Origin of the sequence: Telmatospirillum siberiense, from assembly GCF_002845745.1 — a bacterium.
Taxonomy (GTDB): domain Bacteria; phylum Pseudomonadota; class Alphaproteobacteria; order Rhodospirillales; family Magnetospirillaceae; genus Telmatospirillum; species Telmatospirillum siberiense.
Genome location: NZ_PIUM01000034.1, coordinates 1 through 57,671, shown reverse-complemented (window position 1 = coordinate 57,671; position 57,671 = coordinate 1). Strand labels below are relative to the sequence as shown.

General features: G+C 62.6%; 39 protein-coding genes (1 of these 39 running past the window's edge). 21 read left to right on the top strand and 18 right to left on the bottom strand.

All coding sequences use genetic code 11. From position 1 onward, the window contains the following. From CWS72_RS22370 to CWS72_RS22360, 3 genes are all read left to right on the top strand, one after another. Positions 1-692: the 3' portion of a hypothetical protein gene (locus tag CWS72_RS22370; protein ID WP_101252873.1), read on the top strand. 31 nt of this gene lie to the left of the window's left edge; 692 of the gene's 723 nt are visible here — the last part of the coding sequence; the start codon falls outside the window, past its left edge; its stop codon occupies positions 690-692. Positions 693-889: 197 nt separating this feature from the next. Next, entirely contained in the window at positions 890-1,879 is a 990-nt protein-coding gene (moaA, locus tag CWS72_RS22365) for a GTP 3',8-cyclase MoaA (RefSeq protein ID WP_101252872.1), read from the top strand. A 216-nt stretch (positions 1,880-2,095) separates the two neighbouring features. After that, positions 2,096-2,863: an NAD kinase gene (locus CWS72_RS22360; RefSeq protein ID WP_101252871.1), complete on the top strand. Its 768-nt coding sequence runs from the start codon at positions 2,096-2,098 to the stop codon at positions 2,861-2,863. A gap of 15 nt (positions 2,864-2,878) precedes the next feature. On the opposite strand, the gene CWS72_RS22355 is transcribed toward CWS72_RS22360, so the two are convergent. The 6 genes from CWS72_RS22355 to CWS72_RS22330 form a co-directional block, all read right to left on the bottom strand. Then, complete coding sequence (locus CWS72_RS22355; RefSeq protein WP_158240779.1) at positions 2,879-5,860, bottom strand: hybrid sensor histidine kinase/response regulator; 2,982 nt, start codon at positions 5,858-5,860, stop codon at positions 2,879-2,881. A 135-nt stretch (positions 5,861-5,995) separates the two neighbouring features. After that, a complete protein-coding gene (locus CWS72_RS22350; protein WP_101252869.1) occupies positions 5,996-6,871 on the bottom strand; it encodes a TIGR01459 family HAD-type hydrolase in 876 nt (291 codons plus the stop codon). Beyond that, entirely contained in the window at positions 6,868-7,929 is a 1,062-nt protein-coding gene (locus tag CWS72_RS22345) for a quinone-dependent dihydroorotate dehydrogenase (protein ID WP_101252868.1), read from the bottom strand. Before CWS72_RS22345 ends, CWS72_RS22350 begins: the two co-directional genes overlap by 4 nt. 4 nt (positions 7,930-7,933) lie before the next feature. Beyond that, positions 7,934-8,281 (bottom strand): DUF952 domain-containing protein, encoded by a 348-nt coding sequence (locus CWS72_RS22340; RefSeq protein ID WP_199175885.1) that lies wholly within the window; start codon positions 8,279-8,281, stop codon positions 7,934-7,936. Between the two features lie 57 nt (positions 8,282-8,338). Next, on the bottom strand, positions 8,339-9,685 hold the full coding sequence (locus tag CWS72_RS22335) for an ABC transporter ATP-binding protein (protein ID WP_241911856.1): 1,347 nt from the start codon (positions 9,683-9,685) through the stop codon (positions 8,339-8,341). Positions 9,686-9,697: 12 nt separating this feature from the next. After that, complete coding sequence (locus CWS72_RS22330) at positions 9,698-11,434, bottom strand: ABC transporter permease (RefSeq protein ID WP_241911855.1); 1,737 nt, start codon at positions 11,432-11,434, stop codon at positions 9,698-9,700. A gap of 385 nt (positions 11,435-11,819) precedes the next feature. Between CWS72_RS22330 and CWS72_RS22325 the strand changes: the two genes are divergently transcribed. Both CWS72_RS22325 and CWS72_RS22320 read left to right on the top strand, forming a co-directional pair. Continuing rightward, the gene (locus CWS72_RS22325) at positions 11,820-12,452 is read left to right on the top strand and encodes a S24 family peptidase (protein WP_101252866.1); all 633 of its coding nucleotides are present in this window, start codon (positions 11,820-11,822) and stop codon (positions 12,450-12,452) included. Positions 12,453-12,671: 219 nt separating this feature from the next. Then, the gene (locus tag CWS72_RS22320; RefSeq protein WP_158240778.1) at positions 12,672-13,421 is read left to right on the top strand and encodes a MipA/OmpV family protein; all 750 of its coding nucleotides are present in this window, start codon (positions 12,672-12,674) and stop codon (positions 13,419-13,421) included. Between the two features lie 38 nt (positions 13,422-13,459). Here the strand turns inward: CWS72_RS22320 and CWS72_RS22315 are convergent, their stop codons facing one another. Beyond that, the gene (locus CWS72_RS22315) at positions 13,460-14,446 is read right to left on the bottom strand and encodes a LacI family DNA-binding transcriptional regulator (protein ID WP_241911854.1); all 987 of its coding nucleotides are present in this window, start codon (positions 14,444-14,446) and stop codon (positions 13,460-13,462) included. Positions 14,447-14,709: 263 nt separating this feature from the next. Here CWS72_RS22315 and CWS72_RS22310 point away from each other — a divergent pair, with 263 nt between their 5' ends. Both CWS72_RS22310 and CWS72_RS22305 read left to right on the top strand, forming a co-directional pair. Continuing rightward, positions 14,710-15,993 carry an MFS transporter gene (locus CWS72_RS22310; RefSeq protein ID WP_101252864.1) on the top strand — a complete coding sequence of 428 codons (1,284 nt, stop codon included), beginning with the start codon at positions 14,710-14,712 and terminating at the stop codon, positions 15,991-15,993. 42 nt (positions 15,994-16,035) lie between these two features. Then, positions 16,036-18,462, top strand: coding sequence for a glycoside hydrolase family 31 protein (locus tag CWS72_RS22305; protein ID WP_101252863.1), 2,427 nt, complete (start codon positions 16,036-16,038; stop codon positions 18,460-18,462). Here CWS72_RS22305 and CWS72_RS22300 read toward each other — a convergent pair. Next, a complete protein-coding gene (locus CWS72_RS22300; protein WP_241911853.1) occupies positions 18,422-18,691 on the bottom strand; it encodes a LysR substrate-binding domain-containing protein in 270 nt (89 codons plus the stop codon). The genes CWS72_RS22305 and CWS72_RS22300 overlap by 41 nt on opposite strands. A gap of 96 nt (positions 18,692-18,787) precedes the next feature. Between CWS72_RS22300 and CWS72_RS22295 the strand changes: the two genes are divergently transcribed. Then, a complete protein-coding gene (locus CWS72_RS22295; protein ID WP_101252861.1) occupies positions 18,788-19,780 on the top strand; it encodes an aldo/keto reductase in 993 nt (330 codons plus the stop codon). A 10-nt stretch (positions 19,781-19,790) separates the two neighbouring features. Here CWS72_RS22295 and CWS72_RS22290 read toward each other — a convergent pair whose 3' ends face one another. After that, a complete protein-coding gene (locus CWS72_RS22290; RefSeq protein ID WP_101252860.1) occupies positions 19,791-22,577 on the bottom strand; it encodes an ATP-dependent DNA helicase in 2,787 nt (928 codons plus the stop codon). Between the two features lie 112 nt (positions 22,578-22,689). Here CWS72_RS22290 and CWS72_RS22285 point away from each other — a divergent pair, with 112 nt between their 5' ends. The 5 genes from CWS72_RS22285 to metW all read left to right on the top strand — a co-directional run bounded on the left by CWS72_RS22285 (position 22,690) and on the right by metW (position 41,355). After that, positions 22,690-24,306, top strand: a complete 1,617-nt coding sequence (locus CWS72_RS22285; RefSeq protein ID WP_101252859.1) for a lysine--tRNA ligase — start codon at positions 22,690-22,692, stop codon at positions 24,304-24,306. A 460-nt stretch (positions 24,307-24,766) separates the two neighbouring features. Next, positions 24,767-37,396, top strand: a complete 12,630-nt coding sequence (locus CWS72_RS22280; protein ID WP_146002838.1) for a hypothetical protein — start codon at positions 24,767-24,769, stop codon at positions 37,394-37,396. Positions 37,397-37,417: 21 nt separating this feature from the next. Continuing rightward, entirely contained in the window at positions 37,418-39,451 is a 2,034-nt protein-coding gene (locus tag CWS72_RS22275; RefSeq protein ID WP_101252857.1) for an O-linked N-acetylglucosamine transferase, SPINDLY family protein, read from the top strand. Positions 39,452-39,544: 93 nt separating this feature from the next. Further along, positions 39,545-40,714, top strand: coding sequence for a homoserine O-acetyltransferase MetX (gene metX / locus CWS72_RS22270; protein WP_101252856.1), 1,170 nt, complete (start codon positions 39,545-39,547; stop codon positions 40,712-40,714). Between the two features lie 5 nt (positions 40,715-40,719). After that, on the top strand, positions 40,720-41,355 hold the full coding sequence (metW, locus tag CWS72_RS22265) for a methionine biosynthesis protein MetW (protein WP_241911852.1): 636 nt from the start codon (positions 40,720-40,722) through the stop codon (positions 41,353-41,355). A gap of 288 nt (positions 41,356-41,643) precedes the next feature. On the opposite strand, the gene CWS72_RS22260 is transcribed toward metW, so the two are convergent. Further along, entirely contained in the window at positions 41,644-42,315 is a 672-nt protein-coding gene (locus CWS72_RS22260) for a class I SAM-dependent methyltransferase (RefSeq protein ID WP_338056217.1), read from the bottom strand. Positions 42,316-42,507: 192 nt separating this feature from the next. Between CWS72_RS22260 and gloB the strand changes: the two genes are divergently transcribed. From gloB to CWS72_RS22235, 5 genes are read left to right on the top strand one after another with little or no spacing between them, the layout of a single operon-like run. Continuing rightward, positions 42,508-43,278 (top strand): hydroxyacylglutathione hydrolase, encoded by a 771-nt coding sequence (gene gloB, locus CWS72_RS22255; protein ID WP_101252853.1) that lies wholly within the window; start codon positions 42,508-42,510, stop codon positions 43,276-43,278. 23 nt (positions 43,279-43,301) lie between these two features. Then, entirely contained in the window at positions 43,302-43,907 is a 606-nt protein-coding gene (locus CWS72_RS22250) for a glutathione S-transferase (protein ID WP_101252852.1), read from the top strand. A gap of 4 nt (positions 43,908-43,911) precedes the next feature. After that, complete coding sequence (locus CWS72_RS22245; protein WP_199175882.1) at positions 43,912-44,349, top strand: cupin domain-containing protein; 438 nt, start codon at positions 43,912-43,914, stop codon at positions 44,347-44,349. Positions 44,350-44,404: 55 nt separating this feature from the next. Then, the gene (locus CWS72_RS22240) at positions 44,405-46,174 is read left to right on the top strand and encodes a potassium/proton antiporter (RefSeq protein ID WP_101252850.1); all 1,770 of its coding nucleotides are present in this window, start codon (positions 44,405-44,407) and stop codon (positions 46,172-46,174) included. 13 nt (positions 46,175-46,187) lie between these two features. Then, positions 46,188-47,306, top strand: a complete 1,119-nt coding sequence (locus CWS72_RS22235) for an alpha/beta hydrolase family protein (protein WP_101252849.1) — start codon at positions 46,188-46,190, stop codon at positions 47,304-47,306. Positions 47,307-47,317: 11 nt separating this feature from the next. On the opposite strand, the gene yddG is transcribed toward CWS72_RS22235, so the two are convergent. From yddG to CWS72_RS22220, 3 genes are all read right to left on the bottom strand, one after another. Continuing rightward, complete coding sequence (gene yddG, locus CWS72_RS22230; RefSeq protein WP_101252848.1) at positions 47,318-48,202, bottom strand: aromatic amino acid exporter YddG; 885 nt, start codon at positions 48,200-48,202, stop codon at positions 47,318-47,320. Positions 48,203-48,388: 186 nt separating this feature from the next. Next, a complete protein-coding gene (gene phbB / locus CWS72_RS22225; RefSeq protein WP_101252847.1) occupies positions 48,389-49,111 on the bottom strand; it encodes an acetoacetyl-CoA reductase in 723 nt (240 codons plus the stop codon). Positions 49,112-49,330: 219 nt separating this feature from the next. Further along, entirely contained in the window at positions 49,331-50,572 is a 1,242-nt protein-coding gene (locus CWS72_RS22220) for an alpha/beta fold hydrolase (RefSeq protein WP_101252846.1), read from the bottom strand. 361 nt (positions 50,573-50,933) lie between these two features. On the opposite strand from CWS72_RS22220, the gene phaR reads away from it, so the two are divergent. From phaR to CWS72_RS22210, 3 genes are all read left to right on the top strand, one after another. Next, a complete protein-coding gene (gene phaR / locus CWS72_RS22215) occupies positions 50,934-51,518 on the top strand; it encodes a polyhydroxyalkanoate synthesis repressor PhaR (RefSeq protein WP_101252845.1) in 585 nt (194 codons plus the stop codon). Between the two features lie 14 nt (positions 51,519-51,532). After that, positions 51,533-51,658 carry a hypothetical protein gene (locus tag CWS72_RS28675; RefSeq protein ID WP_274540617.1) on the top strand — a complete coding sequence of 42 codons (126 nt, stop codon included), beginning with the start codon at positions 51,533-51,535 and terminating at the stop codon, positions 51,656-51,658. 553 nt (positions 51,659-52,211) lie between these two features. Further along, positions 52,212-52,616, top strand: coding sequence for a helix-turn-helix domain-containing protein (locus CWS72_RS22210; RefSeq protein WP_101252886.1), 405 nt, complete (start codon positions 52,212-52,214; stop codon positions 52,614-52,616). A gap of 155 nt (positions 52,617-52,771) precedes the next feature. On the opposite strand, the gene CWS72_RS22205 is transcribed toward CWS72_RS22210, so the two are convergent. The 5 genes from CWS72_RS22205 to queA all read right to left on the bottom strand — a co-directional run bounded on the left by CWS72_RS22205 (position 52,772) and on the right by queA (position 57,287). After that, positions 52,772-53,368: a TetR/AcrR family transcriptional regulator gene (locus CWS72_RS22205; RefSeq protein WP_101252844.1), complete on the bottom strand. Its 597-nt coding sequence runs from the start codon at positions 53,366-53,368 to the stop codon at positions 52,772-52,774. A 58-nt stretch (positions 53,369-53,426) separates the two neighbouring features. Continuing rightward, on the bottom strand, positions 53,427-54,527 hold the full coding sequence (gene queG, locus CWS72_RS22200) for a tRNA epoxyqueuosine(34) reductase QueG (protein WP_101252885.1): 1,101 nt from the start codon (positions 54,525-54,527) through the stop codon (positions 53,427-53,429). A 115-nt stretch (positions 54,528-54,642) separates the two neighbouring features. Next, positions 54,643-55,107: a preQ(1) synthase gene (gene queF / locus CWS72_RS22195; protein ID WP_101252843.1), complete on the bottom strand. Its 465-nt coding sequence runs from the start codon at positions 55,105-55,107 to the stop codon at positions 54,643-54,645. A gap of 12 nt (positions 55,108-55,119) precedes the next feature. Beyond that, positions 55,120-56,247, bottom strand: coding sequence for a tRNA guanosine(34) transglycosylase Tgt (gene tgt / locus CWS72_RS22190; protein ID WP_101252842.1), 1,128 nt, complete (start codon positions 56,245-56,247; stop codon positions 55,120-55,122). Further along, positions 56,244-57,287: a tRNA preQ1(34) S-adenosylmethionine ribosyltransferase-isomerase QueA gene (gene queA, locus CWS72_RS22185; RefSeq protein WP_101252841.1), complete on the bottom strand. Its 1,044-nt coding sequence runs from the start codon at positions 57,285-57,287 to the stop codon at positions 56,244-56,246. The genes tgt and queA overlap by 4 nt, the downstream gene beginning before the upstream one ends. Between the last annotated feature and the right edge of the window lie 384 nt (positions 57,288-57,671).

Here is a 57,671-nt window from a genome sequence, read left to right as displayed (position 1 = left end):
TATTTTTAAGCACCAGTCCGGCCGACGCCGAGGACGTCCTGACCTGCGAGGAGCTGATGGGCGCGGCGACGGCTTATTATCGAGAGGCCCTCTTTCAATCCGACCCCTTGCATCAGGACGGCGCGGCGGCGAACTCCGCGCTGGCGGCGTTCCGCGTCGCCTGGCGCGCCGTGGCCGAACGCGCTGCCGATTGCGCGCCCTGCCGACCGATACAGGAAGATGAGGTGGAACAGCGCGTTCAAGACATCGCCGACGTCGCGGAAAAGGCGGAATTGCAAAACGACCGGGGCCGCCTGGACCAGGCGCATCTCACGCTGTCGCAAATCCGCCCGATGTTGACGGATTTGCGGCATGCCGGCGAACCGCATGATTACGCGGCCCCTCTCGATGCGTTCGATGACAAGTTGTCCGAGACCACCGACGACGACCTCGACGAAGAAGAGATTTCACCGGATCAGTTCGTCCAACTCTGCGAACAGGTCGGCGTCCTGGCCTATCTGGGAGAAAAACTGGAAAAACGGGCCCCGGCACGCTGGGCCGGCGAACCGGAATTCCTGGATGCCCTGGAAAACCTGTCGCGTCAGGTCCGAGGACTGAGGGCGGCGGTCTTGCGAGGCCGGCACGCCCCCATCCGGGCCGCCCTGTCGGACTTGCGCCAAAGCTTCGACCGCTTCTACCGCCTCTACGGCTGACGGATGGTCCCGCCCGGCGCATGAGGGACCGGAATTTAACCGGGACTATCGCGTTCAAGCGATTACCCCGTTGCGGCCCCTATCCATTTGACGCGGTCCTGCGAATGATTTTAAAGAACGGACTTGGACGCGGAGCCGAACCATCGCCATATAAGGCAAGGTTCGGAACCGTTTCAGAAAAAGGCGGAACACCTCTGATGATTGATCCTTTCGGCCGTAAGATCACCTATCTGCGGCTCTCCGTTACCGACCGGTGCGATCTCCGCTGCGTCTATTGCATGGCCGAGGATATGGAATTCCTTCCCAAGGCCGAGGTTTTAAGCCTTGAGGAACTGGAACGGGTGGCGGTCGCCTTCATGCGCCTCGGCGTTCGCAAACTGCGCCTGACCGGCGGAGAACCCCTGGTCAGACGGGGCATCATGGATCTGATCGCGAACCTGGGCGCTCAGGTTGCGGCCGGGCATCTCGATGAATTGACGCTGACCACCAATGGAACGCAGCTTGCAGCCCACGCCGCCGGACTGGCCGCCGCCGGTGTGCGGCGTATCAACGTCTCCCTCGATAGTCTCGATCCGGATATTTTCCGGCAGGTCACCCGCATCGGCGATCTGGGCAAGGTTCTCGCCGGCCTTGAAGCCGCCAAGGCCGCGGGACTGGCGGTCAAGATCAACACGGTGGCCTTGAAGGGCGTCAATGGGGATAAGATCGACGACCTCGTCGCATGGTGCGGAGAACAGGGATTCGACCTGACCCTGATCGAGACGATGCCTTTGGGAGAGATCGGGGGCGACCGCCTCGATCAGTATGTTCCCCTGAATGCCGTGCGGCGTCGTCTTGAGAAACGTTGGACCCTGGAGCCCATTACGTTCTCCAGCGGCGGCCCGGCGCGTTTTGTAAGGGTCGCCGAAACCGGCCGGAAGCTCGGGTTCATTACGCCTTTGACCGAACATTTCTGTGCCAGTTGCAACCGCGTCCGCGTCACCTGCACCGGCACGCTCTTTCCCTGCCTGGGACAGGAAGACGCGCTCGACCTGCGCGCGCCATTGCGGGCGGGCGAATCCGACAGCGGTCTCCAAGAGGCGATCTTGCGGGGGATTTCGCACAAGCCGGAAGGACATGATTTCGTCATCGACCACGATCACAGGCGCCCCGCCCTGGCCCGCTACATGAGCACGACGGGCGGCTGATTTCCGCCTAGGGCCTGGGACGGAATTACCGAACCAGGCCCTCTGGCCCGAGCGGCGCCTCTCGCCCGCCGACAGCGGAGCGGAGGCGTCATATCAAACCCAAGGGTGTGGTGCGATTATTTCGCGCCACACCCTTGGGCCCTTAAATCCCCACCTCACGATGGCGAAGATGCTCCGCTACGCTATACTCGCCCCCTCACCAGCGGAAACATATCGATGAAATTTGCCCGTGTTGCTTTCGTCGCTGCCGAGAATGACGCCGCGCAGCGTGCCTTGGAACATCTGCGCCAACGTTACGGAACGGCGACGCCCGATCAGGCCGACGTCATCGTCGCCCTGGGCGGCGATGGATTCATGCTGGAAACCCTGCATCGCCATATCGACCGTCATGTTCCGATCTACGGGATGAACCGGGGAACCGTTGGCTTCCTGCTCAACGTCTATAGCGACGACAGCCTGCTGGATCGTCTTGAACGGGCCGAAACCGTCCGGCTCTATCCTCTGGTCATGCGGGCCGTCACCGTTGACGGACAGACGCACGAAGCCCTGGCCATCAACGAGGTCTCGCTGCTGCGAGAAACCCGCCAGGCCGCGAAGATCCGGATTCGCATCGACGGCCGGGTTCGCCTCGAGGAACTGATCTGCGACGGCGTCATGGTCGCCACGCCGGCGGGCAGCACGGCCTACAATTTGTCGGCGCATGGACCGATCATCCCGATGGGTGCCGGAGTGCTCGCCCTGACGTCCATCTCGGCTTTTCGCCCCAGACGATGGCGCGGAGCGCTGCTGTCCCACAAAGCCAAGGTGTCGTTCGAGGTTTTGGAAAACGAAAAGCGCCCGATATCCGCCGTTGCCGATTATACCGAGGTCCGCGATGTCGCGCAGGTCGAGGTCTATGAGGACCGAAGTACCAGCCTGGATCTTCTGTTCGATCCCGAACACAATCTGGAAGAGCGGATTCTCGCCGAGCAGTTCATGCCCTGAAACACCGGACAATCACTATTCCCCTCCTTCCCAAACCGCCCCCATCCCATGACGGATTGCCAGATCCGCAGCCAGAGCGCGCGCGCCGACCAGATCTGAGGCCCCGATCAGCTCAACCAAAAGGCTGAGCTGATCAGCAGGCAAATGACCGGCCAAGGCAGCCAGGAGGGACCGGGCGGTCCCCGGATCGGAATTGTCCAGTGCCCGCTTCAACGCATGAAGCAACTCTCCGGTCATCCCCGCCGCCGCCGCCGCTGCTGCCCGGACGACATCCCCAGGAGCCCCCGCCCCGATCGGCGAGACGATTTTGCCGTCGGCGGAGGAAGCCAACGGAGGCGTCCAATTGATCCGCCTGAGCACGGCAATCATCCGATTGACGTCGATCGGTTTGGGGATGAAGTCGTTCATCCCCGCCTGAAGCGCCGCCTCGCGTTCGCTGGACAGCGCCCCCGCGGTCAAGGCGATGACGGGAAGCCCGGCGAGCCCCAGATCCGCCCGGATACGCCGGCACGCTTCATAGCCGTCCATCACCGGCATCTGGATATCCATCAGCACGACATCGACCTTATCCGGCCGTTCCGCGAGATAGGCGAGCGCCACCGCGCCATCCCCGGCGAGAGCCACGGTGGCCCCTTCGACCTCCAGGATACGGCGAGCGACTTCCCGGTTGATCTCGTTGTCGTCGACCACCAGAAGACGCAACCCCGCCAACCGCCGGCCACGCGGAGGCATCTGCTCATCCTGAGCCGCTGCGGCCAGTCCCCCGTCACGCCAGCGAAGCGCGCGTCCGACAGCGTCATAGAGAGATGATCCCGTCACCGGTTTGGTGACAAGGCCGTCCACGCCGCCCTGCTGCGCGGCCAGGGACTCGACCACCTCGGCCCTGGCGAAGGGGGCCACCATGATCAGAATCAACGACCGCCGCGACGGCATATCGATCTGCCTGATGGCGCGCGCCGTGGCCAGGCCGTCAAGGCCGGGCATGGCCCAGTCGATCAGAACGACGTCGCAGAACTTGGTCTCGCCATCGGACGCCCGGAGCCTGGCGACGGCCACCTCGCCGCAGCTTACCGCTTCCGCCGTCCAGTTCAAGGAGCGGGCGGTGGCCTGTAGAATATCCCGGACCATCTTGTTGTCATCGACGATCAGAAGATGCAGCCGGGCCATCATCGGAATCGCCAGGGGTTGATCCGCGGCGATCTCCAAGGGAACCGTGAACCAGAATTCGCTGCCCTGCCCCGGTTGGCTAACCACCCCTATTTTCCCCCCCATGGCGGCGACCAGATGATGGCAGATGGTCAACCCCAACCCGGAACCTCCAAATCTGCGGGTCGTCGAGGAATCGGCCTGAGCGAAGGGTGCGAAAATGGCAGCCTGCTGATCCGGAGGAATCCCCACCCCGGTATCGCTCACCGAAAAACGCAAGGTCACGAGAGAATCGGCCCGGCTCACCAGAGCCACCTGCACGGCCACTTCACCGGCCTGAGTGAATTTGATGGCGTTCGATGCCAGATTGACCAGGACCTGGCGAAGCCGCAAAGCATCGCCGATTACCGCTTGGGCTTCGGCGGGTGGCGGACCGATGATGAGTTCCATGTCGCTGACGGCGACACTGGTCGCCAGGATGGCCGCCAGATCGTCCAGGACGTCGGATAGGCGAAACGGCACATGTTCGATCTCCAACCGCCCGGCCTCGATCTTGGAAAGATCGAGAATGTCGTTGATGGTGCCGAGGAGGGATTTTCCGGAAATGGAGATCTTTCCGACCAGATCCCGTTCGTTGGCCCCCAATTCGGCATTTTCCAACAAATGAGCCAAACCGAGGATGGCGTTCATCGGAGTGCGGATTTCATGACTCATATTGGCCAGAAATCTGGCTTTGGCCTGGTTCGCCGCCTCGGCCTCCTCGACTCTGCGGGCGAGATCGTCGTTCAGCAAGGCGATGCGGCGGCGCGACCGGGCCAGGAAACCGCAGGCCAACCCGGCCAGTCCGGTCAATAGCGCGGTGATCGGGACAAGGACCCCCCAAATGTGACGACGAACCTCGTCGAGCCGCGCCTTCGGCAGATGGGCGACCGCCGTCCATCGCTCACCGCCGGGAGCCGCTTCACGCCGCTCCGCCTTCCGGGAGGGAGCGCGTGCAACCTGAAGCGACGGGAAAACCGTCTGCCAGGTCCACAATCCATCGGACAATTCCATCTGTCCCTCGGCGGCCGAGTGGATCCTTTGCCAAGCCTCGGGATTTTTCCGCGCCATCGTGGCGTCGTCGCGGCCGAACATGAAGCCCCATTCATCCTGGGAATCCTCGGCCTTCAGCCAGAAGCCGTCCTGATTGATCAATCCGAGAGAGCTTTCCGAACGGCTGCCGGCCTCGGAGAAGGCATCCAGAAGATCCCGCCCCAGATAATTGAGGACAACGACGCCATGTCGCCGTCCTGCCGAATCGATGAGCGGCGCGCCCAGCCTCAGCGTCGGCTTGAGAGGCGTCTCGATCTCGCCACGCTCGATATTGAGATCGAAGGACGACAGATAGATCTCCCCCTCTCCCAACCGACTGGCTTCGCTGAAATAGTAACGATCAGCCTTATTCTGGAGCTGGCTGTCCGGAACCGCCCAGGCCCGGCCGTCCGCGTAGTTGACCCGCACCCGCTCCATGCCGGTTTCATCCAGCCAGCGGATCTGGTCGTAAATTCCGGAGGTTTCCGCGAAGGCGATGAAATTGGCGGAAAGAAACGCCAGATTGGCGGGACTGGGCTCGTTGATCGCCTGATGAAGCCGCGGCAAGGCGGCCAGGAAGGCCACATCCGCCGAGACCGCCCGCAGGCTATGGCGCAGGGCATCCGCGCCCCCAGCCACCTCAACGGTTTGCAAGGATTGGCTCTGACTGATTTCACGCCGGGTTTCCGCCCGGCCGTAAAGCGCGCCCCCCATGACGATTAGAATCGCGGAAGGAAGAAACAACGCCAGAAATTGACGCACGCCAGGCGGGAAGATCATTTTCGTCCACCAGGAGGCCGGGCATGGCAGCATGCCGGAGCCTTCAGTCTACGGAAGGATCACCGCCCCCACCATCGGGACAAAGACAGTATTTTAAATATTTCATATGTAATAATGCATACGCCGGGCTCTTCTTTACCAGATAAAGCCCCCGATGACGGCCGTGGGCCGCAAACCTCCGTGCCTGACAATCGCCGCTTCGAGCGCGTCGGCGCCGGGCGTTTGCCCGTAGACGGTCCCGATCTCCTCGGCGTGAATGCCGCCGCTGCAAAACAGACTGCTCAATCCCGCCGCCTGGGCACCAGCCACATCGGTCCGGAAAGCGTCGCCCACCGCCAGCACCCGGGCTCGGTCGGCGATGCCCAGACGCTCCATGCAAACGTCGTAAATCGCAGGATCCGGTTTGCCGCGATACCGGACGTCGCCACCGATGTCTTCGTAATAGGCCGCCAACGCACCAGCGCAGACGAGTGGACGCCCCTCACTGATCACCACGAGATCCGGATTGGCGCAAACCATCGGCAATGCACGCGTCGCAGCCGCCTGCAACAGGGGCGCGGAGTCCTCAACCCGGTCATCGAACCGGAAAGGACCGGTCACCAACAGGAACTCGGCGTGATCCACCTCCTCGACCAGATCGAGGGCGAGCCCCTCGAAGAGATCTTTGTCCCGCTCGGTTCCCACATGGAGACAGCGGCGACCGAGAGCGGCGAACCACGGATCACGACGCGAGTGCAATTCAAGGAAGACCGCCTCTCCCGAAGTGATGATATCGCCGTAGAGGTCACGCTCGATGCCCAGCTCCGTCATCAGATCGATGAGGGATCGGGCGCGGCGCGGCGCATTGGACAGCATGACGGTCCGCTTGCCCCGCCGCTTCAGCTCCGCCAGGGTTTCCCGGGTTCCCGGGTAGCGGGTGAAACCGTCGTGGATGATCCCCCAGAGATCGAGAATGAACCCGTCATAGTGATCGGCGATCTGGCGTAAGCCCGTCAGGATCGGCACGCTCATCCGGCACTCGGATGATCGGCGCCGACGGCATCGGCCAATTTGCGAAAACCATCGCGATGCAACAGTTGAGACAACTCACGGTTGATCCTGGTCACTTGCACGGTACCGTGATAGATAAGTGCCGTATAGATCTGAAGCAGAGATGCCCCGGCGCGGATCTTGGCATAGGCCTCGGCGCCGGTGGTGATGCCACCAACCCCGATCAGCGGCAACCGCCCTCCGGTCAATCGGTACATCTCGCGCAGCATGCGGGTGGATGGCTCGAACAACGGTGGTCCCGACAAGCCGCCCGTCTCGGTCTTGTTTTTCGAAACCAGGCCGTCCGGACGGCCAATGGTGGTGTTGGTGACGATCAACCCGTCGAGCCCGGCCGCCAGCACCACCTCGGCGATGTCGCGCTGGTCGTCCTCCCCGAGATCGGGGGCGATCTTCAGGAGAAGTGGCGGCTGCGAGGGCAGTTCGTGCAGGGCGTGGCGTACCCGCCCGACCAGATCCTCAAGAGCGGACCGGCTCTGCAGGGCCCTCAAGCCCGGCGTATTGGGGGAGGAAACATTGATGACCAGATAGTCGGACAGCGGCCCCAGGATCCGCACACCCTTTTCATAGTCGGCGGCGGCGTCCTCGGTCGTCTTGTTCTTTCCCAGGTTGACCCCGACGATACCGGCGGAACGGCGGCGAGCCAGACGACCGGCAACGCGCTGAGCGCCTTGATTATTGAAACCCATGCGGTTGATCACCGCCTTTTCCCCGACCAGACGAAACAGGCGGGGCTTGGGATTTCCGGGCTGCGGTTGCGGGGTCACGGTACCGACTTCGATGAAGCCGAAGCCTTGCGTCAACAACGCGTCCGGAACCTCGGCGTTCTTGTCGTAACCGGCGGCCAATCCGATGGGATTGGGGAACTCACGCCCCCACAACGATATCTTCAACGCCGGATCGTCGACGGCGGGCTGACGCGGCGCCAATCCCGTCTTCAGAATCGCGATCGAAAGATTATGCGCCGCCTCGGCGGGCAGCAGGCGGATCAGCGGACCGGCAAAGCGGTAATAATCGAACAAAATCTCAATCTTCGAGCAAAGGGAAACGGTGTTCCCCTCGAGCGTCGAGGGGAAGGTCGTGAACCGCCATCACGGCGTCGAGGGGAAGGGCTCCGTAAAGGTGGGGAAACAACTGGCCCCCGCGCGCCTCTTCCCAACGCAGAGCCTCCCCCAGACGGGCGCCGTCGACCACCAGAAGAACCAGACCGTCCTGCCCGGCGCGATGGCGTCGCGCCGATTCCCGGACCTGCGCCCCGGTGGAAAAATGAATGAACCCATCCGCGAGATCCTGTGACGATCCCGGATAGGCCCCGGCGGCCACGGCCGCCTGCCACTCGGCGAGCCGGCACATGTGATAGATGGAAGTGCTCATGCGCCGGACCCTATCCGAAAGAACGGGCCTTGGACAAGCGCGGGATGCACCGCCCCCCTATTCGGCCGCGGCATCCTCACCCGATGACGCCTCGCCGTCCCCCCTCTCCTCCTCGTCCTCCTCCGGCAAGGAGAGAACGCCGGACGTATAGTCATAGTCGAAGATTTCGGCGTAACGCCCCCAGGCGATCACCTGTTCCAGCACCCGTTCGGCTTCATCATCGCTGAGGAAATCCTCCAGTTCCTGAATGAACCGGCCCTCCGGCGCGCGGTGATCGCGCCGCTCGTCCAGAACGTGGCGGATATGGCTGGCCAACGAGATATGAGACATCAATTGCTCGGCGAACAACTCCTTGCGCTCGGTCGTCTCGGCCTCGGCGAAAGTACGCCCCAACGGCAACAGAATGGCATCGCCCTCATCGACGCGGATGAATCCCAGAAGGGCTCCCGCCTCCAGCAGATGGAACAGGGCATCGTCGGGAAGTTGCAGTTCGTCGGCCAAGGCGGGCAAATCGGCCTTGCCGTCGAACTGCGGCTCGATCAGCGTCTCGATCATGCCCTCGATCTTATGCGGCGTGGCCGACGGCAGACGATAGCCGAGGCTCAGGGCCTCTGCTCCGGCGGGCCGTAGCGGCCGCTGGGTCATTATCGCGTAGACCTGATCGACGATCGCCTTGAAAGCGGGAAGATCCTTGTCTCGCGGATGGGCGAGGGGAACCGGCACCTCGGCCTTCACGCGGCCGGGATCGGAAGAGAAGATCAAGACTCGATCCGACATCGCCACCGCCTCTTCGATGTTGTGCGACACGAAAAGGATACCCTTCGTCGGAATCTTGCGTTCCTGCCAAAGCTCCAGCAAATCGGCGCTCAGGGTTTCTGCCGTCAGCACGTCGAGAGCGGAAAAAGGTTCATCCATCAACAGAACGTCCGGGCGCATCACCAGCGCCCGGGCGAACCCGACCCGCTGGCGCATGCCTCCGGAAAGCTCGCGCGGATAGGCCGATTCGAAACCGCCGAGACCGATCACGTCGATGGCCTCCAGCGCCCGTTCCTCGCGCTCCGCGGCGGGCACGGCCAAAGCTTCCAACCCCAATTCGACGTTCTGCTGAACCGTAAGCCAGGGAAACAGGGCGAAGGACTGGAACACCATCGAGACCCCATGCACGGGCCCGCTGATGCTTTTGCCTCGATAAAGCACCTTGCCGCCGTTGGCGTCGATCAGCCCGGCGATGATCCGCAGCAACGTGGACTTTCCCGACCCGGATTTGCCCAGCAGAGCGACGATCTCGCCCTGCTTCAACTGGAAGTTCACATCCTCCAGCACCACCCGATCGGAATGATCGGGGGCCCGGAAAAATTTGCGCACGCCTTCGAGATCGATCAGCAGTTCATTGTCATCGGTCACGGGCAAATCCTCTCAATCGATTCTCAGGCGCTCTTCGGCCAGACGATACATGCGACGCCATATCTGGCGGTTGAACAGCATCACGTAGCAGCACATCACCGCCACCCCGAGAGCGATGCGGGGAAAATCCCCCTTCTGCGTATTGTCCGCGATATAGGATCCGATACCCGTGGCCATCAGGGTTGTATCCCCCCAACTGACCATTTCCGACACGATGCTGGCGTTCCATGACCCCCCCGAAGCGGTGATGGCGCCGGTGACGAAGGACGGGAAGATACCGGGCAGGATCAGACGCTTCCAACGCAGCCACCCCTTCAATCCGAAATTATCGGCCACCGAACGGAAGTCGCTCGGCATCGACATGGCTCCGGAAATCACGTTGAACAAGATGTACCACTGGGTGCCCAGGATCATGAGGGGGCTGGTCCAGATTTCGACGCTGGCGTTGAAATGCAAGATCAGAATGACGGCCACCGGGAACATCAGATTGGCTGGGAACGCCGCCATGAACTGCGCGATCGGCTGCACCGCCTGGGCCAGCTTGGGACGAAAGCCGATCCAGACGCCGATCGGCACCCAGATCAGCGCGGCAATGGCGATCAGCACGATCACCCTGACCGCCGTCGCCAAGCCGAGAACGAAGACATGGAGCACCTCGTCCAGGCCGACCTCGGCCTGGACATATTCGCCGATCCGATAGACGGCGTAAGCGGCGATTCCCAACAAAAACAACGTCCACACGCGATCGAACCACGGCAGACGGAAATTCAATCTGTCCGTGGCCGCCAATCCATCGAAACGCTTGCGGAATACCGGAAGGGACCATTCCCACAGCAGCACCGGCACCGCGCTGAAGACCCGAAGCAGACGCGTCCTCTGCAGCGTGTCAAGCAACCAGGAGGTGGGAACTTCCTCGCCGGGCAGGGATTCGAACTTGAACTTGTCGGCCCAGGCGACCAGCGGACGAAAAAACAACTGATCGTAAATAATGATACCGATCAGCATGGTGAGAATCGCCCAACCGATCGCCGGCAGATTCCGCTCACTGATCGCCATGGCGATGTAGGAGCCGATGCCGGGCAGCGTGATGGTCTGGCCGTTGACCGTGATCGCCTCGGAGGCGACGACGAAAAACCATCCCCCCGAAACCGACATCATCATGTTCCAGATCAGTCCGGGAGCCGCGAAGGGCAATTCCAACTGCCAGAACCGCTGCCACACCGACAGATGGAACATGTCGGCGACCTCATGCAGGTCGTGGGGGACGGTCCGCAGCGACGCATAGAAGCTGAAGGTCATGTTCCAGGCCTGGGAGGTGAAGATGGCGAAAATAGACGCGCATTCCACCCCCAGCAGATTGCCGGGAAAAAGAGCGATGAACCCGGTCACCGTGATCGACAGAAAACCGAGAATCGGGATCGACTGCAGCACGTCGAGGACGGGAATCAGGATCTTTTCGGCATAGCGGCTTTTCGCCGCCAGGGTCGCATAGACCAGGGTGAAAACCAAAGACACCAGAAGCCCGGCCGCCATCCGCAGGAACGACCGCAACAGATAATAGGGCAGCGCCTCGGGATCGAGAGTGATCGACAAGGGATCGCCGATATTGTAAGGCGTGGCCATCTGGGCGCCACCGAAGGCGAGAACCCAGAGGATGGCCAACACCAACGGCAAGACGGCCAGATCCCAAACATTGGGCCGAAGGGCGGGACCAAAGCTGACGGCGGCCGGAATGATCGTTCTCGGCAATAGCTCCTCCCGTCACGTTGACTGCCAATGCGCCGGATGACGGCGCGAATCGGCTCCTCAATACGCTGTAACAGACGGTTTAGCAATCGGCGCCGAAATGGAGATTTTATGACAAGCGGCGTCCCCCCATGCCCCCAGGCCAATCAGGCCTTCGATAACAATCGAAGTAAGACCCTATTCCCTTCCGCCGCTTATCGCCGTACAGTAGATAGACCTCGAACCGCGCAGCTCGAGAGTCATTTTTTTCTCTGATTAAGAATCTTTCTTTTCCGCTTGGTTAGAACCTGTTTTATAAAAAATGCTCCATCAACCAAAAGGTTCATATCATGCGCGCAAGCATGTCCCCGGCGCCGTTCGATCCCTCTCTTTTTGAGATCGTGTTCCCATGTTGACGCATGCAGATATTTGGGCGGCCATCGATCGCCTGGCCCAGGAAAACCGGATGACGGCATCTGGACTGGCTCGACGGGCCGGATTGGATCCGACGACATTCAATCGCAGCAAGCGCATCACGAAAGAAGGCAAGGCCCGCTGGCCGAGTACCGAGAGCATCGCAAAGATTCTCGAAGCCACCGGGGCGAGCTTCGCTCATTTCGTCGGTCTGGTCCGCCCCGACCAAACCTTGCCCCCCCATCAGACGGTACCCCTGACCAATCTGCATGACATCGATATGGACCGGCGTTTCAACGCTTCGGGCTTTCCGATCGGCAGCGATTGGGACGAAATCGCCCTGCCTCAGATCGCCGACCCTCATGCCTTCGCCTTGGAGATCACCGACAATCAGATGGCGCCGATCTATCAGGACGGCGACATTCTGATCGTCTCGCCATCCATGGCGCCGCGCCGGGGAGACCGCGTCCTGGTCCGCACGACCAAGGGGGAAATTTTTGTTCGCCGTCTCATCCGACATACCGCCAAACGGATCGAACTACAGCCACTGGCAGCCAATGACGTGGAACTCAGCCTGCCGGTCGACGAAGTGGTATCCTTGGCACGTATCGTCTGGGCGAGCCAATAATCCCTTCCCAGCATCAAACCAATAGCCTGTCTCGTTAATAAAACTTAACGCAGACATGCCACAACCGCAGCCCTCGAAGGCTCGCATCGCGAGACTCTCGTGCTAAGCTGCCGCGTCCCTATCATCGGAGTCATTGAAGTGCAATCTCCCTTTCCTTGTTTCCATCGCCATATGCTCATCCCAGTGCTCTCCCTTGGTCTATGCATCGGTGCAGCTTCGGTGAAGGCTGAGGAAACCCTCGATCAGCAACTTGAGCAGCCAACCGATGCGGATCATCCATCAAGCGGCCCGTGGAATGTCACATTGGGTCTCGGCGCTGGTTACGCACCTCGTTTCGAAGGTGCCAAACGCTATCACTTCACCCCGATTCCCTATGGTTCGGTTTCCTACTCGGGACTAGGCTCCATTGGGCCGGAGGGGCTTGGCGCCAACATCGTAAAATCCGGGGGTTTCCGGGCTGGTCTGCTTGTCGGATACACCAGTGGGCGAGATGAAAATGACGACCCCCACCTCCAGGGGCTGGGCAACATCTCGGGGTCATTGCAGATGGGCGGGTATGCTGCCTACCAATGGCAAGGCTTCGAAGTCCGCACCAAAGTCCTGCAAGCCGTCACCCATAGCGGCAACGGTCTGGTGGGCTCGGTGGGCGTCACTTACGCCCTGCATCCGGCTACCGATTGGATGGTCAAGGTGGGCCCGCAATTGTCTTTCGCCGATTCCGACCACATGAAGCGGTATTTCGGTGTCACCGGGACCCAATCCCGTAACTCCGGCTTGTCCACCTACACCGCGAACGGAGGCCTCAACGATATCTCCGTCGGAGCCAACGCCACCTATCAGATCAGCCCCCATTGGCTGCTGTTCGGCATCGCCAAAGTCTCGGAACTCGTCGGCGACGCCGCCGACAGCCCGATCGTCCAGGACAAGGGACAGGTATTCACGGGCGCCGGCCTCGCTTATCATTTCTGATAAGTCTCCACGACCGGGCGCCCTGCGCCCGGTCGTCTTTATTCAAAGTCGGATGACACATCCGACTGGAAGGCGTGAGGCAGAATCCGCTCGCCGGATGCCTCTCCCCGCCAGATTTCCCCGAGAAGATCGACGATATGCCTGCCGAATTCGTGGTACGGCACCCTGACGGAGGTCAGCCATGGCGCCAGCCATGAACTGAGGGTGCTGCCGTCGATGCTGACCATGACGCAATCGTCCGGCACCCGGAGACCCCGCTCGAAAAAAAGACGGTGGGCTCCATAGGCGATCTGATCGCTGAGACACATCACGCCCTGCGGCAGCGACGCCCTGTCCAGAAGACTGCGGGCCGCCTCGTAACCGACGTCGAGATGGGACAATCCCGGAGCCTCGGCCTTCGAACACCGCCCGCCAAGTTCCAACAGACGCATGGAGAAGCCGGCCAGACGATCCTCTATGGTGGATGACGATTGGGCGGGAAAGAGCACGGCCGGCTCGCGACAGCCCCGCGACCACAGATAATCCGCGGCGTCGGCCCCCGCCCCGACATTATCAATACCGACGAAGGCCCCGGACGCATAAGGATTGCGGCGACAGGCGAAGACGGCCGGCTCGCCGCGCGCGACGAACTCGGCGAGGCCGGGACTTTTCACGTTGGTCACCAGGATATAGCCCTGCACCGCCTGCGAACGCATGGCTTTCAGATATTCGTCCTGCAACTCCGGCCGGTCATGGGTGTCGCAGAGGATCATCACATAGCCGGCGGCGCGCAATGCCGCTTCCGCCGAAGAGGCGACCGTGGCCATCACCGGATTATTGAGATTGGCCGTCAACATGGCCACCACCCTGCTTTCGCCGCGCTTCAGCGCCCGGCCAAGCTGGTTGGGGCGATAGCCCAGGGTTTCGATCGCCCCGCGCACGCGTTCGATCGTTTCCCGCGAGGCGCGATGGGTTTGTCCGTTGACGATGCGCGAGACGGTCGAAATCGACACCTCGGCCGCCGCAGCGACGGTAGCCAACGACACCGGGACGCTCCCGCTCTTTCGCCTGACACCTGTCATCAGCCCGTCAACTTTCATCCATGTCGTTACAGGGCGTCATGCGCCTTATCACCGATTATTGAATAAACCGCGATACCGGCAAGACGCCAGGACTGGATGGCGACTTTCCCGATATCGGCCCATTGACAGCTTTGGCAAACGTTTGCCAAGATACTTTCCGAAGCGTCAGGCCCCGATAGCCGACTATCGACCAGCGGCTGTCGACACAACGACAAGACGAGGAAACGATGAAAATTTCAGGACTCCGGTGGTGGATCATCGGGCTCATTTGCCTTGGCACCATCATCAACTATCTGGCCCGCAACTCCCTGGGCGTCATGGCGCCGACCCTGAAAACCGAGCTCAATTTCTCGACGCAGGAATATTCCTATGTGGTTGGGGCCTTTCAGCTGGCCTACACGGTTATGCAGCCGGTTTGCGGCTACATCCTCGATTTTCTGGGATTGAAGGCCGGATTCGCCTTGTTCGCCGTGTTCTGGTCAATCGCCAGTTGCTTCCATGGTTTCGCCACCGGATGGATGTCGCTGGCCTTTTTCCGAGGCCTCCTGGGAATCAGCGAAGCGGCGGCCATCCCCGCCGGCATCAAGGCCGTGGCGGAATGGTTTCCGAACAAGGAACGGTCGGTGGCGGTCGGCTATTTCAACGCCGGCACCTCCCTGGGAGCCATGCTGGCCCCGCCCCTGGTGATCTTCGTCCAGCTCCAATACAACTGGAAGGCCGCATTCCTCGTGACCGGCGCGCTGGGTTTCCTGTTCGCCGCCTTGTGGTGGCTGTTTTATCGTTCGCCGAAAGATCATCCGGCGCTGACCGACGGCGAGCGGGATTACATCGTCAACGGCCAGACCCCGCCGGTCTTGATGGCGGACGGCAGCCGGCCGAAGCCGAAGATCGGCGAAATCCTCTCCACCAAACGGTTCTGGGGCATCGCCCTGCCGCGCTTCCTGGCCGAGCCGGCCTGGCAGACCTTCAGCTTTTGGATTCCCCTTTATCTGACCACGGAAAGGGGCATGAACATCAAGGAAATCGCCATGTTCGCCTGGTTGCCGTTCCTGGCCGCCGACATGGGCGGGATTTTAGGCGGTTATCTGTCCCCCTTCTTCATGAAGCACTTCAAACTGAATCTGGTCCGCTCGCGCCTCGCCGGCATCGTTTTCGGGGCGATCTGCATGATCGGCCCGGGCTGTATCGGCCTGGTCTCCGACGCCTACACCGCCATCGCGCTGTTTTGCGTGGGCGGCTTCGCCCATCAGATCATCTCGGCATTGATCAACACCTTAAGCGCGGACGTCTTCCCCGGTCACGAAGTGGCGACGGCCAACGGCCTGACCGGCATGGCCTCGTGGATCGGCGGATTGAGCTTTTCACTGGTCGTCGGGGCGCTCGCCAACACCATCGGCTACAATCCGCTGTTCGTCTGCCTGACGGTGTTCGATCTGCTGGGGGCCTGCATTGCCATCACGCTGCTCGGCAATCTCGTCGTCGAAGATACCGCCGTGGCCGAGAAGGCCTGAAAACCGACGCCAGCCCACCGAAAAACAGGAACGACATTCAAGATGACCCTAGCCACCGCCCCCCTTTTTTCGCTGACGGAAAAGACAGGCAACCATCTCGTGCTGAGCTGCGCCGAAGGGCATACCGCGCATGTCTTTCCGCTGGAGAACGACATCATCCGGGTGATGGTCCTGCCGTTTTCCGAACTCCGCTTTCCGCGCACCTGGGCCATCGCGCCCGGCGGAGACGATGTTCCGACGGAAGGCCGGGACCGCTTCGACCTTTCCGGATTCACGCTGCCTTCCTACTCCGTCGACGAACATCCCGACCGGCTGATCCTGTCCACCGCCTGCCTGCGCCTCACGATCGTCTTGAAGGGATTCTTCTGCCGGTGGGAAAGTTTCCTCGACGGAGCATGGCGCCCGGCCGCCGCGGACAGGGAAACGCAAAGCTACAATTTCGGCTGGTGGGACCGTCGCGTGTACCACTATCTGAAACGTGAAACCGACGAAAAATATTTCGGCCTGGGCGAGCGGGCCGGCGCAGCCGACCGCTGCGGCCAGAGCTATCGCATGACCAATATCGATGCGATGGGATACAGCGCGCGAACCACGGATCCGCTTTATAAGCACATCCCCTTTTACATGGTCTGGAAAAGCGCCAGCCGGGTTCCCCTGGGCTTCTTCTACGACACGCTGGCCGACTGCACCTTCGACATGGGCCGCGAACTCGACAATTATCACGGGCTGTACCGCCATTTCATCGCCGAGCATGGCGATCTCGACTACTACGTGATCGGTGGAACCGAGCCCGCCGACATCACGCGCCGCTTCACCTGGCTGACCGGCCGGCCTGCCTTCATGCCGAAATGGAGCCTGGGATATTCCGGCTCGACCATGAGCTATACCGACGCGCCGAACGCCCAGGAGCGGATGGAAGAGTTTCTGGAGAATTGCCGGACGCACGATATCCTCTGCACATCCTTTCATCTGTCGTCGGGCTACACCTCGATCGCCGGAAAGCGCTACGTGTTCCACTGGAACCGCGACAAATTCCCGGATCCCCAAGGTTTTGCCCAGCGCTATCTGGATCACGGCGTCCGCCTGTGCGCCAACATCAAGCCATGCCTGCTCAAGGATCATCCCCGGTTCGCGGAAGCCGAGCGGGAGGGACTGTTCGTCCACGGCCGAGACGGCGCGCCGACCGCAGTACAGTTCTGGGACGAGACCGGCGCCTATCTCGACTTCACCAATCCCAAGACCATCGCCTGGTGGCGCTCCAGGGTGACGGACGCGCTGCTCGACTACGGCATCGCCTCCACCTGGAACGACAACAACGAATTCGAAATTTGGAGCGACGACGCGCTGATCGACGGTTTCGGCACAGCCCAACCGGCCCGCAACGCCAAACCCTTGCATACCCTGCTGATGCTCCAGACATCGAAGCGGGCCCAGGAGATCCACGCGCCGGACAAGCGGCCATTTCTGATCTCGCGCTCGGGCGCCGCCGGCATGCAGCGCTATGTGCAGACCTGGTCGGGTGACAATTACACGAGCTGGGAAACGTTGAAATACAACGTCCGCATGGGCTGCGGGCTGGCATTGTCCGGCGTCTCCAACCTCGGCCACGACATCGGCGGATTCGCCGGTCCCCGCCCCGATCCGGAACTGTTCCTGCGCTGGGTGCAGTTCGGCATTTTCCTCCCGCGTTTCTCCATTCATTCCTGGAACGACGATCAAACGGCCAACGAACCCTGGATGTATCCGGCGCTCACCCCTTTCATCCGCGACCTGATCAAATTCCGCGCCCGTCTGGTTCCCTATCTTTACGACCTGTTGTGGCGCTCACACAGCCGCTACGAACCGATGATCCGTCCGACCTTCCACGACTTTCCGGACGATCCCAGATGTTTCGAGGAAAACGACGACATGCTGCTGGGGGCGAACCTGCTGGTCGCACCGGTGGTGGAGCCGGGCGTCCTGTCGAGACGGGTCTACCTGCCCGCCGGCGCCGACTGGTACGATTACTGGACCGGCCAATATTTCGTCGGCGGCCGGGAGATCGAATTGGCGGCCCCCTGGGATCGCCCGCCCCTGCTGGTCCGGGCCGGCGCGATCCTGCCCCTCAACCTCGCCGAGCAGCACTTCAACCAACCGGCCGACGAGCGTGGCTTCGCCATATTTCCGCCCGCCGCGCCGGGACGCTTCGCGACGACGATTTTCGAAGACGACGGCGACGGCGGGGATTACCGGCAGGGACTTTATGGGACCTGGGACATCGCGCTCGAAACGTCCGTCCGGGATCTCGTCATCGATATCGCCGCCGCCGGGAAGGTCCCCCCGACGGCGTCGCGGATCGACGTCCTTTTGCCGCGCTCGGAAAGCAGATCCATCCATCTGAAGCAAGGCGTTCTCCTTGCCGAAGGATACCGGGATGGTTGGCGGGTTCTCACCGTCGGACTGACGGATGGCCTGCCGCATTGTCCCTGATGAAATCGATCAGGGCCCGCAGCGCCGGCCGTAAATGGCTGCGGGACGGATAATAGAGGAAAAAGCCCGGATAGGTCGGGCACCAATCGTCGAGGACGCGCACCAGGGCGCCGGACGCCAGATAAGGCGCCGCGCGGGCCTCGACGCCGTAAGCCAAGCCGACCCCGGCGAGCGCCGCGTCATAGATCCGCCCGTTGTCGTTGAGAAGCAGCGCGGCCGGCACGGCCACGCTCAAATCCCGCCCATCTTTGGAAAATTCCCAACGATGGGGCCCAAGTCTGTCAACATCACCCGCTCTCCCCCCTTTTCCACCAGGAGCAGCGTTATGGAACAGCGTCACCTCGGCCCTCTTTCAGTCTCCGCCATCGGGCTGGGCTGCATGGGAATGAGCCACGCCTATGGCGGACAGCCCGAGGCGGCCTCCATCGAGGTCATCCACCGCGCCATCGATCTCGGCGTCACCTTCTTCGACACCGCAGAAGTCTACGGCCCGTTCGAAAACGAAATTCTCCTCGGCCGCGCCTTGCGCGGACGACGCGACAAGGTGGTCATCGCCACCAAATTCGGCTTCCGCTTCACACCGAAGGAAAATGGCGTGAGCAGCGTCCTGGGCTTCGACAGCCGGCCCGAGCATGTGCGCGACGTGGCCGAGGCCTCGCTGAAGCGCCTCGGCATCGATCATATCGACCTTTTCTACCAGCATCGGGTGGACCCCGACGTGCCCGTCGAGGACACCGTCGGCGCACTGGCCGATCTGGTGAAGGAAGGCAAGATCAGGGCCATCGGCCTTTCCGAAGCGCCCGCCGAGATCATCCGCCGGGCCCACGCCATCCATCCGGTCGCGGCGGTGCAGTCGGAATATTCCCTGTGGACTCGCGATCCCGAGGCCGCCGTGCTGCCCACCTGCACGGAGTTGGGAATCGGCTTCGTCCCCTTCAGTCCGCTTGGTCGAGGACTGCTGTCAGGCGCCGTGCGCAACGGCGGAGATCTCTCGGAAAACGACTTCCGCAAGACCCTGCCCCGGTTCAGCGAGGAAAATCTGGCGGCCAACGTCGTCCTGGCCGACGCGCTGGCCCGACTGGCGGAGGCCAAGGGCTGCACCTCGGCCCAGTTGGTCCTGGCCTGGGTGCTGGCCCAGGGCAGGGCCATCGTGCCGATCCCCGGCGTGCGCAAGCTGGCCCATCTCGAGGACAATGTGAAGGCGGCGGCACTGCGTCTGAGCGCCGAGGACTTGGCCGCCGTCGAAGCCGCCGTGCCGGTCTCGGCCGTCCACGGCGGACGCTATCCGGAGGGGGACCCCATCAACCAGCGACGGTAAGTCGGCCGTTTCACTCGTCCTGCGCCTGGTTCCGTCCCAGGAAGTCCTTTGTGATCGCCACCGCCTCGGCCAAGCCGACCCGTTCGGGCACCACACCCGGCGGGAAGGCGCCGGCCAGACGCGACGGCATCATCGGATCGAGGAGGACGAACAGGCCGGCATCGCCGGAGCGGCGGATCAGACGGCCGAATGCCTGCTTCAGCCGAAGCCGGGTGATCATGTCGTCATAGGCCTTGCCGCCAAAAGCGGCGCGGCGCGCCTTATGCAGGATGTCGGGACGCGGCCAGGGCACCCTGTCGAAGACGATGAGCCGCAGCGAACGTCCCGGCACATCTACCCCGTCACGCACGGCATCGGTTCCCAGCAGGCAGGCATCTTCCTCCGCACGGAAGATGTCGACGATGGTGCTGGTATCCATCCCCTCCACATGCTGAGCCAGAAGGTCGATCCCGCAGGCGTCCAGCGGTTCCCGGATCCGTCTCCAGACCTCCTTCAGGCGGCTGACGGCGGTAAACAGGCCAAGGCCGCCGCCTCCGGCCGCCTTGAACAGCTCGCGGTAAGCGGCGGCGACCTGGGCGAGATCGTCCTTGCGCACGTCGGTGATCACCAGCACCCGGGTACAGGCCACATAGTCGAAGGGCGAGGCGACCGCCGCCCGCACCGCCGGCAACGGAAGATGATGCGCCCCGGTCCGCTGTTCCGCCGTATCCCAGTCGGCTTCCGTCTCCCCCGTACCGTCACGCAAGGTCGCCGAGGTGATCAGCACGCCATGCGCCGGCGCGGCGACGAATTTGGCGAAGGGAATCGTCGGATCGATCCAGTGACGCGAAAAACCGATGTCGATGTCGCGGCCGTCGATCCGCTCGACGGCGAACCAGTCGACGAATTCCTCTCGCGGTTCGGCCGACAGTCCACCCAGCATGTCGCGCCAGGCCGCCGCCGGGGTCAAAGCCCGCCGGTCGATGCTCCGCATGATCGCTTCGATACGCCCACGGGTGGCGGTTTCCAATTCGGCGGCTTCGTCATCGAGCAGATCCCCCAGCGCCTTGGACAACACCCGCAAGGGTTTGGCCAAACGGTCGAGAGCCTGCGACAGGGCTTCGGCCGCGCCGATCAGGCCGTCGACGGGCGGCCTGGGATCGCATTCAAGGCTGTAAGGCGAATCGGGGCCTGAGGTGCGCGCATAGACCTGCTGGCGAAGCAAGGTCAGAAAAGTTTCCGCGGCGCCCTGCGGCTGGCCTTCCGCCAGCCTCTGATGCCACCCTGTCGACGGCAATTGACGAGCGGCCTGCAATGCGTCGTCGAGGGCGGTCAGGGCCGCCTGCTGTCCCCCCAGCAGATCCTCGCACCGCCGTTTCAGGCCACGGGCACGGGTGCGCGCCCCGTCGGACTCGGCGCCCAGCAGCCAACGGCGCAACTCGGCCGCCTCCATGCCCGACAAATCGGCGGAAAAACCGCTGTCCGCCGCCTCGAAGACATGGTGGCCCTCGTCGAAGACATAGCGGGTCGGCAGAACCCCGTCGTCCAGGCCGCCAAACGCCGCCTGCATCATCACCAGGGCGTGGTTGGCCACCACGATGTCGGCCCGCCGGGCCCGCCGAACGGTCTTTTCAATGAAACATTTGCGGAAATGCGGACAAGCGGAATAGATGCATTCGCCGCGACGGTCGGCCAGACCGATGGTGCGCGGCTTGCCCAGAAGATCGACCAGCCAGCCCGGCAGATCCCCTCCCACCATGTCGCCATCGCGGCTGGCCAGAACCCATCGGGCCATCAGAGCCAAAGCGACCGCTTCGTCGCCGCCGCCGTCCTTGCGGGCGCGGAACCGCTGCACCGCCTCTTCGAGATTGAGAAGGCAGAGATAGTTTTCCCGGCCCTTGCGGATCACCACCTTCCGCGCCTTGAGCGCCGGGTCCGGATAAAGCCGGCCCAGTTCGCCATCCAACTGGCGTTGCAGATTGCGGGTATAAGTGCTGATCCACACCGGTCCCAGGTTCTTCTCGGCCCACAGACTGGCCGGCGCGATATAGCCCAGGGTCTTGCCGGTTCCGGTCCCGGCCTCCGCCAACACCAGATTGGGCGCCCCCGCCATCTGCCGGGGCGCAAAGGCCAGGGCGGCGGCGGACGCGTAATCGGCCTGGGTAGGCCGCTGCTCGGCCCCCTGTCCCAGAATTTCGGCCAGTCGTTGACGGGCTTCGCCCGGCTCGACCGGCACATTGCCCGGGGGCGGTTCGGGAGCATGATCGCTCCACTCGCCCAAACGGTCCCAGACCTGCAGCGCGCTCGCACCGCGGCCCTGGTCATGGGCACCGCCCAGGGCCGCCAGCACCGCGCTCGCCCAAGGCCAGCCGGCCCGGGCCAGAACCCAGGCCAGCCCTCGCGCGTCGGCCTGCTTTGCGGCATGCAGAAGAGGCGTCGCGCGAACCAGTTCGTCCAGCAGATGCCGGGCCGCCCGCGCCAGGCTTTCCACCTCGTCCTCGTGCGTGTGGGGCACCGGCAGGTCGAGAGCATCGGCCAAGCCGCGAACGGTGGGCACGCAGAAGGTGGCGGGCCGCACGAAAGCGAAGAGCTCCAGCAGATCGAAGGCGGGGAAGGGATCGCCCTTGATGGCCAGCCGCGCCGCCACCGCCGGTCGATGGACCAGCATGACGGGCGCCGCCCGCAAGCGGCGGATAGCCTCGGGGATTTTCAAGGTTTCCATCTCGCCGTCCGCGCTCAGCCACTGAGCCCCACCGGGGTGGGCCACCAGGGCGGAAACGGCAGGCAGAAGAAGACGAGGGGGTTCGGCAGCGCTCATGGCGGGCAATATAAAGATGGAAGAGAGGGTCACAGCAAGCGTCATCGTTGACGAGCCCGGCAGAGCAGCCTAGTTTTTCCAGCTTTCCCCAACTCTTATGTGATTGAAACCCATGTCCGACACCCTTCGCGACCTAGCCCGCTCCGCCACCGCCTGGCCCTGTCAGGAAGCCGTGGCCCTGCTCGATCAACGGTTGAAAGGGGAAAAACCGGCCAAAGGGTATGTTCTGTTCGAAAGCGGCTATGGCCCCTCGGGCCTGCCCCACATCGGCACGTTCGGGGAGGTGGCGCGCACGACCATGGTGCGACGGGCCTTCGAATTGCTGGCCCCGGACATTCCGACCCGCCTGTTCGCCTTTTCCGATGACCGCGACGGCCTGCGGAAAGTCCCCGACAACATTCCCAACAAGGACATGGTGCGCGAATACCTGGGCATGCCGCTGACCAAGATTCCAGATCCTTTCGGCACCCATCCGTCCTTCGGCCATCACAACAACGCCATGCTGCAGGGATTCCTCGATTCCTTCGGGTTCGAATACGAATTTCAAAGCGCCAGCGACTGGTATCTCTCGGGTCGTTTCGACGAGGGCTGCCGCAAGGTCCTTGAGCATTACGACGCCATCATGGACGTCATGCTGCCGACCTTGGGCGAGGAACGCCAGCAGACCTACAGCCCGTTTCTGCCGGTCTGCCAGAAAACCGGAAAGGTTCTGCAAGTTCCCGTGGTCGAGCGGAATGCCCAGGCCGGCACCATCGTCTACAAGGACGAGGATGGCTCTCTCGTCGAGACGCCGGTGACCGGGGGACGGGTGAAGCTGCAGTGGAAGGCCGACTGGGCCATGCGCTGGTATGTGCTGGGCGTCGATTATGAAATGTCGGGCAAGGACCTGATCCCCAGCTATCAGTTGGCCAGCCGCATCTGTCGGATCATGGGTGGCACGCCGCCGATGAATCTGAGCTACGAGCTGTTCCTGGACGAAAAGGGACAGAAAATTTCGAAGTCGAAGGGCAACGGCCTTTCGGTGGAGGACTGGCTGCGCTATGCGCCGCCGGAAAGCTTGGCCCTGTTCATGTATCAGAAGCCGAAGGCGGCCAAGCGGCTTTATTTCGATATCATTCCGCGGACCGTCGACGATTATCTGACTTTCGTGGAAAAATTTCCGTCCGAAGAGGACGCCAAGCGCCTCAACAATCCGGTGTGGCACATCCATCACGGCCATCCGCCCAAGCCGGAAACCGGCCTGTCATACAATATCCTGCTGAACCTGGCTTCGGTCTGCCATGCCGAGGACCGCACCGTGTTGTGGCATTTCATCAGCCGCTACGTGCCTGAGGCGACACCGGACAACGCCCCCTTCCTCGACAAGCTGGTCGATTACGCGGTGGCCTATTATCAGGACTTCGTCAAACCCAATAAGCGCTACCGGACACCATCGGCCGACGAGCGGGCGGCACTGGCCGAGTTGGCCGAGGCCCTGACCTCGCTGCCGGCGCAAGCCGAGGCGGAGGCCATCCAAACGGCGGTTTACGAAGTGGGCAAGCATCACCCCGTATTTGCCGATCTCCGCGCGTGGTTCCTCGCCCTTTATGAAATTCTTCTCGGCCAGGATCAGGGACCACGGATGGGTTCCTTCATCGCGCTCTACGGGGTCGAGGAGACCGTCGCCTTGATCAAGCGGGTTCTGGCCGGCGAGGATCTGGCGGCGCAAGCGACGGCGGCACGCGGATAAAAAAGCACCATCGCCGGTGCTCATCAGTCCTGGATGGGCATGGAACGCCCCAATAGGCAAAACCTGCCGGGCAACGGGAAGCAAATGACCAGCTTTCCGTGCCCCGGCAGGTACCCCCCGCCTCGAAAAAATTCATAAATTTCAATATATTAATATTTTCTTAAAGAGGATGGCCCCACATTTGCTAGATCCCGTGAGGGAATCCGTGTCATCCGGGTCTTCGAAGGGAGCACAAGGGGTAGTCGCACTATTACAAAAGGGTGATGGTGCCTATTTTTGTCTTTATTGCTTAGAACACGTTTGGTTGATATCCGAGAATTTTACTAAAGCAATAATCCCATATCGCCCCCGGTAAACAAGGCCCAGGGAACTCGCCGAGTGGCCACCCAACTCTCGGTCGGCTTGGAACATTGAGAAGGCTGGGAAAGCCTGCTCGTAAAGTGGTGGGAGGTGTGTTGCCGTGTCGTCCGTGTCATCTCTCAGCGTTGCCGATATCGCCGGACTGACGTCGACGGCCATCAAATCGCTGACGGCCGCCGACATCAAATCCCTGTCCACTGACCAAGTGGCCGCTTTTACCGTCACGGAAATCGAAGAGCTGAACACGACTCAGCTCCAGGCGTTGACGACCACCCAGGTGGCGGCTCTGACGACGACGCAGATCGATGCGTTGACCGTCAGCCAGATGGTGTTCACCGCCACACAGCTTTCGGTTCTTATCGACGCTCAGGTCGAGGCCTTGGGGGCCGAAGAGGTCGCCTCCCTCTCCACCTTGCAGATCAAGGGGCTGACCGCGGACGAGCTGCAGGCCCTGACCCCCGCGGAATTCGCCGCCCTGACACCGACGCAGATCGGAGCCTTGACCGCCACGCAAATGCAAGGCTTGAGCTCGACCGAGCTGCAGGCCCTGACCACCACCCAGATCGGCGGGCTGGCCTCGACGCAGGTCAGAGCGATGACCACCACCCAGCTTTCCTATCTGTCGGCGACCCAGTTCGCCGCCCTGACCTCGACCCAGATGAGCGGCTTGACGTCGTCACAGATGAGCGCGCTGGCGATGACCCAGATCGACGCCATGACGACGACCGAAATCGCGTCGTTGTCGGGCTCGCAAATCCAAGGATTGACCGCCACCGAGCTGGCTTCGCTCGATGCGACCGAGATCGCCTCCCTGACCTCGACGCAGATCGCGGCGATGACCGTGACGCAAATCTCGAACCTGACGACCACCCTGCTCACGCAACTCACCACCACCCAACTGGGCGGACTGACCGCCGCGCAGGTCAAAAATCTGACCGGAGATCAGATCGACGTCCTGACGACGACGGACATTTCGTCTTTGACGACGACGCAGATCAAGGGACTGACCGATACCCAGATCGCCGAATTGTCGCTCAGCCAGATCGCGGCACTCACCGCCACCCAGATGGGAGCTCTGAGCAACACCGGCATCAGCGGCCTTTCCTCGACGCAGATCGCCGCGCTGACCACCACCCAGGTTCTCGGCTTGACGGCCACCGAGTTGGCTGCGTTCAGCGACGGCCAGCTAAGCTGCCTTTCCGCGCTCAACCTGTCGACGATTTCGACGTCGCAGATCATCGGCCTGACCGCGACGCAGATCTCCGACCTGACCCTGACCGAGATCGGCATCCTGACGACCACGCAACTGGGCGCCCTGACCGCCACCCAGGTTTCGAAGCTTACCGATACCCAGGTCGCCGCTTTGACGCTAACACAGTTTGCGGCACTTTCCTCGACGCAGATCGGAGCTTTGTCGACCTCCGCCCTTGGTGGGTTGACGACGGCAGAGGTCACCGCGCTTACCACCACTCAGATCCAGGGACTCACCACTACTCAGGTGGCGGCATTGTCCGTGACCGATATTGCGGCGCTCGCCACCACCCAGATTGCCGCCCTGACCAACACGCAGGCCCACTATCTGACCAACAACCAACTGGCGACTCTGTCACTCGCCCAACTGGCCGCGATGACGTCGACCCAGATCAGCTGGTTCAGCGTGACCGCCATCGGCGGGCTGACCTCCACCGAGATCGCCGCCCTCACCACCACCCAAGTCAAGGGCTTAACCTCGACGCAGGTCGGCGCGCTCGGCAGCGACCAGCTCGCCGCCATGACGACAACCGAGCTGACCATGCTCTCAGCCACACAGATCAAGGGACTCACCACCACTCAGGTGGCGTCATTGTCCGAGGACGAACTGGCGGCTCTCACCACCACCCAGATCGCCGCCATGACCTCGACGCAGGTCCACTATCTGACCGACAACCAGATGACAAGTCTCTCGTCTGCCCAATTGGCAGCGATGACGTCGACCCAGGTCAGCTGGCTCAGCGTAACCGCCATCGGCGGACTGACGACCACCGAGATCACCCAGCTCACCACTACTCAGCTTGCCGGATTGACCTCAACTCAGATCAAGGTTCTATCGGTTGAGCAGATCTCGGCCTTGACCACGACCGAGCTTTCCTCCCTGACAGCCACACAGATCAAAGGGCTGGTCGACACCCAGGTCTCGGCTTTGTCACTGGACCAGATAGGCGCCCTCAACGCGACCCAGTTGGCCGCGATGACAACCACGGGCATCGACGGTTTGACGGCAACCCAAATCGCCCAACTGACCACCACGGAAATCAGCCGGTTGACCGCCACCCAATTGGGTTCGATGAGCGGGGATCAGCTATCCAGCATGTCTGCGACGTTGCTGGCGGCGCTCACCACCACCGAACTCAAAGGGCTCACCACCACTCAGGTGGCGGCGCTGTCCCAGGACGAACTGGCGGCGCTCACCACCACCCAGATTACCGCCCTGACCACGACGCAGGTCCACTATCTGTCCGACAGCCAGATGGCGTCTCTCTCGCTCGCCCAGATAGGTGCAATATCGGCGACCCAGGTTAGCTGGCTCAGCGTAACCGCCATCGGTGGGCTGACCACCACCGAGGTCGCCGCCCTCACCACCACCCAGGTCAAGGGCTTGACCTCGACCCTGATCAGCGCGCTCACCAGCGATCAGTTGGCCGCCATGACCTCGACGGAACTGGCGATTCTGACCTCTACTCAAGTCAAAGGCCTTACCGCTACCCAGGTAGCGTCACTCAACACCACCCAGATTGCCACCCTCACGGCGACACAGATGGGAGCCTTGACGACCACGGCGATCAAGGGGTTGACCGCCGATCAGATCGCACAACTGACGACGACGGTTCTCAGCCGGCTGACCGCGACGGAGATCGGCGCGATGAGCACGGACCAGCTCGCCGCCATGACGACGAGCGAGCTGGCCGCACTCTCCACTACCCAGGTTAAAGGACTCACCACCACTCAGGTGGCGGCGCTGTCCGAGACCGCATTGGCGGCACTGACCACCACCCAGATTGCCGCCCTGACCAACACGCAGACCCACTATCTGAGCGACAACCAGATAGCGGCTCTCTCGCTCGCCCAATTGGCCGCGATGACGTCGACCCAAGTGAGCTGGCTTAGCGTAACCGCCATCGGCGGACTGACGACGACCGAGATCGCCGCGCTCTCCACCACCCAGCTCAAGGGCATTACATCGACCCAGGTGACGGCGTTGTCAGTGGCTGACATTGCGGCGCTCTCCACCACCCAGATTGCCGCCCTGACCAACACGCAGGCCCACTATCTGAGCAGCAATCAGTTGGCGGCTCTCTCACTCGACCAACTGGCCTCGATGACATCGACCCAGATCAGCTGGCTTAACGTGACCGCCCTTGGCGGGCTGGCGATGACCGAGATCGCCACGCTCTCCACCACCCAGGTTCGAGGATTGACCTCGACACAGATCGGAGCGCTCAGTAGCGACCAGTTGGCCGCCATGACGACATCCGATTTGGCCGCGCTCTCCACCACCCAGCTCAAGGGCCTCACCACCACTCAGGTCGCGGCATTGTCCGATACTGAATTGGCGGCGCTCTCCACCACCCAAATTGCCGCCCTGACCTCCACACAGGCCCACTATCTGACCGACGACCAGATAGTAAATCTCTCGGCCGCCCAACTGGCCGCCATGACATCGACCCAGGTCAGCTGGCTCAGCGTAACCGCTATCGGCGGATTGACGACCACCGAGATCTCGGCGCTCTCCACCACCCAGATCCGAGGACTGACATCGACGCAGATCGGCGTACTCAGCACCGATCAGATCAGTTGCCTGACCACCACCGAGATGGCGCTGCTTTCCGCCACCCAGATCAAGGGATTCACGGCGACCCAGATCGCGGCACTGTCGACCACCCAACTCGCCGCGCTTACGGCGACCCAGATTTCGGCGCTGACCAGCGCGGAAATTGGCGGTCTCAGCGATAGCCAGATCGCGGCATTGACGACGACGCAATTGCGCGGCGTGACCGCTACCCAAATGGCGGCGTTCAGCATCACCCAGCTCAGCGATCTGAGTTCCACCGATCTGACCGCGCTGACCACCACCCAGCTGAGAGGACTGACCGCAACACAGGTAGCCTCGCTCTCCAGCAGCGAACTGGCCGCCCTGACCTCGACGCAGTTGCGTTCGATGACAGCCACCCAGATCGCCAGCCTGACCGACACCCAGATTGCTGCCCTGACGACCGATCAGTTTTCCGGTCTGACCTCGACACAAATGGCGTCGCTGACCACCACGGCGATCGGCGGCCTGACCGCCACCGAGCTGGCGGTCCTCACCACCGCGCAAATCAGAGGATTGACCGCGACACAAATCGGCAGCATGACGGCGACGCAACTCAGCGAGATCAGTACCAGCAATCTCGCCGCCCTCACCGCCACCCAGATCAAGGGAATGACCGCGGCCCAGATCGCCGCCATGACCACCACCCAGATCGCCGACATGACCGTAACGGAACTGGGAGCTCTCTCGGCAACGGCGATCAGCGGATTGGCAACCACTCAGATCGCCGCCTTGACGGCCACGCAAATCTACAGTCTGACGTCAACACAGATCGCCGCTCTCAGTACCGACCAATTGGGCAGTTTGACGACCACTGAGCTCGCAGCCCTCACCACCACCCAAATCAAGGGGCTGACGACCACGCAAGTGTCGTCCCTGACCACCGATCAGTTGACCGTCCTGACCACGACTGAGATCGCCGCGCTGACCACCACACAGGTTGCCAGCCTGGGAGACACCCAGGTAGCGGCGCTCAGCTCCACTCAATTGGGAGCCTTGTCGCCCACGCAAATCAGTGCATTGTCGACCACCGGCATCGGTTCGCTGACCGCAACCGAAATCGCGGCGCTCACCACCACGCAGATCAAGGGGTTAACGGTCACTGAACTGGCGAGTTTGACATCCGATCAGCTCAGCGGCCTGACGACGACCGAACTCGCGAAGTTCTCAACGACGCAGCTCGCCGGACTGACCGCCACTCAGATCGGTCAGCTTACCACCACACAGCTCAGTGTACTGACGGCCACCCAACTGGCGGCGCTCACCACCACGGAAATCGGCGGACTGACCGATACGCAGGTGGCCTCCCTCTCCACCACGCAATTGCGCGGTTTGACGGCAACGCAGATCGGCGCCTTGAGCACCGGGCAGCTCAGCGATCTGACGGCCGCGGATCTGGCGGCGCTCACCACCACGCAGGTCAAGGGACTGACGACCAAGCAGGTGGGATCTCTCACCGCCACGGAACTCTCCTCGCTCTCCTCCACCCAGTTGGGAGCGTTGACGGCCACACAAGTCGGCAGCCTGATCGACACTCAGATGGCCGCGCTCACCATCACCCAGCTCGCCGGCTTCAGCTCGACGCAGATCGGCGCCCTGTCCACCACGGCGGTCGGAGGACTGACCGCGACCGAATTGGCGGCGCTGACCACCACCCAGATCTCAGGCCTGACCGCGACGCAGGTCGGAGCATTGACCTCCGACCAGCTCGCCTCCCTGACCAGCACGGAAATGGCGGCGTTGACCACGACGCAGGTGAAGGGGCTGACCAACACGCAGGTGGCTAGCCTGACGGTTACGCAAATCGCCGCCTTCACCTCGACCCAGTTCAGCGCCCTCTCCGCAGCCGGCATCAGCGGTCTGACCGCCACGCAACTGGCCGCGCTCACCGCCACCCAGCTTTCCACCCTGACCGCCACGGAAATCGGCGCCTTGAGCGCCGATCAACTCGGCAATTTGACGGCGGACGAACTCGCCAACCTGACCGCGACGCAGATCAAGGGCCTGACGGCGACTCAGATCTCCACCTTGACCACGACCGAGCTGTCGGCATTGTCCTCGACGCAACTGGCCGCGCTGACGGCGACGCAGATCGGCAATCTGGTCGATTCGCAGATTGCATCACTTTCCACCACGCAGCTTTCCGGCTTGACGGCGACACAGGTCGCGGCGCTCTCCACCACGGCCATCGGCGGCTTGACCGCCACCGAACTGGCGGCCTTCACCACCACCCAGGTGAAGGCCCTGACCATCACGCAACTGGGCGCCATGACGACAAGCCAGTTCGTTTCCCTGACGAACACGGATCTCGCCGCCCTAACGACGACGCAAATGAAGGGATTGACGGATACGGAAGTCGCCGCGCTGGACACCACCCAGCTCGCCGTGCTGACCGCCACCCAATTGGGCGCCCTGTCAACGACGGCTATCGGCGGTCTGACCGATACGCAGATGGCCGCGTTGACCACCGTTCAGCTGCACGGACTGACCGCCACGGAAATCGGCAGCCTGACGTCCGAACAGCTTGCCAATCTGACGACGACGAACTTCGCCTCCCTTTACACCTCGCAAATCGCCGGGCTGACGACGTCCCAGATCGCCGCGCTGAACACCACCGAGATCGCGTCGCTCACCGTCACTCAATTGGGAGCTCTGACGTCCACTCAGATGGCGAGCCTGACGGACACGCAAGTGCAATTGCTGTCCACCACCCAGCTCGCCACCCTGACCTCGACGCAGATCGGAGCATTGTCCGCCACGGCCGTCGGCGGATTGACCGCCACCGAACTGGCCGCGCTTTCCACCACTCAGATGGAAGGCCTGACTGCGGCCGAACTGGCGGCAATGACCAGCACGCAGATCAGCGGACTGTCGAGCACGGCGCTTTCGGAACTGTCGACCAAGCAGATCGCCGCCCTGACCGATACGCAGATGGCGGCATTGACCACCACCCAGATCGCCTCCCTGTCGGCGACCCAGCTGGCGGCGCTGTCGACCACGGCGATCGGCGGACTGACCACCGACCAGTTGACCGCCCTGACCACCACCCAGCTTCACAATTTGACGTCGACCCAACTGAGCGCGCTGGACGGCGGCCAACTGGGCAGCCTGACCGCAACCGATCTGGCTTCGCTCACCACCACCCAGATCTCCGGGTTTAGCACCACCCAACTGGCGTCGCTGAACACCACCGAATTGTCGGCGTTGACCTCGACCCAGCTGGGTGCGCTGACCACCACCCAGATCGCCAGCCTGGTCGATACACAAATCGCCGGATTGAGTTCCACGCAACTTTCCGCCCTGACATCGACCCAGATCGGCGCCCTTTCGACCTCGGCGATCGGTGGATTGACCGCCACGGAACTGTCGTCGCTCACCACCACGCAGATTAAGGGGCTGACGTCTTCGCAGATCGGCGCGCTGACCGCCGCCCAAGTCGATTCCCTGACCACCACCGAGCTCGCCGCGCTGACCACCACCGCGATCAGCGGCTTGGCGGACACTCAGATCTCCACCCTGACCACGACGGAACTCGGCGTTCTGGCCTCGACGCAGATCGCCGCGCTGACCACCACCGCGATCACGGGGCTCAGCACCACCCAACTCCAATCCCTCAGCACGACCCAGCTTCGCGCCCTGACGGCGACCGAACTCAACAGCCTGGATTCGGACCAGTTGGGCAGCCTGACGACGACCGAACTGACCTCTTTGACAACCACCCAGGTTGCCTCGCTGTCGACCACGCAGATCGCCACCTTAAGCTCGACTCAAATCGCCGGACTGACGACCACCGAGATCGCGGCGCTGACGGCGACGGAAATCGGGGCTCTGACCGACACGCAGATCGCGGCGCTGTCGACCACGCAGCTCGCCGTTCTGGCGACGACGCAGGTCGCGGCGCTGTCAACCACTGGCGTCAACGGCCTGAGCACGACCCAACTGGCGGCGCTGAGCACGACCCAACTGGCGGCGCTGACCGCCACCGATCTTGGCTCGTTGACCACCACCCAGGTCGCCGCGCTCACCACGACGCAGATCAAGGTTCTCACCACCGCCGAACTTGCCGGTCTTGCCGAAACACAGATCGAAGCCCTGACCGCGACCCAGATGGCCGCCTTCTCGGCCGATCAGGTGGCGGCCTTGTCGACCACCGCCATCAACGGCCTCAGCACGACGCAATTGCGGGCGCTGACCACGACACAGCTCAACGCTCTCACCACGACGCAGATCTCGGCGCTGTCCAACACCCAGCTCGCCTCGCTGACGGCAACGCAGATCGGACTTCTGACCACAACGCAGATTCAAAGCCTGACGACCTCTGAATTGGCGGCTCTCACCTCCACCGAAATCGGAGGTTTGACGGTTACCCAAATCCAGTCGCTCACCACCACCGAACTGGCCGGCCTCGACGACACCCAGATCGCCGTGTTCTCCGCCACCCAGTTGGCGGCATTCTCTTCGACGCAGATCGGCGCCCTGTCCACCACGGCTATCGGCGGCTTGAGCGCCACCGAAGTCGCCGAGCTGTCCACCACCCAGATGAAAGGCCTGACGGCGACCCAGGTCGGCACCCTGACCACCGCCCAGATCGCCGCCCTGACCACCACCGAAATTTCCGCCATGACCTCGACCGGTATCGGCGGACTGGTCGACACCCAGGTGGCCGCGCTCACCACCACGCAGATCGCCGCGATGGCGACGACGCAGATCGCCGCGCTGTCCACCGCCGGCATCAGCGGCCTCAACCAGACGCAACTCGCCAATCTGACGACGACGCAGCTCCGCGCCTTGAGCGGGACGGAACTGGCAGCTTTGAGTTCGGACCAGCTTGGAAAGTTGAGCTCGACCCAACTGGCTTCGCTCACCACCACTCAGGTCAGACAACTCACCACCACCCAGATTGCCGCTTTGACCTCGACGGAACTGGCCGCGCTCACCACCACCGAGATCGCCGCGCTCACCACCACCGAGATCGCGGCATTGACGGATACGCAGGTCTCGGAACTGTCGGATGCGCAGCTTGGAGCCCTGACCGCCACGCAGATGGCGGCGCTGTCCACCACCGGCATCGATGGCTTGAGCGCCACGCAGATCGCCAAACTGACCACCACGCAGTTGGGGGCATTGACGGCGACCGAAGTCGGCGCCTTCACCACCACCCAACTCGCCAGTCTGACCACGACACAGATCGGCGTCCTGACCACCACCGAACTCAGCGGCCTGACCGCAACCCAGGTCGAAGCGCTGACACCCGCCCAGCTTGCGGTCTTGACGGTCGATCAGATGTCGGCCCTGTCGACCACCGGCATCAGCGGACTCAGCACGACACAGTTGCAGGCGCTGACCACGACGCAACTCAATGCGATCACCGCCACGCAGATGGCGGCTCTTACCGCCACACAACTGGCATCGCTGACCTCGACGCAGATCGGACTGCTGACGACCACCCAGATCCAGGGATTGACGGCAACGGAACTCAGCGCCCTGACCACCACCGAGCTGGGCGGATTGACGATAACCCAGATCCAGTCGCTGACGACCACCGAACTCAATGGACTGGTCGATACCCAGATCGCGGCATTCACCGCCACCCAGTTCGCCACCCTGACCTCGACGCAGGTCGGCGCCCTGTCGGTAACGGCCATCGGAGGCCTGACGACAGCCGAAATCACGGCGCTCACCTCGACCCAGATAAAGGGGCTGACGGCAACCCAGGTCGGCACTCTTTCCGTCAATCAGCTCGCCGCCCTGACCACCACCGAGATTTCGGCGCTCACCACCACCGGCATCAGCGGGCTGGTCGACACGCAACTCGCCGCGCTGTCCACGACGCAACTCGCCGCCCTGACGGCAACGCAGGTCGCCGCGCTGTCCACCACCGCCATCAGCGGCATCAGCGCCAATCAACTGGCCACGCTGACCTCCACCCAGCTCCGCGCCCTGACGCAGACGGAACTCAACGCGCTGAGTTCCGATCAGATCAGCAGCATGAGCACCACTCAGCTCGTCTCGCTGACCACCACCCAGGTCAAGACCTTGACCGCCACCCAGATCGCCGCCCTGACCTCCACCCAGTTGGCCGGCTTGACCACCACCGAAATATCGGCGCTCACCACCACGGAAATCGGCGCCCTGACCGATACGCAGGTGGCGGCGCTCACCACCACCCAGATCGACACTCTGTCGGCGACCCAGATGGCCGCCATCTCGACCACCGGCATCAGCGGCCTGACGACGACCCAGCTCCAGGCCTTGACGGATACCCAGCTGCACGCTCTGACCACCAGGCAGGTCGGCGCCCTCTCCGTCGCCCAGATCCACAGCCTGAACGCCACCGAAATAGGGTCGCTGACGACCACGGAAATCAGCGGCCTGACCGACACGCAGGTGGCGGCCTTGACCACCACACAGATCGCCGCCCTGGCGAACACGCAGATCGCCGCCCTGTCGACCACCGGCGTCAGCGGCCTGACCGCCACACAGATCGCCAGTCTGACATCGACGCAAATCGCGGCTCTGACGGCGACGGAACTGGGTGCCCTGAGTACCGATCAGCTTGCGGCGCTATCGGCCACGACCATCAGCGGCCTGACCACCACCCAAATCGCCGGACTGACGGCGACACAGATCCAATCGCTGTCGACCACCGAAATCAGTGGCCTGACCACCACCCAGTTGTCGGCTTTCACCGCCACCGAAATGGCCGCTCTACGCGATACGCAGGTGGCGGTGCTTTCCACCACCCAACTCGGCATTCTGAAGTCGACCCAGATGGCGGCGCTGTCCACCACGGGCATCGCGGCGCTGACCGATACCCAACTGGCGGCCCTCTCGACCATCCAGATGCACGCCCTGACCGCCACGCAGATGGGCGCCCTGACGGTCACGCAGATCAAAGACATGACCAGCACCGAGCTGGCCGGATTCAACACCACCCAGATCGGCGAACTGGTCGCCACGCAAGTCGGCGCTCTGACCTCTACGCAGATCGCCTCCCTGGCGGCGACGCAGATCGCGGCACTGTCCTCCACCGGCGTCAGCGGACTGACCGCCACTCAAATCGCCAGCCTGACCTCTACCGAGCTGGCGGCGCTCTCCACCACGGGTATCGGCGGACTGACCGCCACGGAAGTGGCGGCGCTCTCGACCACCCAGCTCGCCGGCCTCACCACCCAGCAAATGGCGGCCTTGTCGACGAGCGGCATCAGCGGCCTCAGCGCCACTCAGATCGCCAGCCTGACATCGACGCAGATCGGCGCCATCTCCAACACCGGGCTGGCCGGGCTGGCCGGCACCCAAGTCGCGGCACTGACCACCTCTCAGATCTCCGTTCTGCGCTCGACCCAAATCGCGGCACTGTCCACGGATGGCGTCAGCGGCTTGACCGCCACCCAGATGACCAATCTGACCACCGATCAGCTGAGCGGGCTGACGACCTCCGAGATCGCCGCATTGAGTTCCTCGGCGATCAGTGGGCTGACCACCACCGAAATGTCCAAGCTGACCACCACCCAGGTGAAGGCGTTGAGTTCGACCGAGCTTTCCGAACTGACCTCGACGCAGTTGGGAGCGTTGACCTGGACGCAGATCGGCTCGCTATCGACCACGGCGCTCGCCGGTTTGGCCGATACGCAGATCGCCACGCTCACCACCACTCAGCTCAAGGGACTGACGTCGACACAGATCGGCGCCCTGTCGACCACGGCGGTCGCCGGGCTGACCATCACCGAACTCGCCGCCCTCACCACCACCCAGATCGCCGGGTTGACCTACACCGAGATTCGCGCGCTGACGACCACGCAGATCGCCAATCTCAGCACCACCGATCTGGCAGCGCTCACCACCACGCAGCTCAGCGCCCTGACCAGCACCGAGGTCGGCGCTCTGACGACGACCCAGATCAACAGCATGACGTCGACACAGATCGGAGCCTTGTCGTCCGACGGAATTTCCGGCCTGACCACGGATCAGATCACGACCCTCAATCTGACGCAGATCGCCGGCTTGACGGCCACGCAGATCGGCGCCCTGACCTCCACCGAGATCAGCAGCCTTACGGCCACCGAAATCGCCGCCCTCACCGTTACCCAGTTCAGCGGTCTCTCGGCGACGGGAATTGCGGCTTTGACCAGCACCGAGATCGCCAGCCTCACCACCACCGAGATCGGCGCTCTGTCCGCGACAGGAATCAGCGGATTGACGTCGGTCCAGATCGCCAGCCTGACCGCCACCCAGTTCTCCGCGCTGACCTCTACCCAGATGGGCGCCTTGTCGGCGACGGCGATCGCGGGTCTCACCGAGACGGAAATCGAATCGATGACGCTGACCCAGATCAGCGGCCTGACGGCGACACAGTTGGGCGGCCTGACCGTGACCGAAATCGGCTATCTGACCAATACGGAAATTCAGGAACTGACCGTGACCCAGCTTGGCGAGCTGGTTCGCACCCAGCTCCGCGCTTTGAGCGCGAGCCAGATCGAGGCGTTGAGCACGACCCAGATCGCCGCGTTGACGCTGACCCAGATCAGCAACCTCACCACCGCGGAAATACAGGCCCTGACGACGACGCAATTCGCCGCCCTGACCTCGACCCAGATCGGCGGAATGACGGTGGATGCCCTGGGGAACGCCATCCAGGTCGGCGGATTGACGGTAACCCAGCTCGCCGCGCTGACCGAGGAAGAGGTATCGATACTGACGCCCGGTCAGATGAGCGGATTGACCACGACCCAGATCAGCGGATTGACCACGACGATCATCAGCGAGTTGACGGTAACCCAGCTTGACGCCTTGAATGTCACGCAGATCGACGCGTTTACAACCACCCAATTAAATAGTATGAGCGCTGTTCAGCTTGCCGCTGTGCAGGCCGCCGCATCATAATCTTGCACTTGAGAGAAAATCATGGGGAGTGAGATCCTGGCGTCCATGCTGAAACGCGCGGAAAAGCGCAATCTCAGCGTCGTCGAGTTAGCCCGGACGGTGGAAGTACTGAAAGCCACGGATGGCTTGGCCGGCGCCGTCTCGCTTTACGAAACCTGGCTTAAGCACAATCAGGATGATCCGCTTCTTTACGCGGTCCTCTTCAATTTCGGCGTGGCCCTCATGGACACGAACGATCTGGCGGGAGCGGCCGACAAGCTTGAACGCTCGGTCGCGCATAATCCTGAATTCATACCCTCCCATATCAATCTCGGCCGGGTTTACGAACGGCAAGGGGCAGCCGACAAGGCGGTCCGTCAGTGGTCCGCGGCCGTGGACAAACTGTCCGCGATCAATGGCGGCGCCATTGCCCACAAGACCATCGCGCTCAATCAGATGGCGCGGGTTCTCGAAGGCGGCAACCAGGACGATCCGGCGGAAATCATGCTTCGCCAAAGCATCGAGATCGACCGGGAGCAGCCGGAAGCCATTCAACATTACATCGCATTGCGCCAACGCCAGTGCAAATGGCCGATCGTCTCGCCCTGGGACCGGGTGGACCGGGAAACGCTGATGGCGGGCATCTCGCCGCTTTCCATCTCGGTCTATACCGATGATCCGATAATGCAGTTGGCCACCAACTGGAACTATAACCGGCGCGACGTGGGCATCCCCGCGGCCGGGGTCGTCGGATCCCATTGGGCGGCAAGGGAACGCCGTCCGTCGGAACCCCTGCGCATCGGCTATTTGTCTTCGGATTTGCGCGAACATGCCATCGGCTATCTGATGGCCGAGGTTTTCGGATTGCACGACCGGCAGGCGGTCGAAGTCTATGCCTATTATTGCGGACCGCAGGCTGAGCAGCCCATGCAGGAACGCATTAAATCCTCTGTCGACCACTGGATTCCGATCAGCCATCTGGATGATGCCACCGCCGCCCGCCGGATCGCCGACGACGGAATCCAGATCCTGGTCGACGTCAACGGGTACACCAGGGACGGCCGCACCAAGCTTCTGTCCCTGCGTCCGGCGCCGATCATCGTCAATTGGCTGGGCTTTCCCGGCAGCATGGCGAGCCCCTATCACCACTACATCATCGCCGACGATTGGATCGTTCCGCCGGAGAACGAAATCTACTATTCCGAAAAAGTGGTCCGCCTGCCCTGCTACCAGCCTAACGACCGCAAGCGCCTCGTCTCCCCCAATACGCCGTCGCGCCAGGAAGCCCATCTTCCCGAGGATGCGATGGTCTATTGCAGCTTCAATGGCACGCACAAGATCACGCGGTTCACCTTCGAACGCTGGCTGACGATCCTGGACAGGGTTCCGGGAAGCGTTCTCTGGCTGCTCGACAGCACCGAGACCGCCCGTGGAAATCTGCGCGCCTTCGCCAGCCAGCGCGGTATCGCCCCCGAGCGGTTGATCTTCGCCGAAAAGAAGGCGAACGCCGATCATCTGGCCCGTTATCCGCTGGCCGACCTGTTCCTCGACACCTCGCCCTATGGTGCCCATACGACGGCTTCGGACGCCTTGTGGATGGGCGTTCCTATGCTGACCCTGAGCGGACGTTCCTTCGCCTCGCGGGTCTGCGGCAGCCTGCTCAATGCCGCCGGAATGCCCGAATTGATCTGCGTCTCCCCCGAGGAATATGTCGACCGCGCCGTCGCGCTCGGCAGAAACAAGGCGACGCTGCAGGGCTATCGGGAACGGCTTCTCGCCGGACGGGATTCCTGCGTGTTGTTCGACACCCCCCTTCTCGTCGGCGAATTGGAAAAGCTGTACAAGGGCATGTGGTCCGACTTGCAGGCGGGTACGCTGCCACGCCCCGACCTGACCAATCTCGACGCCTATCACGAGTTGGGCTGTCGGCAAGACTACGAGCGCGAGGAGATCCAGACCGTCAAGGATTACCAGGCGTGGTGGCAGGAGAAGCTGGCCCAGCGCCATGCATTCCGGCCGATCGCCCCCGATCGGAGACTATGGACGGAAACGGCGATCCCCGCGCAGCCCGCATAAGATCGAACCTTATCCGGTTCCTCGATCAAAGAAACCGTTGACAGGCGACCAAGCTCCTCCTAGCAATCTCTTTCCTTTTTGGAGAGGCACGCGATGAGCACCAGCCAGAGCCACAGCGTCTCGGGCGCCGTGCTCCCCGGCCATCAACTGGTCCTGGGACCGGACGCGCCGCTGCATTTGGACTGCGGCGAGGATCTGGCGCCGGTGACCATCGCCTATCAGACCTACGGCCGCCTCAACGCCGATAAATCCAATGCCATCCTGATCTGCCACGCGCTCACCGGCGATCATTACGTCGCCGACATCCATCCGATCACCGGCAAGCCCGGCTGGTGGCAGGAACTGGTGGGGCCGGGACGCATTCTGGACACCGACCGCTATTTTCTGATCTGCAGCAATGTCCTGGGCGGCTGCATGGGCACGACCGGACCGGCCGACATCAATCCCGCGACGGGAAAGCCCTGGGGCGTCACCTTTCCCGGAATCACCATCGCCGACATGGTTCGCGCCCAGGTGCGTCTGGTCGATCATCTGGGCATCGACCAATTGTTCTCGGTTATCGGCGGCTCGATGGGCGGCATGCAGGTTCTGGAATGGGCGGTCCGCTACCCGCACCGGGTGTTCACGGCCATTCCCATCGCCTCGGCGGCCAGGCATTCCGCGCAAAACATAGCCTTCGGCGAGGTCGGCCGGCAGGCCGTCATCGCCGATCCCGACTGGTGCCAGGGCGATTACCTGCTTCATGGCAAACGGCCGCAAAACGGTCTCGCCGTGGCCCGCATGGCCGCCCATATCACCTATCTGTCGGAAGCCGCCCTGCATCGCAAGTTCGGGCGCAATTTGCAGGGCCGCAAGCTTACCTACGGCTTCAATGCCGATTTTCAGGTGGAAAGCTATCTGCGCCATCAAGGCAGCAGTTTCGTCGACCGTTTCGACGCCAACTCCTATCTCTATATCACCCGCGCCATGGACTATTTCGACCTGGCGGCCGACCATGGCGGCGTCCTGGCCAATGCCTTCCGCGGCACCAAGGTCCGCTTCTGCGTCATCTCCTTCACCAGCGACTGGCTGTTTCCGACGCGAGAGAGCCGCGCGGTGGTCCATGCGCTCAATGCTGTCGCGGCCAATGTGAGTTTCGTCGAAGTCGAATCGGACAAAGGCCATGACGCCTTCCTTCTCGACGAACCGGAATTTCATGCCACACTTTATGGTTTCCTCGAAGGGGCCGCGGAGCACCGCGGCCTGCCCCGGGCGGGATGGTAACGGCCATGGTTAACGGATCCGCCAATGGCATGAGCGCCGCCAGCATCCGCGTCGACCTGCAATTGGTCGCCGATATGGTTGAGCCCAATTCCCGGGTTCTCGACCTTGGCTGCGGAGAAGGAATCCTGCTCGACTATCTGCACCGCTTCAAGCAGGTCGACGGACGAGGCATGGAACTGTCGATGGCCGGCGTGCGCGCCGCCGTCGCCCATGGCCTGTCGGTCATCCAGGGCGACGCCGATACCGATCTCAAGGACTATCCCTCTGGCGCCTTCGACTACGTCATCCTGAGCCAGACGCTGCAGGCGACGCGCGAACCCAAAGGCGTGCTCGAACATATGCTCCGCATCGGCCGCCGGGCCATCGTCTCCTTCCCCAATTTCGGGCATTGGCGGGTCCGCCTTTCGCTGCTCCGCCACGGCCGGATGCCGATGACCGAAACCCTGACCTATCAGTGGTACGACACCCCCAACATCCATCTGTGCACCATCCGCGATTTCATGGCGCTTTGCGATGAATTGGGAATCGTCATCGAGCGGGCTATTTCCCTCGACTCAAAAGGCACCATCAGATTCGATGCCGGCGGCCGCCTGGCCAATCTGCTGGGCGAACAGGCGGTTTTCCTTTTGAAAAGACGCTAGATCGTATTGGCAATTGGCCAGATGCGCGTCTTCCTCCTGATGGCTCCTGTGTGGTCCCGCTTTTGATTAACCACCAAGGCACCAAGACACCAAGGTGCCTTACGTATCACCCGGCCGACAGCCGACCATAGGACGGGAAAATGCCCGTGGCACACTCCACCGCCTTGGTGTCTTGGTGCCTTGGTGGTTCAAAATTCCGGTTGTCTTTCAAGCCATTGGGGAGCCAGAGGCAACGGGGAGCATGGGCGGCATGAATGTCTAACACCCTTGACTCTCTGCGGCATCGCCTCAAACAGGCCCGATCTTGCGGAAGCCCTGCGGCATCGGCAGATAGCTGCGTTTCTTGCGCGCCTGTTCGCGAAGAGTGCTGCCGGCATAGATCTGTTTGGCGGCTTCGACCATCAGAACTCCGGCGAAGGTCGGGAACCATCGCTCTCCCACCTGTTCCCAGGCCGGCGCCGAGCGCAGGATGAAGCGGGAATGGAACGGCGGCATGAAAAGCGCCGAGGCGGTCTGCAAGGGCGTGTACATGTTTTCGCGCAAAAGCTTGGAAAGTTGCGACGGCGTGTAAGGGCGTCCCTGTCCGAAAGGGGTATTGTCCAGGCGAGCCCAGATGCCACGTCTGTTGGGCGTAATCACCAGCAGGCGTCCGCTGTCGGTCAACACCCTCCATATCTCGCGTAAGGTGCCCCGCACCTGCTCGGTGGATTCAAGGGCATGCACGAGGAGAACACGATCTATGGAGCGATCGGCCAGCGGCAGTTCGGCTTCGTCGGCCAGACAGACGAGACCCGGCCCCTCCGGCGGCCAGGGCAGCACGCCTTGCGACGAGGGCATCACCGCGACGACCCGTTCCGTCTCGTCGCGGAACGGGCGCAAGTAGGGCGTGGCAAAACCCAGCCCCAGGACCCGCATGTCATGGGAATCGGGCCAGATGGCGCGGATTTGTCTACGAATCATTCTCCTGGCGGTCTGCCCCAGGCTCGAATCGTAAAAATCGCGAAGGTCGATCACGTCGCTCCACATACCCCCATCAATGAAACGCCCGCTTCGCGACGGCAAGTGAAATCAACGTGGCTCCACCGGCCGCCAGGCGCTATGGTTTGGTCCGACGGCATCGGCGCCGACGGGCCATTTGCAGGGATGCGACCCATGTCCAGATTGCAGATCGAACAAATACCCGTACTCACCGACAATTACGTCTATCTGCTGCACGATCCGGCGAGTCTGGCCACGGCCGCGGTCGACCCGGCGGTGGCAGAACCGGTCGAGGAGCGCCTGGCCCAGAAAGGCTGGACGCTCACTCATATTCTCAATACCCATCATCACGGGGACCACACCGGCGGCAATCTGGCGCTCAAGCAACGCTACGGGGCCCGGATCGTCGGCGCGAGAAACGATTCCCAGCGGATTCCGGGAATCGACGCCCAGGTGGCCGACGGCGATTCCTTTCTGTTGGGGGAAGCCGCCGCGGTGGTGATGGCGGTGCCGGGCCACACGTCGGGACATATCGCTTTCTGGTTCCCCGAAAGCCATGCTCTGTTCTGCGGCGATACCCTGTTCGCCCTGGGATGCGGACGCCTGTTCGAGGGAACGGCAGAACAGATGTGGTCGTCCCTGCTGAAACTGCGCGGCCTGCCGGACGACACCATGGTCTACTGCGCGCACGAATATACCCAATCCAACGCCCGCTTCGCCCGCCTGCTCGAACGGGACAACAAGGCCCTGCTGACCCGGATCGACGATATCGACGCCAAGCGGAGCCGCGATCTGCCGACGGTTCCCTCGCCGCTGGCCATCGAACGCGCGACCAATCCCTTTTTGCGCGCCGATATCGAAAGCGTGAAAAAAGGCGTCGGCCTTCCCGGCGAGGATCCCATTCGGGTCTTCGCCGAAATACGCCGCCGCAAGGATGCCTTCTGATCGACAGCCATCAGTGAGATCCCATGAAACTCCGATATAGCCCCGCCTCTCCTTTTGCCCGCAAAGTGCTCGTCGTCGCCCAGGAAATCGGTCTTGGCGGTGCGATCGAACGGATTCCGACCGATGCCTGGGCCGCCGATACGGATCTTCCACACGACAATCCGCTGTGCAAGGTGCCGGCTCTCATAACCGACGAAGGCGGGCATCTCTATGACTCGCCGGTCATCTGCGAATATCTCGATAGCCTGCACGGTGGCGCCAAGCTGTTTCCTCCCGCCGGCGAGGCCCGATGGACGGCACTCAGACGACAGGCCCTGGCGGATGGGATCATGGATGCGGCCCTCGTCTGCCGCGTGGAGACGACCGCGCGACCGGCCGAATATCGCTGGACGGCCTGGCTCGATCGGCAGAGAAACGCGATCACCCGGGCCGTCGATGCTTTCGAGAATGAAACCGGCAGTTTCAGTGGATTCTTTTCCATCGGTGAAATCGCCCTGGTCTGCGCGCTGGGCTATCTCGATTTCCGTCTGCCGGACCTCGATTGGCGGCAGGGCCATCCCTCCTTGGCAACGTGGTACGCCGCCCAGGAAAGCCGGCCCTCCGTCGCGGAGACCAAACCCAATGGGTAACGCCATGGCGATTGACGGCCTCACCGCCGCCGAAGTCATCGCCCTGCTGGAACTCCGGATCCATCCCGAAGGTGGGCACTATCGCGAGATCTACCGGGATGAGCCTTCGGACGGCGGACGGGGCGCCTGCACAAGCATTTATTATCTGCTGGCGGCCGGAGAGGAATCGGCCTGGCACCGGATCGATGCGGTGGAAATCTGGCACTGGTATGCCGGCGGCCCCCTGGACCTGTCGATAGCGCTGCCCGACGAAGCTTCCGTCACCGTTCGGCTTGGCAATGCACTGGCCTTGGGACAACGACCGCAAGCCGTCGTTATCGCCGGCGCGTGGCAATCGGCGCGCCCCGCCGGGGCATGGAGTCTGCTCGGCTGCACGGTGTCTCCCGCCTTCCAGTTCCGCGGCTTCGAAATGGCGCCGCCCGGATGGCAACCACCCGGTTGACGGAATCGCCCCGCAACCGGCAAGATTCCCGGCGAATGGATCAGGCGGGTGGTGGATGGCTGAAATCGATCTGATCATCCTGGTCTGCGCGGGGCTGACCCTGGCCAGCGTCTTCACCAGCGTGGTGGCCTTCCGCGCCGGGGCGCCTCTTTTATTGCTGTTCCTTTGTATCGGCCTGCTGGCCGGCCGCGACGGGCTGGGCGGCATCGTGCTCACCGATCGGCCAAGCGCCTTTCTGATCGCCAGCGCCGCCCTGGCGGTCATTCTGTTCGACAGCGGGTTCCACACCAGCCTGAAAAGCTATCGCCAGGCGGCGGCCCCGGCCATTACCCTGGCCACGCTGGGCGTCGTCCTGACCGCCGGGCTGCTCGCTCTGCCGGCCCATTTCCTCTTGGGTTTCGACTGGCCCGTGTCGCTGCTGCTGTCCACGTCGTTGAGTTCGACCGACGCGGCGGCGCTGTTTTTCCTGCTGCGCGTAGGCGGCATCACCATCCGCGACCGCGTGCGCTCCACGCTTGAGGTGGAATCGGGAACCAACGACCCCGTCGCGGCCTGCCTGGCGTTGACCCTGGTCGGCGTGGTTGCCGGGCAACATGGACAAGGGCTCGCCGCCGTCGCCGTCGACCTGGCCCGGCAAATGGGCGGCGGCGTCCTGTTCGGCCTGATCGGCGGCATGGCGATGGTTCTCGTCGTCAATCGCGTCAAGCTGGAAGCAGGTCTTTATCCCGTCGTCGTCATGGGCCTGGCGATCGCCGTTTACGCCATGACCAACCTCCTCGGCGGCAGCGGCTTTCTGGCAGCCTATCTGGCCGGTCTGGTCGCCGGCAATGCGCGGCTGCAATCGGCCGGCAGCCTGCGCCGCTTCCAGGACGGAATCACCTGGCTCGCGCAAATCGGCATGTTCGTCACTTTGGGGCTGTTGGCCCGACCCAGCCAATTTCCCGCCATTGCCCTGCCAAGCGCGCTTCTGGCCGCCGCTTTGATTTTTCTCGCTCGGCCGATCGCCGTCTTTTGCTGCCTGGCTCCGTTCCGGTTCGGTACCCGGGAACGTTTTTTCATCGCCTGGGTCGGCTTGCGGGGCGCGGTTTCCCTGCTTCTCGCCCTGGTTCCCGTTCTGGGGGGCGTGCCGGGCAGCGACGTCATCTTCGAAATTTCGTTCCTCGTCGTGCTCGTCTCGCTTGCCGTCCAGGGCTGGACGGTCCGCCCCCTGGCCCGCTGGCTCGGACTGATCGTGCCGGAAAAGACCGGCCTGGTCGAACGCGTCGAGGTCGATCTGCCCGGCCTGGCCGACCGCGAAATGGTGACGTACCAATTGCACCCGGAAAGCGCGATCGCCCACGGACGGCCGTTGCCCCGCTGGGCCAGGCCCCTCCTGCTGCATCGGGAGGGAACCGTTCAATACTCGCCCAGAAGGCTGCAGGCCGGTGACCGGATCTATCTGCTGGCAACGCCTTCGCAACTGCCGCTGCTCGACAAGCTGTTCGGCAAGATGAAGGACGAAGGTGCGACCGAGGCCAGTCTCTACGGAGATTTCGCCATCGGACCCGATGCGACCCTGAAGGCGCTCCGCGAAAGCTACGGCCTGCCAATCGGCGAAGAGGAAGAGACGGGGACCATCGGCGAGATATTCCGCCGGGAATACCACTCCGATTTGGAGATCGGTGACCGTCTGCATCTCGGACCGATCGATCTGATCGTTCGCGACATGCAGGAGGGCCGGATCCTTTCGGTTGGCATCGCTCTCGAACCGGAAGAAAAACCTCTCGCGGGTTGGGAAAAGTTCAAGGCCAGGCTGATCGCGGCCATCGGACTTCCCGAAGGATAAAAGGAAACCCCGAATGAAAAGCCCCTGCATTCTGCTGCTGGCCCTGTTCCTGGGCGCGCCCCCCGCCGCGGCCAGCGAACTGATCGAGGAGCCGCTGACGCTTCACGCCACCTTCCAAGACCTCTTCGGGTCGGAAACGGTCACACTCGACGCGCTCGTGGTGCGTCCCAATGACGAGCGGCGCCACCCTCTGGCCATCATCAACCATGGAACGCCCCGCGATAGCGCCGAGCGGAAAAATGTCTTCCCGAGCGGCATGCGCGGACAGGCTCGCGAATTCGCCAGACGCGGCTGGACGGCCGTCACCTTCACCCGCCGCGCTTTCGGTGCCTCCGGCGGCAGTTACGCGGAGGGCAGCGGAGTGTCCTGTTCCTCGGCGGTCTATGAACCGGCGGGCCGCGCCGCCGCCGAAGACGCGCGCGAGGTCATCCGGCTGATGACGGAGAAGCCTTACGTGGACGGCACGAAAATCATCAGCGTCGGACGGTCGACCGGCGGTTTCACCACGGTCGCCCTCGCCGCCGATCCACCCCCCGGTCTGGTGGCGGCCATCAATTTTGCCGGCGGCCGCGGCTCCGTCCGTCCGGACGAAGTCTGCAATGATTCCGCCCTCGTCGGGGCCTTCGGCACCTTCGGCGAGACGGCCCGCATTCCCACGCTGTGGGTCTATTCCGAGAACGACCATTATTTCGGCCCCACCCTGGCCCGGCGGTTTTATCAGGCCTTCACGGAAGCCGGCGGCCGGGCGGAGTTCATCGCCGCGCCACCTTTCGAAGCCGACGGGCATACCCTGTTTTCAAGGGCCGGCGCGCCGATCTGGACGGCATATGTCGACACATTCCTGGAAAAACAACAGCTGAAACTGCTCGGGCAACCACTGCCCGACGAATGGACGGCCGACGCCCGCTATCCCGATGGACTGGGCGAACGGGGCCGAATCGCCTTCCTCGATTTTCTCGACGCCCATGGACACAAAGCCTTTGCCTTGTCGGCCGACGGGCATTTCGGCTGGCGGGCCGGCGTCAAAGATACACAAGCCGCCACCAATCAGGCGACGGAGCGTTGCCGGCGGAACACCGCCCAGCCATGCCGGGTCGTCATGATCGATGAGGAGGCACCGCCCGGGCAATAATCCCCGGACCTTCAGCGCTCCCTCACCGCGTGACCCATCCGGGATACGGTTCCCGTGCCAAGAATGGCACCGCCGACGATCAGCAGCACCGCCACCGCCACCTGCCAGGTCAAGGTGCCACGGCCGGCGGCGATCAGCAGGCCGTTGGACAGCAACGGCACGCCGTAGGCGAGATTTCCCAAGGCGCTGAGGTCTCCATGCTTGCAAGCATGATCCCACAGAAAGAAAGCGGCCCCCACCGGCCCCAGGCCGAGCGCCAGGATGGCCAGCCATTGCCCTCCCACCGGCATCACCGTTTCCTCGAAGGCGAGGTGACAGAACAGGGCAAGCAAGGCCGTGGCGCCGCAAAACCCGCCGACGGCATCGCTGGGCACCGCCTTGTAACGACGATTGGCGACGGAATAGGCGGCCCAGATGACGGCGCAGGCGAGGGCGGAGCCATATCCCACGGCATAACGCCCGGCGAAGGCGGCCCCCCCATCCTTGGCGATCAGCAAAGCCGCTCCGGCCAATCCGGCGACGGCTCCCGCGAGGTGATGCGCCCGCAACCGTTGACCGGGCAACAGGGCGGAAAACACGACGATCAAAAGCGGCCAGAGATAATTCAAAAGGTTGGCTTCGACCGGCGGGGCCAGACGCAGGGCGAGGAAATAGAAGAAGTGATAGCCGAACAGACCGGCGACCCCCAGCATCCAGGCGCCCAATGGCTGCCTCAGGCGGGTCAGGGGCGATTGCCGGCTCCAGCACCATTTGACCACGGCCACCAAGGTGGCGAGCGCGAAGGCCATGCCGACCAGTTGGAACGGCGGAACCGTCCCGGTCAACGTGCTGAGCAGCGCCAAGGTCGACCACAAAAGCAACGCCCCGATCCCCAACCGCGTCGCCTTGGCCTGCATTCCTCGCACCCTCGCCGATCATTGACGGGCCATCTTGCAAAAAAAGCCCCCATCCGGCAATCCGGAAGGGGGCTTTCGGGCGGGATAATCGGGTGATCGCCCGCGAGTTGCTCTTTCGAAAAAGCTCTCGCCGCGGTGACGCGATGAGAGCCCCGAAGCTTAAGCGGAGGAAGCCCGAGAGCGAAATCAGTACATATGCTGCCCGCCGTTGATCGACAGCGTCGCGCCGGTGATGAAGTCGGCCTCGTCGGCGACCAGGAAAACCACACCCCGGGCGATATCCTCGGCATGCCCCAACCGGCCGGCGGGAATCCGCGCAATGATCTTTTCCAACACCGCATGCGGCACCGAACGAACCATTTCGGTGTCCACATAGCCCGGCGCGATGGCGTTCACCGTGATGCCCTTGGCGGCCCCCTCCTGGGCCAGCGCCTTGGTAAATCCATGAATTCCGGACTTGGCGGCGGCATAGTTCACCTGTCCGTACTGACCGGCCTGACCGTTCACCGACCCGATATTGATGATTCGCCCGAACCCCCGGTCACGCATCGATTCGATGACGGACCGCGTCATGTTGAAGCATGAGGTCAAATTGGTGTGGATGACGTCCTCCCATTGCTGGTAGGCCATCCGGTGGATGGTCGAATCCCGCGTGATACCCGCGTTGTTGATCAGGATCTCGATGGGGCCGATCTCCGCGACGATCTTTTGCACGGCGGCGTCGCATTCGGGAAAACTGGATACGTCGAAACGATAGGCCGGAATGCCCGTCTCGTTGGTGAATTCCTCGGCGGCCTCGACATTCCCGCAATAGTTGGCGACGACGCGGTATCCGGCGTCTTTCAAGGCGACCGAAATCGCCCGACCGATGCCGCGAGTGCCTCCGGTGACCAAAGCTATGCGCCCCATGTTCCTCTCCCTTCGTTTTTTCGCCTTCGACCGGCGCCTTCGTTATTGGAAACAATCTAACATGATAAATTTTAGAGAGAAAAAACAACCAGAAAAAAACGCTATAGGCGAAACGGAACAGTCCCCTCTCTCCATTTCGAGATATTTGGGGGGACGGAATATCTTCAAGATGGTTGGGTTCACTTTGGCGGCTTGACGCGAAATTATCGCATCGGGGGATCATTCCATCGAAGAGAGCCATTTGACGGCAGGCGCGAAAACGGCCGCCAACGCCCGCGATCCCACCATCATTCCGATATGTCCCAAGGGCACGAGGAGATGGCGTCCGTTCGGCAGAGCCCCCGCCAGGGCCAGGGCCGATTCCGGCGGCACGATGCGATCATGCTCTGGAATCAGCGAAAAACACGGTTTGTCAAAAGTCTGCGGCAGGACCGGTTGGCCGAGAAGAGTCCATTCGCCTTTCGCCGGAAGATTGTCCCCATACCATTCGAACAGGCATTGCCTGGCCACGGCCGCGACGAGGGGCACCCCGTCATTGAGCCAATCTTCGAGAGCGACGAAATCCCGCGCCTTTCCTTCCCCGGCGGCAAAATGGCCGAAGGTGATGAATTTCCGGATGACGCCATAAGGCTCGATGGTGGCGAACAATGCCTGCAGGAAATCCGTCGGTAATCCGCCGAACAGGCGGATCGCATCCTCGAAAGCCGACCGGAGATGCTCCACCATCCGGGATTGCCGCGCCGACGGCGCGTGGAAGTCCCAGGGAGTCGCCAAGAGAAGCAATCCCCGCACGTCGGAGCGCCGTAACGAGGCAAGGCCAAGCGCCAGCAAGCCGCCCATGCAATAGCCGGCGATCACGGGAGGCCCGGCCCTCGCCGTCACCACATCGAGGATTCGCCCCAGGCGCCCGGCGATATAGTCCTCAAGGCCGAATGCGGCTTCCCCGGCTCCGGGCGCATCCCAATCGACCAGGAAGGGACGCATCCCCCGACCGGCCAGATGGCGCAAAAAACTGCGCCGAGCCGTAAGATCGAGAACATAGGCCCGGTTGATCAACGAAGGGATCACCAGGACCGGGACACCCCCCGCCCCGGACGCCCCGTAATCGAGCAAACGGGTCGTTCCCTCCTGCCAGATAACGGGCGGCTCGGCCAACGAGCGACGGTAGGGATGACGGCGGTAGGCTTCGACTCCGGCGAGGAAGGCCGCGATCCGGCCGATCCCCTCGGCCATCAGGGCGCGCTGGAAAACCTTATCGTCGAGTTTTCCGAGAAGGGGGCGCATTTCCTCCGCCGCCGGCCGCAAATGCGGTTTCCAGCCGAAGGACCCGTTCTTCCAGGATGGCAAGACGAGCTGTGAGCTCAGCATGGTCCATGCCAGCAGCGCCAGATGTTGAGGCAGGGGGCGAGGCCCCAGTCGGGGGCGCGGACGAAGCTGGGGGGGCGGTGGGCGCTTGGACATCGGCGGACTCTGCTCCCCCCTCTCCTGGCGCTCGCTCCGACGAAGCTGCGGCAAGAACGGCGGACAAGGCCTTGCCCATCAGGGCATAGCTCCGTCCGGCCGTCTCGGCGAATGCCGGATCGTTGATCATGGCCGCCGCCTGATCCTGCCAGAGGTCGAAATAACGGCGGGCGAGTTGCTCAATGTCCGGCGCGTCTGTCATGGACCGACTATACCTTGCCGGCCGAGGCCTTGACCAGCGGGAGAAGCTGGGACTTTGGGGCTCCGAACGGGGCCGCGACAAATTTATCGCCGCAATGCATTATAATCCCAAAAAAATCTGTTAAAGTGCGCTCCGGTCGCAGCAGGGAACATCATTCCAATGACGAGCACCGCCACGCCAATCACGATCAAGAAATATGCCAACCGCCGCCTATACAATACGGCGACAAGCAGTTACGTGACGCTGGATCACCTGTGTCAGATGGTAAAAGACAACGCCGATTTCGTCGTTTACGACGCGAAGACCGGCGAAGACATTACCCGCTCGGTCCTGACGCAGATCATTGTCGAGGAGGAAGGCAAAGGGGGACAAAATCTTCTGCCAATTCCGTTCCTGCGGCAATTGATCGGTTTTTATGGCGACTCGCTTGGTGGTTTGGTCCCGCGTTATCTCGAATACAGCATGCAAGCATTCCACCGGAACGAACAGCAGATGCGTCAATATATGGAAAGCGCGCTGGGAGGCCTGTTCCCGTTCAATCCCATCGAGGAAATGAACAAACAGAACGCCGCCTTGTTCGAAAGTGCCTTCAAGATATTCGCCCCATTCTACAACGCTTCCGGCAACCCCGCCGAAGCGACGGAAAATTCCCCTTCGAACGAGGCCAGCGTCAGCGAACTGCAGGGCCGTCTCAATGCCATGCAGCAGCAGTTGGAAGAACTGCTGGCTGAAACCAAGAAATAGGCCGGCCGTCAATCGTGCTGATTGCCTCAGAAACCGTCATGGCCGTGCTCGACACGGCCATCCACGTGGTGGGAGCGAACGACGGAGACTTGTTCGGGGGCGTGGATGCCCGGCTCAAGGCCGGGCATGACGTCTTTTGATTGAATCGCAAAACTAAAAAACCGGAAGAGCGGTAACTGACGACAGGCCTTAAGTTGGCGCGCGCCCCTTGGGTCCAGCCGTTATCGAACCGCTCCACGCGCCCCCCATATCCAAAAGGATTCGCATCCCCCGATATTCATCTGGGGATGCCAAAAGCACGTCGGCGATATATGTCTGACGTATTATACCTTTAGTATAGAGCATGCTTTGGTATTCACCCCGCGTGTGATAACCTATGGATGAACACCAGCTAAAGATACCCCGCCCCAGAGTCAAAATCCCCTGATGGCAGGATGCAAATCAAGCAATTACGCCGGGTTAGCTCTCGTGAAAGGAAGAGAGTGGCAACCGATCCGACATACTAACCCATCGGTTGCGTCAATAATAACCAATCCAATTAATCTGAATTTAGTTAAAATTTGTTGTAGAACAATTGGGCAACAGAAAATAATTGGTTGCTTGGAACGTCAATTCCGCATAATCACCTTCAGGCACTTCCTCATAAACAAATGGCCCTTAGTGCTAGGACCGCATAGCAATAAGCAATGGATCATGTCGAACAACGAAGAAATCAAAGTGGCAAAGACGCCAAATAAAGCGAATGATACCGATCGTTTTGTTGGTGCTCGCATCAGAGAACGGCGGATCATGCTCGGTCTTTCCCAGCAACAGATGGCTGACTTGATAGGCGTCACTTATCAACAAGCCCACAAGTATGAGCGGGGGATCAACCGGATTTCGGCTGGGCGTCTCCACGAAATTGCTCAAGTACTCGGCATTCCAGTCGGGTATTTTTTCGAAGGATTGGAAAGCCGTCGCGCATCCGATTTGACGGCCCGCCAACGTATGTGCCTGGAATTGGCGCGTAATTTCTCGAGCATTTCCAATGAGCGCCATCAGGAAGCCCTGAGCCAGTTGGCCCGGGTGCTGGCGGCTGAAGCAACGTTATCGGCCTGAAACAACCTCCGCGCGGAGCCCTTCCATCGCTCAACCAAGGCGATGAGGGGCTTGGCCCGGAGAAACGACGGAACCGGCTCCCGCGCAAACGCGGGTGTGCCGGTTGTGCGCCCGATGCAGGCCGAAGGCGCCTTCCATGGAAATACGCAAGACCCTTAGTTGTGACGCACGACGCCCTTGAGAAGGGCTTCGACGGTTAGCATCAGCAGGTCGAAAGCCTTGTCGCGTCCGCCGGGAAAATCATCGGCAGCCGCCACGCAGATGAATCCGTGCGCGGTCGCCATCAGACGATCGGCCAGATCGCCGGCGGTTTCGGGATTTCCCCGTTTATCCAAAAATTCCGCCGCCAATCGGATCATTCCCGAGGGGGCCAGACCGTCCCGCGCCCCGCGATGCGGCGCCAATCCATCAAGCCCGAAAATGACGGCGTAGAGTTCCCGGTTCACCTCGGAGAACGCCCAAAGCGCACGAATCGTCGCCCGTAATTTTTTACCGGCACCGGACTGCCCGGCGACGGCCTCGTCGAGATTTGCCGCCAACAGGGCACGACCGTCCTCGGCAAGCGCCTCCAGAACGGCGTCCTTGTCGCGGAAATATTGATAGATGGCGGGAGCGCTGCATCCGATGCGCGCCGCCATGGCCCGCACGGTGACCGCCGGCCACCCTTGTTCGGCGGCGATATTTCGCGCCGTCTCGACGATTTCGCGCCGGCGGGCCGGCCGATCGAGCGGGGGATGCAGCGGTTGCGTCATCGGTAAATGCTATCACGCCGGCGGTCGTCCGGCCAGCCGGGGTCTCATCGCGCAGGCGTCAGACCTCGCCCCATTCCAGCGCGACGGCGGCATCGCTCTCCTCGCCGGCGAGGAGAGCGCGCAAGGCCGTGAAATCGTCGATGGGCAGCAAGCGGCGCAAGGCCCAGATCGCCGAGCCCCGAACCAGGGGGGAGGCGTCCCCGACCATTCGCCGCGCCACCGGAGCAAAGGCGGGGTCGGTGCTGTTGCCCAGGGCGATCAGGACATTGCGCAGAAAGCGGTCTCGTCCGATTCGCTTGATCGGCGAGGCTGAGAAGAACGACCGGAAGGCCTCGTCGTCCAGCGAAGCCAGATCGGCGAGACGGGGCGCCAGCAATTCGGCGCGGGGAAGATAATCGGCGTGGGCGGTCGGCACGGCGAATTTGTTCCACGGACAGACCGCGAGACAGTCGTCGCATCCGTAGATGCGGTTTCCCATCAAAGCGCGCAGCTCTCGGGGAATATGCCCCTTGTGCTCGATGGTCAGATAGGACACGCAGCGGCGGGGATCGATACGGCCCTCGACGAGGGCGCCGGTCGGACAGGAGGTCTCGCAAGCCCGGCAACGGCCGCAATGATCGCCCTCGGGCGGGTCGGGGGGAATTTCCAGGGTGGTGAACACTTCGCCCAGGAACAGCCAGGAGCCGAACCGTTGCGACACCAGATTGGTATGGCGCCCTTGCCATCCCAGACCGGCGACGGCGGCCAGCGGTTTTTCCATCACCGGCGCCGTATCGGAGAAGACCTTGACCTCTCCGCCGTGACGCTCGACCAACCAGCGGGCCAGGGCCTTCAACCGCTTTTTCAAAACATCGTGATAGTCGCGGCCACGCGCATAGACGCTGATATGGCCCCGGTCGGGATGATCCAGGGCGGCCAGCGGATGGCGGCCAGGACCGTAATTCTCGCCCAGCACGATGACGCTTGCGGCTTCGGGCCACAAGGCCCGCGGCTGGGCGCGGCGCTCCGCCGTCTCGGCCATCCAGGCCATCTCGCCGTGGCAGCCGGCCGCCAGATAGCCGGCCAACCCCGGGGCCGCCCCCGGCACCGGCGCGGCCGGGGCGAATCGCGCCTCGGCGAATCCCAGTTCCAGGGCCTTGGCGCGAATGGCTTCCTTCATCGGCAGGCTCCCAGGTTCGGATAAGCCGCCCTGCTCGAACATGTTATCTAAAATGACATGTTCGAGCAGGCTCTTTGTGATCCCTTCGCCTCCGGCTTCGGCCAGCTCAGGCGCCCTACCCGCGCCCGCGATAGGCGGCGACGCCCTGATCGGGCAGCCACAGGCCGTCGGGCGCCTCGCCGGTCTGCCAGAAGACGTCGATGGGAATGCCGCCGCGCGGGAACCAGTAGCCGCCGATGCGCAACCACAGCGGCGACAGGGCGTCGACCAGACGCTTGCCGATTCCTACGGTGCAATCCTCATGGAAGGCGCCGTGATTGCGGAAACTGGCGAGAAACAGCTTCAGCGACTTGCTTTCCACCAGCAATTCGTCGGGCACGTAATCGATGACCAGATGGGCGAAATCCGGCTGGCCGGTGATCGGGCAGAGCGAGGTGAATTCCGGCGCGGCGAAGCGCACCAGATAAAGCGTTCCCGGATGCGGATTGCGGACGGTCTCCAGCACCGCCTGATCGGGACTGGCCGGGATGCTGGCCGGCCCGCCCAGTTGCGTCAGAGAGTCATAGATGGTTTCTGCCATGATCGATCCCCATCAAAGCGGTGCGATATCGCCCTCGGCCTGCAAGGCGGCGAAGTCGGCGGCATACCGCGACAGGCGGCCCTCGGCGATGGCGGCGCGCAATTCGCGCATCAGATCCTGATAATAATGCAGATTGTGCCACGTCATCAGCATCAACCCCAGAACCTCCTCGGCCCGGGCCAGATGGTGCAGATAGGCCCGGCTGTAGCTCCGGCAGGCCGGGCAGCCGCACGCCTCGTCGAGCGGCCTGGGATCCTCCTGGTGCCGCGCGTTGCGGATATTGACCGGCCCCCGCCGGGTGAAGGCCTGGCCCGTCCGCCCCGAGCGCGTCGGCATCACGCAGTCGAACATGTCGATGCCGCGCATCACCGAGCCGACGATGTCGGACGGCTTGCCCACCCCCATCAGATAGCGCGGCCGGTCCTCCGGCAAAAGAGGCGTGGTGACGTCGAGGATGCGGAACATTTCCTCCTGCCCCTCGCCCACCGCCAGCCCGCCCACGGCATAGCCGTGAAAACCGATATCGGTCAGCGCCGCCACCGATTCGGCGCGCAGTTCGGGATAGACGCTGCCCTGGACGATGCCGAACAGGCCATAGCCGGGCCGCTCGGAAAACGCCGCCCGCGATCGTTTCGCCCAACGCATGGACAGGCGCATGGAGGTGGCGGCCACCTCCTCGCTGGCCGGGAAGGCCGTGCATTCGTCGAAGGACATGGTGATGTCGGAATCGAGCATCCGCTGGATTTCCATCGACCGCTCGGGCGTCAGCGTGTGACGGCTGCCGTCCAGGTGAGACTGGAAGGTCACCCCCTCCTCGGTCATGGTCCTCAGCTTGGCCAGGCTCATCACCTGAAAACCGCCGGAATCGGTCAGGATCGGCCCCGGCCAATTCATGAAGCGATGCAGCCCCCCGAAACGCTCGACCCGTTCGGCGGTGGGACGCAGCATCAGGTGATAGGTATTGCCGAGAATGATCTCGGCCCCGGTGGAGGCCACCGATTCGGGCGTCATCGCCTTGACCGTGCCGACGGTGCCCACCGGCATGAAGGCCGGCGTGTGAATGACGCCGTGCGCCGTGCTCACCTCGCCCAGGCGCGCCCGGCCATCCGACCCCAGGTGGCGAAAACCGAAAGCACTCATCGACGGGTCTCCTGACGGGTCAGCAGCGAGGTATCGCCATAGGAATAGAAACGATAGCCGGTTTGAATGGCATGGGCGTAGGCGGAACGCATCCGGTCGAGACCGGCGAAGGCGGAGACCAGCATGAACAGGGTCGAACGCGGCAAATGGAAATTGGTCATCAGCAGATCCACCATGCGAAAACGGTAGCCGGGCGTGATGAAGATATCGGTCGACCCGTCGAAGGGACTGAGCCGCCCCTCCTCGCTCGAAGCGCTTTCCAGAAGGCGGAGCGCCGTCGTGCCGACGGCGACGACCCGGCCGCCGGCCTGGCGGACCCGGTTGATCCGCTCCGCCGCCTCCGCCGAGATATGCCCCCGCTCGCTATGCATCTTGTGATCGCGGGTGTCGTCCACCTTGACCGGCAGGAAGGTCCCGGCGCCGACATGCAAGGTCAGCGTCTCCCGCCCGATGCCGCGCCGGTCGAGCGCCGCCAGCAAGTCGGGCGTGAAATGCAGCCCGGCCGTCGGAGCGGCCACCGCCCCCGGCTCGCGGGCGTAGACCGTTTGATAATCGTCCCGATCCCGGTCGTCGGCGCCGTTCGGCCGCTTGATGTAGGGCGGCAAGGGCATTTCGCCATGGAGGGCGAGCGCCGTCATCAAATCCGCGCCCCCGCGGTCGAAGCGCAGCAGGACCTCGCCGGCCTCGCCCTTTTCGGCCACTTCGGCGCTGAAGTCCTCGGCGAAGCGCAAGCGATCGCCGGCAGCCAGCTTCTTCGCCGGACGGGCGAAGGCCAGCCAACTGTCGCCCTCGACCGGCTGATGCAGCGTCACCGAAATGCCGGCGGTCCCCCGCCGGCCCTTGAGACGGGCCGGGATCACCTTGGTGTCGTTGAACACCATCAGATCGCCGGGCTCGAGCAACGTCGGCAGGTCCCGCACGATAAGGTCGGCAAGGCGGTCCGGCTCGACCCGCAGCAGACGCGCGGCGTCGCGCGGACGCGCCGGACGGTCGGCGATCGCCTCGCGCGGCAATTCGAAATCGAAATCATCCACTTTCATGGTGGCGGGGTTTGACAGCTTTTAGCCCGCCCCGTCAACCGGGAAAGGATTTACCCCGAGCAACGAATCCCGGTTACCAAAATCGAAACCTGAGTTCGGAGTTCCGCAGCCTGGAGCGCTTCGATCCAAATCTGAGCTCATCTGCGTTCATCTGTGGTGATCTGTGTTTCCTTATGATCGATTCCGGCGGGTCATCCCCGGGGCCAATCGGGCTGCTCCCGAAGGCCCGGTCCCGGACCGGGGCCTTGTCAAAAGGAGCACAGATGAACACAGATGAGTTCAGATAGGCACAGATGAGGGCAGCCCCACGCCCTTGCATAGTTTTTAATCATAATAACTTAAGAATTAGTCAGAAAGTCCAGCCCCTGTCTCTTATACACATCT

What these genes read in the sequence shown, in the direction of transcription:
- moaA (WP_101252872.1), top strand. Translation starts at nt 890, where the DNA reads ATGATTGATCCTTTCGGCCGTAAGATCACCTATCTGCGGCTCTCCGTT.
- CWS72_RS22360 (WP_101252871.1), top strand. Translation starts at nt 2,096, where the DNA reads ATGAAATTTGCCCGTGTTGCTTTCGTCGCTGCCGAGAATGACGCCGCG.
- CWS72_RS22355 (WP_158240779.1), bottom strand. Translation starts at nt 5,860, where the DNA reads ATGATCTTCCCGCCTGGCGTGCGTCAATTTCTGGCGTTGTTTCTTCCT.
- CWS72_RS22350 (WP_101252869.1), bottom strand. Translation starts at nt 6,871, where the DNA reads ATGAGCGTGCCGATCCTGACGGGCTTACGCCAGATCGCCGATCACTAT.
- CWS72_RS22340 (WP_199175885.1), bottom strand. Translation starts at nt 8,281, where the DNA reads ATGAGCACTTCCATCTATCACATGTGCCGGCTCGCCGAGTGGCAGGCG.
- CWS72_RS22325 (WP_101252866.1), top strand. Translation starts at nt 11,820, where the DNA reads ATGTTGACGCATGCAGATATTTGGGCGGCCATCGATCGCCTGGCCCAG.
- CWS72_RS22310 (WP_101252864.1), top strand. Translation starts at nt 14,710, where the DNA reads ATGAAAATTTCAGGACTCCGGTGGTGGATCATCGGGCTCATTTGCCTT.
- CWS72_RS22305 (WP_101252863.1), top strand. Translation starts at nt 16,036, where the DNA reads ATGACCCTAGCCACCGCCCCCCTTTTTTCGCTGACGGAAAAGACAGGC.
- CWS72_RS22295 (WP_101252861.1), top strand. Translation starts at nt 18,788, where the DNA reads ATGGAACAGCGTCACCTCGGCCCTCTTTCAGTCTCCGCCATCGGGCTG.
- CWS72_RS22290 (WP_101252860.1), bottom strand. Translation starts at nt 22,577, where the DNA reads ATGAGCGCTGCCGAACCCCCTCGTCTTCTTCTGCCTGCCGTTTCCGCC.
- CWS72_RS22285 (WP_101252859.1), top strand. Translation starts at nt 22,690, where the DNA reads ATGTCCGACACCCTTCGCGACCTAGCCCGCTCCGCCACCGCCTGGCCC.
- CWS72_RS22275 (WP_101252857.1), top strand. Translation starts at nt 37,418, where the DNA reads ATGGGGAGTGAGATCCTGGCGTCCATGCTGAAACGCGCGGAAAAGCGC.
- metX (WP_101252856.1), top strand. Translation starts at nt 39,545, where the DNA reads ATGAGCACCAGCCAGAGCCACAGCGTCTCGGGCGCCGTGCTCCCCGGC.
- metW (WP_241911852.1), top strand. Translation starts at nt 40,720, where the DNA reads ATGGTTAACGGATCCGCCAATGGCATGAGCGCCGCCAGCATCCGCGTC.
- CWS72_RS22260 (WP_338056217.1), bottom strand. Translation starts at nt 42,315, where the DNA reads ATGATTCGTAGACAAATCCGCGCCATCTGGCCCGATTCCCATGACATG.
- gloB (WP_101252853.1), top strand. Translation starts at nt 42,508, where the DNA reads ATGTCCAGATTGCAGATCGAACAAATACCCGTACTCACCGACAATTAC.
- CWS72_RS22250 (WP_101252852.1), top strand. Translation starts at nt 43,302, where the DNA reads ATGAAACTCCGATATAGCCCCGCCTCTCCTTTTGCCCGCAAAGTGCTC.
- CWS72_RS22245 (WP_199175882.1), top strand. Translation starts at nt 43,912, where the DNA reads ATGGCGATTGACGGCCTCACCGCCGCCGAAGTCATCGCCCTGCTGGAA.
- CWS72_RS22240 (WP_101252850.1), top strand. Translation starts at nt 44,405, where the DNA reads ATGGCTGAAATCGATCTGATCATCCTGGTCTGCGCGGGGCTGACCCTG.
- CWS72_RS22235 (WP_101252849.1), top strand. Translation starts at nt 46,188, where the DNA reads ATGAAAAGCCCCTGCATTCTGCTGCTGGCCCTGTTCCTGGGCGCGCCC.
- yddG (WP_101252848.1), bottom strand. Translation starts at nt 48,202, where the DNA reads ATGCAGGCCAAGGCGACGCGGTTGGGGATCGGGGCGTTGCTTTTGTGG.
- phbB (WP_101252847.1), bottom strand. Translation starts at nt 49,111, where the DNA reads ATGGGGCGCATAGCTTTGGTCACCGGAGGCACTCGCGGCATCGGTCGG.
- CWS72_RS22220 (WP_101252846.1), bottom strand. Translation starts at nt 50,572, where the DNA reads ATGTCCAAGCGCCCACCGCCCCCCCAGCTTCGTCCGCGCCCCCGACTG.
- phaR (WP_101252845.1), top strand. Translation starts at nt 50,934, where the DNA reads ATGACGAGCACCGCCACGCCAATCACGATCAAGAAATATGCCAACCGC.
- CWS72_RS22210 (WP_101252886.1), top strand. Translation starts at nt 52,212, where the DNA reads ATGTCGAACAACGAAGAAATCAAAGTGGCAAAGACGCCAAATAAAGCG.
- CWS72_RS22205 (WP_101252844.1), bottom strand. Translation starts at nt 53,368, where the DNA reads ATGACGCAACCGCTGCATCCCCCGCTCGATCGGCCGGCCCGCCGGCGC.
- queG (WP_101252885.1), bottom strand. Translation starts at nt 54,527, where the DNA reads ATGAAGGAAGCCATTCGCGCCAAGGCCCTGGAACTGGGATTCGCCGAG.
- queF (WP_101252843.1), bottom strand. Translation starts at nt 55,107, where the DNA reads ATGGCAGAAACCATCTATGACTCTCTGACGCAACTGGGCGGGCCGGCC.
- tgt (WP_101252842.1), bottom strand. Translation starts at nt 56,247, where the DNA reads ATGAGTGCTTTCGGTTTTCGCCACCTGGGGTCGGATGGCCGGGCGCGC.
- queA (WP_101252841.1), bottom strand. Translation starts at nt 57,287, where the DNA reads ATGAAAGTGGATGATTTCGATTTCGAATTGCCGCGCGAGGCGATCGCC.